General features: G+C 70.3%; 46 protein-coding genes (2 of these 46 cut by a window edge). 33 read left to right on the forward strand and 13 right to left on the reverse strand.

Annotated elements, in window-relative coordinates:
- Both GTY96_RS06245 and GTY96_RS06250 read left to right on the forward strand, forming a co-directional pair.
- A protein-coding gene (locus tag GTY96_RS06245; protein ID WP_143899185.1) for an AAA family ATPase crosses the window boundary here: on the forward strand, positions 1-331 show its end. Its footprint begins 902 nt before the window's first position; only the last 331 of its 1,233 coding nucleotides appear in the window; the start codon falls outside the window, past its left edge; it ends in the stop codon at positions 329-331.
- Positions 332-469: 138 nt separating this feature from the next.
- Positions 470-2,248 (forward strand): bifunctional diguanylate cyclase/phosphodiesterase, encoded by a 1,779-nt coding sequence (locus GTY96_RS06250; RefSeq protein WP_161664185.1) that lies wholly within the window; start codon positions 470-472, stop codon positions 2,246-2,248.
- Positions 2,249-2,269: 21 nt separating this feature from the next.
- On the opposite strand, the gene GTY96_RS06255 is transcribed toward GTY96_RS06250, so the two are convergent.
- From GTY96_RS06255 to GTY96_RS06270, 4 genes are all read right to left on the reverse strand, one after another.
- Positions 2,270-3,931 (reverse strand): hypothetical protein, encoded by a 1,662-nt coding sequence (locus GTY96_RS06255; protein WP_143899186.1) that lies wholly within the window; start codon positions 3,929-3,931, stop codon positions 2,270-2,272.
- Between the two features lie 37 nt (positions 3,932-3,968).
- Positions 3,969-6,332, reverse strand: a complete 2,364-nt coding sequence (locus GTY96_RS06260; protein WP_161664186.1) for a PhoX family protein — start codon at positions 6,330-6,332, stop codon at positions 3,969-3,971.
- 167 nt (positions 6,333-6,499) lie between these two features.
- Positions 6,500-7,048 carry a DUF192 domain-containing protein gene (locus GTY96_RS06265; RefSeq protein ID WP_143899188.1) on the reverse strand — a complete coding sequence of 183 codons (549 nt, stop codon included), beginning with the start codon at positions 7,046-7,048 and terminating at the stop codon, positions 6,500-6,502.
- On the reverse strand, positions 7,045-7,446 hold the full coding sequence (locus tag GTY96_RS06270; RefSeq protein ID WP_043321926.1) for a TIGR02266 family protein: 402 nt from the start codon (positions 7,444-7,446) through the stop codon (positions 7,045-7,047). The genes GTY96_RS06265 and GTY96_RS06270 overlap by 4 nt, the downstream gene beginning before the upstream one ends.
- Before the next feature lie 25 nt (positions 7,447-7,471).
- Here GTY96_RS06270 and GTY96_RS06275 point away from each other — a divergent pair, with 25 nt between their 5' ends.
- From GTY96_RS06275 to GTY96_RS06285, 3 genes are all read left to right on the forward strand, one after another.
- Positions 7,472-9,835: a hypothetical protein gene (locus GTY96_RS06275; protein ID WP_201755894.1), complete on the forward strand. Its 2,364-nt coding sequence runs from the start codon at positions 7,472-7,474 to the stop codon at positions 9,833-9,835.
- A 49-nt stretch (positions 9,836-9,884) separates the two neighbouring features.
- Positions 9,885-10,412 (forward strand): SRPBCC family protein, encoded by a 528-nt coding sequence (locus tag GTY96_RS06280; RefSeq protein WP_143899190.1) that lies wholly within the window; start codon positions 9,885-9,887, stop codon positions 10,410-10,412.
- A 72-nt stretch (positions 10,413-10,484) separates the two neighbouring features.
- Positions 10,485-10,955 (forward strand): nuclear transport factor 2 family protein, encoded by a 471-nt coding sequence (locus GTY96_RS06285; RefSeq protein ID WP_143899191.1) that lies wholly within the window; start codon positions 10,485-10,487, stop codon positions 10,953-10,955.
- A 10-nt stretch (positions 10,956-10,965) separates the two neighbouring features.
- Here GTY96_RS06285 and GTY96_RS06290 read toward each other — a convergent pair whose 3' ends face one another.
- Positions 10,966-11,934 (reverse strand): homoserine kinase, encoded by a 969-nt coding sequence (locus GTY96_RS06290; protein ID WP_143899192.1) that lies wholly within the window; start codon positions 11,932-11,934, stop codon positions 10,966-10,968.
- Positions 11,935-12,076: 142 nt separating this feature from the next.
- Between GTY96_RS06290 and GTY96_RS06295 the strand changes: the two genes are divergently transcribed.
- A complete protein-coding gene (locus GTY96_RS06295; protein ID WP_143899193.1) occupies positions 12,077-13,663 on the forward strand; it encodes a tetratricopeptide repeat protein in 1,587 nt (528 codons plus the stop codon).
- 14 nt (positions 13,664-13,677) lie between these two features.
- On the opposite strand, the gene GTY96_RS06300 is transcribed toward GTY96_RS06295, so the two are convergent.
- From GTY96_RS06300 to GTY96_RS06315, 4 genes are all read right to left on the reverse strand, one after another.
- A complete protein-coding gene (locus GTY96_RS06300; protein WP_161664188.1) occupies positions 13,678-15,897 on the reverse strand; it encodes a YfbK domain-containing protein in 2,220 nt (739 codons plus the stop codon).
- Between the two features lie 141 nt (positions 15,898-16,038).
- Positions 16,039-16,530: a hypothetical protein gene (locus GTY96_RS06305; RefSeq protein WP_143899195.1), complete on the reverse strand. Its 492-nt coding sequence runs from the start codon at positions 16,528-16,530 to the stop codon at positions 16,039-16,041.
- 1 nt (position 16,531) lies between these two features.
- Positions 16,532-17,869: a cyclic nucleotide-binding domain-containing protein gene (locus GTY96_RS06310; protein WP_143899196.1), complete on the reverse strand. Its 1,338-nt coding sequence runs from the start codon at positions 17,867-17,869 to the stop codon at positions 16,532-16,534.
- A gap of 88 nt (positions 17,870-17,957) precedes the next feature.
- Complete coding sequence (locus tag GTY96_RS06315; protein ID WP_255441951.1) at positions 17,958-19,907, reverse strand: FHA domain-containing protein; 1,950 nt, start codon at positions 19,905-19,907, stop codon at positions 17,958-17,960.
- Between the two features lie 288 nt (positions 19,908-20,195).
- Here GTY96_RS06315 and GTY96_RS06320 point away from each other — a divergent pair, with 288 nt between their 5' ends.
- From GTY96_RS06320 to GTY96_RS06405, 19 genes are all read left to right on the forward strand, one after another.
- Positions 20,196-21,677: a TldD/PmbA family protein gene (locus GTY96_RS06320; RefSeq protein WP_161664190.1), complete on the forward strand. Its 1,482-nt coding sequence runs from the start codon at positions 20,196-20,198 to the stop codon at positions 21,675-21,677.
- Between the two features lie 7 nt (positions 21,678-21,684).
- Positions 21,685-23,031 carry a TldD/PmbA family protein gene (locus GTY96_RS06325; protein ID WP_161664191.1) on the forward strand — a complete coding sequence of 449 codons (1,347 nt, stop codon included), beginning with the start codon at positions 21,685-21,687 and terminating at the stop codon, positions 23,029-23,031.
- A 63-nt stretch (positions 23,032-23,094) separates the two neighbouring features.
- Positions 23,095-24,105, forward strand: coding sequence for a ParB/RepB/Spo0J family partition protein (locus GTY96_RS06330; RefSeq protein WP_143899200.1), 1,011 nt, complete (start codon positions 23,095-23,097; stop codon positions 24,103-24,105).
- A 46-nt stretch (positions 24,106-24,151) separates the two neighbouring features.
- Positions 24,152-25,558 carry a sigma-54-dependent transcriptional regulator gene (locus GTY96_RS06335; protein WP_161664192.1) on the forward strand — a complete coding sequence of 469 codons (1,407 nt, stop codon included), beginning with the start codon at positions 24,152-24,154 and terminating at the stop codon, positions 25,556-25,558.
- A gap of 200 nt (positions 25,559-25,758) precedes the next feature.
- Complete coding sequence (gspC, locus tag GTY96_RS06340) at positions 25,759-26,673, forward strand: type II secretion system protein GspC (RefSeq protein WP_186001803.1); 915 nt, start codon at positions 25,759-25,761, stop codon at positions 26,671-26,673.
- Positions 26,674-26,700: 27 nt separating this feature from the next.
- Complete coding sequence (gspD, locus tag GTY96_RS06345) at positions 26,701-29,319, forward strand: type II secretion system secretin GspD (RefSeq protein WP_143899203.1); 2,619 nt, start codon at positions 26,701-26,703, stop codon at positions 29,317-29,319.
- 4 nt (positions 29,320-29,323) lie between these two features.
- Positions 29,324-31,150 carry a type II secretion system ATPase GspE gene (gene gspE / locus GTY96_RS06350; protein ID WP_143899204.1) on the forward strand — a complete coding sequence of 609 codons (1,827 nt, stop codon included), beginning with the start codon at positions 29,324-29,326 and terminating at the stop codon, positions 31,148-31,150.
- Positions 31,151-31,156: 6 nt separating this feature from the next.
- Positions 31,157-32,413, forward strand: a complete 1,257-nt coding sequence (gene gspF / locus GTY96_RS06355) for a type II secretion system inner membrane protein GspF (protein ID WP_143899205.1) — start codon at positions 31,157-31,159, stop codon at positions 32,411-32,413.
- A gap of 17 nt (positions 32,414-32,430) precedes the next feature.
- A complete protein-coding gene (locus GTY96_RS37140; RefSeq protein WP_186001804.1) occupies positions 32,431-32,574 on the forward strand; it encodes a hypothetical protein in 144 nt (47 codons plus the stop codon).
- Between the two features lie 71 nt (positions 32,575-32,645).
- A complete protein-coding gene (gene gspG / locus GTY96_RS06360) occupies positions 32,646-33,068 on the forward strand; it encodes a type II secretion system major pseudopilin GspG (protein WP_161664193.1) in 423 nt (140 codons plus the stop codon).
- 62 nt (positions 33,069-33,130) lie between these two features.
- The gene (locus GTY96_RS06365) at positions 33,131-33,598 is read left to right on the forward strand and encodes a type II secretion system protein GspG (protein WP_143899207.1); all 468 of its coding nucleotides are present in this window, start codon (positions 33,131-33,133) and stop codon (positions 33,596-33,598) included.
- Entirely contained in the window at positions 33,595-34,329 is a 735-nt protein-coding gene (locus tag GTY96_RS06370) for a pilus assembly FimT family protein (RefSeq protein WP_143899208.1), read from the forward strand. The genes GTY96_RS06365 and GTY96_RS06370 overlap by 4 nt, the downstream gene beginning before the upstream one ends.
- The gene (locus GTY96_RS06375; RefSeq protein WP_143899209.1) at positions 34,326-35,252 is read left to right on the forward strand and encodes a type IV pilus modification PilV family protein; all 927 of its coding nucleotides are present in this window, start codon (positions 34,326-34,328) and stop codon (positions 35,250-35,252) included. The genes GTY96_RS06370 and GTY96_RS06375 overlap by 4 nt, the downstream gene beginning before the upstream one ends.
- Positions 35,249-35,923 carry a type II secretion system protein GspJ gene (locus GTY96_RS06380; protein ID WP_143899210.1) on the forward strand — a complete coding sequence of 225 codons (675 nt, stop codon included), beginning with the start codon at positions 35,249-35,251 and terminating at the stop codon, positions 35,921-35,923. Before GTY96_RS06375 ends, GTY96_RS06380 begins: the two co-directional genes overlap by 4 nt.
- Positions 35,923-37,350, forward strand: coding sequence for a type II secretion system minor pseudopilin (locus GTY96_RS06385; protein ID WP_161664194.1), 1,428 nt, complete (start codon positions 35,923-35,925; stop codon positions 37,348-37,350). Before GTY96_RS06380 ends, GTY96_RS06385 begins: the two co-directional genes overlap by 1 nt.
- Position 37,351: 1 nt before the next feature.
- Positions 37,352-38,959, forward strand: coding sequence for a pilus assembly protein PilM (gene pilM / locus GTY96_RS06390; protein ID WP_161664195.1), 1,608 nt, complete (start codon positions 37,352-37,354; stop codon positions 38,957-38,959).
- Position 38,960: 1 nt separating this feature from the next.
- A complete protein-coding gene (gene gspM, locus GTY96_RS06395) occupies positions 38,961-39,518 on the forward strand; it encodes a type II secretion system protein GspM (protein WP_143899213.1) in 558 nt (185 codons plus the stop codon).
- A gap of 4 nt (positions 39,519-39,522) precedes the next feature.
- The gene (gspN, locus tag GTY96_RS06400; RefSeq protein ID WP_143899214.1) at positions 39,523-40,503 is read left to right on the forward strand and encodes a type II secretion system protein GspN; all 981 of its coding nucleotides are present in this window, start codon (positions 39,523-39,525) and stop codon (positions 40,501-40,503) included.
- Positions 40,504-40,626: 123 nt separating this feature from the next.
- Positions 40,627-42,258: a sigma 54-interacting transcriptional regulator gene (locus GTY96_RS06405; protein ID WP_161664196.1), complete on the forward strand. Its 1,632-nt coding sequence runs from the start codon at positions 40,627-40,629 to the stop codon at positions 42,256-42,258.
- A gap of 24 nt (positions 42,259-42,282) precedes the next feature.
- On the opposite strand, the gene GTY96_RS06410 is transcribed toward GTY96_RS06405, so the two are convergent.
- The gene (locus GTY96_RS06410) at positions 42,283-44,226 is read right to left on the reverse strand and encodes an APC family permease (RefSeq protein ID WP_161664197.1); all 1,944 of its coding nucleotides are present in this window, start codon (positions 44,224-44,226) and stop codon (positions 42,283-42,285) included.
- 236 nt (positions 44,227-44,462) lie between these two features.
- Between GTY96_RS06410 and GTY96_RS06415 the strand changes: the two genes are divergently transcribed.
- Positions 44,463-44,978, forward strand: a complete 516-nt coding sequence (locus GTY96_RS06415) for an RNA polymerase sigma factor (protein ID WP_143899217.1) — start codon at positions 44,463-44,465, stop codon at positions 44,976-44,978.
- Between the two features lie 6 nt (positions 44,979-44,984).
- Here the strand turns inward: GTY96_RS06415 and GTY96_RS06420 are convergent, their stop codons facing one another.
- Positions 44,985-45,638 (reverse strand): hypothetical protein, encoded by a 654-nt coding sequence (locus GTY96_RS06420; RefSeq protein ID WP_161664198.1) that lies wholly within the window; start codon positions 45,636-45,638, stop codon positions 44,985-44,987.
- 1 nt (position 45,639) lies between these two features.
- Positions 45,640-47,817 carry a S46 family peptidase gene (locus GTY96_RS06425; RefSeq protein ID WP_161664199.1) on the reverse strand — a complete coding sequence of 726 codons (2,178 nt, stop codon included), beginning with the start codon at positions 47,815-47,817 and terminating at the stop codon, positions 45,640-45,642.
- Between the two features lie 122 nt (positions 47,818-47,939).
- Here GTY96_RS06425 and GTY96_RS06430 point away from each other — a divergent pair, with 122 nt between their 5' ends.
- Positions 47,940-48,677 carry a M50 family metallopeptidase gene (locus GTY96_RS06430; RefSeq protein WP_143899220.1) on the forward strand — a complete coding sequence of 246 codons (738 nt, stop codon included), beginning with the start codon at positions 47,940-47,942 and terminating at the stop codon, positions 48,675-48,677.
- A 26-nt stretch (positions 48,678-48,703) separates the two neighbouring features.
- Here the strand turns inward: GTY96_RS06430 and GTY96_RS06435 are convergent, their stop codons facing one another.
- Positions 48,704-49,363, reverse strand: coding sequence for an MBL fold metallo-hydrolase (locus tag GTY96_RS06435; RefSeq protein ID WP_161664200.1), 660 nt, complete (start codon positions 49,361-49,363; stop codon positions 48,704-48,706).
- 105 nt (positions 49,364-49,468) lie between these two features.
- Here GTY96_RS06435 and GTY96_RS06440 point away from each other — a divergent pair, with 105 nt between their 5' ends.
- The 6 genes from GTY96_RS06440 to sppA form a co-directional block, all read left to right on the forward strand.
- Entirely contained in the window at positions 49,469-50,185 is a 717-nt protein-coding gene (locus GTY96_RS06440; protein ID WP_143899222.1) for a hypothetical protein, read from the forward strand.
- A gap of 290 nt (positions 50,186-50,475) precedes the next feature.
- Positions 50,476-52,854 (forward strand): DNA gyrase/topoisomerase IV subunit A, encoded by a 2,379-nt coding sequence (locus GTY96_RS06445; RefSeq protein ID WP_201755896.1) that lies wholly within the window; start codon positions 50,476-50,478, stop codon positions 52,852-52,854.
- A 10-nt stretch (positions 52,855-52,864) separates the two neighbouring features.
- A complete protein-coding gene (locus GTY96_RS06450; RefSeq protein WP_143899224.1) occupies positions 52,865-54,796 on the forward strand; it encodes a DNA gyrase/topoisomerase IV subunit B in 1,932 nt (643 codons plus the stop codon).
- A 96-nt stretch (positions 54,797-54,892) separates the two neighbouring features.
- Positions 54,893-56,356, forward strand: coding sequence for a PEGA domain-containing protein (locus GTY96_RS38535; RefSeq protein ID WP_161664202.1), 1,464 nt, complete (start codon positions 54,893-54,895; stop codon positions 56,354-56,356).
- Between the two features lie 28 nt (positions 56,357-56,384).
- On the forward strand, positions 56,385-57,593 hold the full coding sequence (locus GTY96_RS06460) for a PEGA domain-containing protein (protein WP_143899226.1): 1,209 nt from the start codon (positions 56,385-56,387) through the stop codon (positions 57,591-57,593).
- A 47-nt stretch (positions 57,594-57,640) separates the two neighbouring features.
- Positions 57,641-57,671, forward strand: partial view of a signal peptide peptidase SppA gene (gene sppA, locus GTY96_RS06465; RefSeq protein ID WP_161664203.1) — the beginning only. It continues 2,453 nt past the right edge of the window; the window shows 31 of its 2,484 coding nt (coding positions 1-31); its start codon is at positions 57,641-57,643; its stop codon lies beyond the right edge, outside the window.

The raw sequence follows: 57,671 nt of genomic DNA on the forward strand, positions 1-57,671 counted from the left end.
GCTGGGGGGCATGCGCCAGCGCCGGGAGCGCATCCTCGCGAGGCTGCGCGCGGAGGTGGCCCTGCTGGAGCGCGCGCGCGTGTCGCTGCTGTCCTTGCGCAGCGGCCAGGCCCAGCTGAAGGCGGCGGAGCTGGCGTCGCTGGCCCGACGTTTCCGCGCCCTCTCGACCGCCCAGGGGGAGGAAGGTCAGGCGATGGACGCGGTCGCGGCGCAGGTCACGCTGACCCAGGTCGCGCCGGTGGAGGCCCCCCCGCTGGCGCCCGTGGACCCCGCGCCCCTCGCCTCGGAGGGCGCCAACATGCCGGAAACTCAACAGATTCAGGAGAAATAGGCCCCTGGGGGCTCCCCTGGACGGCCCTCTCGGGGGCCAGATGTCACCTGGTGACAAGCGTCCGTTTTGGGTCTTGGACCTGCCGTCAGGTCGGGGGGGCCTGAAGCTTGCCCCGGAGCGCGGTACATTTCGGAGGTCATGAGCCTGCCCTCCCCCAGCAAGCCTGCTCCGCCACCTCCCTGGCTATGGAACGGTGACGAGCCGAGGGTCGCCACCGTCTTCCAACCCATCGTCGATCTGCTCAGCGGCGAGGTGCTCGGCCACGAGGTGTTGTCTCGCGGCCTGGGGCCGGTGGAGTCCCCCAACGAGTTGTTCAACCGCGCGCGAGTGGAAGGCTTCACCTACGAGCTGGAGCGAGCGTGCTGGACGGCGGCGGTGCGCCGCATCGCCACGCTGCCGGAAGCGCAGCGGCGCGGGCCCTTCTTCTTCAACGTCAGCCCCGACGTGCTGAGCGACGAGCGCTTCGGCGGTGCGTCCACGCTGGAGCTCTTGCGCCAGCACGGCTTGAGCCCGCAGCAGTTGGTGCTGGAGATCACCGAGCGCAGCACGTTCGAGGACACGGACCAGCTGCGCATGCTCGCGCGGCGCTACGCGGAGCAGGGCTTTGGCATCGCGCTGGATGACTTCGGCGCGGGGCACTCGGGGTTGGTGACGCTGGTGCACAGCGCGCCGGACTTCATCAAGCTGGACCAGGCGCTGGTGCGCGACATCCACCTGCACACCTACCGGCAGCACCTGGTGAAGTCGCTGGTCGCCTTCGCGCAGCGCGTGGACGCGGTGCTCATCGCCGAGGGCGTGGAGACGTGGAACGAGCTGGCGGTGCTGCTGCGCCTGGGCATCCGGCACGCGCAGGGCTACCTGCTGGCGCGCCCGGTGAGCTCGCCGCAGCGGCCGGGCGCGGACTTCGCGGAGCGCTGCCGCGAGGCCATCCGCGCGCTGCACCACCGGGAGCACGAGGACGACGAGACGGTGGGCAGCATGATCATCCGCCCCCCGTGCGCGCCGGTGTCCTCGTCCGCGGTGGAGCTGGATCGGCTCTTCCGCCGCACCCCAGGCGAGGACCACGTGGTGCTGCTGGAAGGCGAGCAGCCGCACGCGGTGGTGACGCGGCGGAGCTTCTACGCGCGCTTCGGTGGCGTCGCGCCCACCGCGGCGCCGTCGCTGCCGGACGGCCCGCGCGAGGCTCCGATGGTGGTGGAGGACGCCACGGCCATCACCGCCCTGGCGCGCATGGCGATGCGCCGTCCGCCCGAGTCCGTCTACGACCCGGTGGTGGTGACGGACGCGAAGGGGCACTTCCTGGGCACGGTGACGATGAAGCAGCTCATCGCGCGCGCCTCGGACCTGGAGCAGCACGCCGCCACCGGCGCGCATCCGCTCACGGACCTGCCCGGCAGCCGGATGATCGAGCGGTGGATCCGCGCCGCGCTCCAGGGGCAGGCGTTCACGGTCATCTACGCGGACCTGGACCACTTCGAGACGTACAACGACCGCTACGGCTTCCTCCAGGGCGACCGGGTGATCCGCTACACGGCGAGCCTGTTGTCGGAGTGCCTGCACCTGCTCCCGCCGGGCTCGCACCTGGGGCACGTGGGCGGCGACGACTTCGTGCTCGTGTGTCCCGACGTGGTGGCGCCGGAGGTGCTGCGCACGCTCTGCCAGCGCTTCGACGCGGAGAAGGTGCCCCTCTACGGTCCGGAGGACCTGCGCCGGAGCGGCTTCACCGCGAGCGACGCGGCGGGCAACCCGGAGCGGGTGACGCTGAGCCTCGCGGCGGTGGACAACGGCGGGCTGTCCGCCACGCCCCACGCCGCGGAGCTGTCGTCGGTCGCCGCGTCCCTGCGCAAGCGGGTGAAGGCGGTCTCCGCGCAGACGCACACCAGCACGTTCTTGTTCCAGCCCGGCGCGGCGAAGTAGGCCGCGCCGGCCCCCCGCGCCTCACTCCCAGGTGAGGTGCAGCCGCCCGTCGGTGAAGAGCCGGCCCGTGGCCTCCAGCTCCGTGGAGCCGTTCTCCACCGCGCGGTGCACGTTCGCGGGCGGCGCCAGGAGCGTGTCCCGTCCCAGCGTGAACGCCTGCTCCCGCACCAGCGCCCAGTAGGCCTTGTTCAGTTGGAGCGCGCGCGCCCTCGAGGGCGTCACCAGCCACGCGAGGTCGCGGTCCCCTCCCGGCGCCGCGCGCCGCACCGAAGGCAGGTCCAGGACCCCCTTCGGGAAGAAGCGCGCGAGCAGCTCATCGTTCGCGCGGAACTCATCCCCGCCCCGCACGCGCTCGAAGTACGTCGCGGTCTCCGGCGCGGCATGTCCCGCCTGCGGCACGTCCGGGATGCCGCGCAGGTCCTGGGTCCGCCACCCGTCACGCCCAGGCACCTTGCGCGGGAACGCGAAGGTCTGATCCACCGTGACGCCCAGGTTCGTGTGGCACCCCATGCAGTACACGTGCTCCTCCAGCGTCTGGAGGCGCAGCCGTCCCCGGGCATCCTCGATGAACCCCTGCAGGCGCCAGCCGAACTCGTTGATCAACCCCAGCTCCGGCGTGCCGGGGAACGCGGGGAGCCGGCCGCGCGCCTTCTTCTCCTGCTCCTCCGCGTAGAAGTTCCGCACCCGGTCGTCCTCGGGCGCCTCGTCCTTGCGGGCATAGCGCAGCTCCTTCAACCGCGCGGACAGCAGCGCGGGGGCATCCGGGTCCACGTAGCGCACGGTGTGCAGGAACTCCGTGCCGCGCGGATACGTGTAGCGCCGCACCGGCACCTCCGCCGCGCCGCCCGCGTAGTGGGCCGGGAGCCCGAGCACGACCTCCACGCCAGGGGACAGCCGCCCGTCGCCGTCCAGGTCCATGCCCCCCACGCGCTCATCCACCGGCTCGACACGGCGGCGCGCGGCCTTCGCGTCCAGGAGGCCGGGGTCCACCGTCATCGCCGCTTCCAGCACGGCGAGGTTGAAGCGGTACACCTCGCGCGAGGGCTGTCCCCGCGCGTCCTTCCGAAAGTCCTCCGGGAGCCGGACGTAGACGTCGTCGGTGCTCCCATTCGTGGGCCAGAACGTGCCCAGGAAGGGCTTGTAGCGCACCGCGCGCCACCCGCTCCCGTCGCGGGCGAAGCCCTCCGCGTCGAAGCCGCGCGCCAGGTCCAGGTCCGGCACCCACCCCTTGTAGCCCTCCACGCGCCCCAGGAGCGCGGCCCGGAGCGGCGTGAAGTTGTCCTCGCGGATGTACTCGAGCACCTCGCCGTCGGTGCTCTCGGCGATGGCCTTCGAGCGCTCCGTGAAGAGGTTGGTCCAGTGGTTCGTCAGGGCCACGTCGCTGAAGGCGTACTCCGCCTGGAGCGACTCATCCGCCATCACGTTGTTGCCCACGCCGCCGGTGTGACACGTCCAGCACGGGTTCGAGACCCCGGCCGTCTTCGTGTAACACATGGACGGCACCGGGGCCTCGCGGTTGGCCACGCGGCTGCCCGCCGCCAGGGCCTGCGCGAGCGGATCAAACGGGGCCTCGGCCACGGCGGGCGGGCGCAGACGCCACACGCCCGCCATGGCGGCGAAGGCCCCCAGCGTCAGGACGATGACGGCGGGAATCCGGACCCCGTCGAAATGCGAAGAACGCATGCGTTGAACTCCGTCCTCGTCCTGATGCATGGGTGCGCTACGGCCAGACGCTGAAGTTGTCCTCGCCCGGGTGCTGGACGCTGACGAACAGGCTGGTCATGTCGGAGTTGAACGCCGGCCCCGTGGCCTCCGCGTCGCTGGGCATGGACAGCACGCGGAACGCCTTGCGGAAGTACGGGCTGGCGCGGTGCGCGGGCGCCTGGTCCAGGTAGAACACGCCGTCCGCCACCTTGTTGACGCCGAAGTTGCCGTCGGTGCCGAACCACACGCCGCCTTCACGGTCGATGAGCAGGTTGTCCGGCTTGGCCGCCGCGAACTCCGGCATCGGGCTGGTGGCCGCGGTCTCGCCCTTCCACACGCGGAAGAAGTCGAACGTGCGCGAGCCCGCGGGCGCCGCGGCATCCGCTTCGCGAATGGCGAAGAGGGAGCCCACCTTGTCCACCGCGCGGTTGTCCTGCGCGCCGCGCGCCTTCTTCACCCAGGTGCCGTTCTCCAGCGCGGCGGTGGCCACCCGGCCCTGCTGATCCAGCGCCGTGGGGTCGCCGTGCTCGGTGAAGGCCACGTAGAGCAGCGGCGTACCGCTGGGGTCCTTCGGGTTCCACTCCGTGTCCTCCGGGCGGTTGAGCTCCATCACGCCCACCTTGTTCGCCGCCGTCCACAGCAGCTTGCGCACCTGGTCGTCGTTGGTGAAGCCGCCCACCGCGTTGTGGTTCGCGTCACGCAGCGCCGCGCCCACCTGCAGCGTCGGCTGGCCGAACGCCTCGCCATTGGGCGCCAGGTCCGTGCTGTCCAGGCTCAGCTTCACCCAGCGGCCATGGCCCGGGGCCGCGTCCGTGGGCACCGCGCCGCCCACCAGCGTGTCGCCCGTCGCGTTGTCCAGCCCCGCGAAGTGCGCCGCGTAGAGCGTGCCCGCGTCCAGGAGCGCGCGCACCTGCGCCTGCGTCATCCCAGGCGTGTACCGGCCCTGCGACACGAACTTGAAGATGCGTCCGCCGCGCCGGTCGTCGCCGGCGTAGATGACGATGGGCTGGTTCGCGAGCAGCTTCCAGTCCGGGCCGACCACGAAGGAGGCGTTCTCCCAGTGCGCGCGGCCCATCACGCCCAGCTTGCGGTGGCCCGCGCCCGGCTTCTGCGCATCCTTGCCGTACCAGAGCTCCGGCGGCTGGCCCGGATCCACCTCCGTCAGGTAGCCGTACCCATCCTTCAGGTGCGACGAGTTGCGGTCGGAGCTGATGAGGTCGCCGTCCGCCGGGGCCGAGAAGTCAGGCGCGAGCGGCGCACCCGGCGCGAAGCCCAGGGCCGCCGGGATCCAGTCGTTCTTGCCCGTCCACAGCGCGGCCTCGGGGTCTCCGTAGACGCCCTGGACGTTCTCCTCGCCGACGATGAGGGTGCCCCACGGCGTCTGGCCGCCGGAGCAGTTGGAGTGCGTGCCGGGCACCACTCCCGCCTCCAGCGCCACGCCGGAGTCGTCATGATCCCCGGCGGAGAGCGTCACGCCCACCACCTTCGCCAGGGTGGCGCTGCTGGCGTCGTAGCGCACGTTGGCCGCGTTGCGGTCCACCGCCCAGCCCCCCGTCGCGGGGTCCTGCACCACGCGCATCCAGGTGCCGCCCACCTGCTTCTTCCATTCGCGGTTGTAGGTGACGAGCGCGTCCGACTGCCACGACGTGCCATCCGACACCGTGTTGGAGAGCGTGCCCGTGTTGCGCAGGAAGCGCGCGAAGTCCAGGTGCTGGCCGATGGGCGCCGTGCCCACGCGCGGCTTCGTGCCGGAGATGTACTCGTGGTTGATCCACAGCCAACCCGCGGAGCCCTGGCCGTTGTACTGCGGCGCGCGGCCGTCCTGGGACCAGCCGTCCCCGAAGTAGGCGATGTAGTCCACGTTCGCGCCGAAGCGGGCGGCGCCCTTCGTGTACGCGAGCGGGTCCATCCACTTGATGACCGTGGTGGGGAACAGCCCCGGCACCGAGCGCACCGAGTCCGTGGACGCCGACGACAGCGGGAACATCAGCGGCGAGGGCAGCTTCCCCGTGACGACCTGCTCCACGCGCGCCTTCACGTACTCCGCGACGTTGGTGGCACCCGTGCCCAGGTCCCCGCGGAAGGTGACCGCGATGACGGACGACAGCGGCGTGCCGGGCTCCACGCCCGGCGCCCGCGCCACGGCGCCAGGTCCAGGCTGTCCCAGGGTGCCCGGCCCCTCGGCGCCTGGCTCTCCCTTCGGTCCCTGGACTCCGTCCTGGCCGTTCTGGCCATTCTGGCCGTTCTGCCCATCCTGACCGTCCCGACCCGCGGCGCCATCATCACCCGCGGGGCCCTGCGAACCCTCGCAGCCCACCCATGTCGCGGTGCCAAGCAGGAGCATCGCGCCAGTGGCGCGGCTCATCAGACGAGAAGCCATGCAGTGCATCCTCCAGAAGGTGGCATGCGCGCACCGCCCGACTTCGGGGCGGCGGCACGCGGACGCATCCTGCGGAGGACAGGTGACGCTGCCTTGAGGAGCGCGTCACTTCTTCATCACGGGCAGGCGGGCCTTGCGACAGCCGCGCGGAGCCCGGGCCCTGCGTGTCACGGAACGATGGGGACGGTGCTCACGCCCTCGAACTCCGCGGTGCCGCCCCGGACGATGCCGTTCGCCTGACACCAGCCGCCCGGCACCTCCAGCACGAACTGGCTGGGGATTCCCACCGAGCGGTTCGTCAGCGTGCGCGGCTCCGCGTTCTCGATGATGCCGACGATGCGGTGGTCGGACGTGATGAAGAGCATGTCCAGCGGGATGAGCGTGTTGCGCATCCAGAAGCCGCGCACCTCCTCCTCCGGGAAGAGGAAGAGCATGCCCTGTCCGGCAGGCAGCGCCTTGCGCCACATGAGGCCGCGCGTGCGCGCCTCCCCCGTGGCGGCCACCTCCACCTCCACGCGGTGCACGCCCCCGTAGGCATCCTTCAGCCGCACGTGCGCGCGCGGCAGGGTTGGCATCACGAAATCCTCCGCCGCCACGTCCTTGGAACGCTCCCGCGCCGGAACGGGCGCGGGCTTGGGGGGCGCGGCGGGCGCTTCCTGGCACGCGCCGCCCGCGAAGGCCAGCGCCGCCAGCACGAACGAGAGGCGCGCCTTCATGGGTGCTGGGGGTGCAGGGGCTTGTTGAGCAGCTTCTCGGTCAGCTCGGAGCCCAGGCTGTCGGACATGAGCCGCTCCACCAGCGTCTCGAAGTCCACACGCTGCGACTCGCTGCTGTAGATGAAGCGGATGCCCATGCCGGGCTCCTCCGCGTCGGCCTTGGACCACACCACTTCGCCCAGCAGCTCGAAGGGCGCCTCGCGGTGGGGCACCGTCAGCTTGAAGAGGAAGCGCGTGCCAATGGGCAGGGGCTTCTTCGTCTTGATGAACGTGCCGCCCTTGCTGATGTTCTTCGTGTAGTCAGCGAAGAACGAATTGAGCTTCTTGTAGTCGACCTTCAGCTCGATGGGCGCACGACCATGGGTGCGCAGTTCGGATCCGCTCTTCTGTTCGGACATGCGGCCGGGGAGTATAGGGGACGCCATGCGGCAAGTCCTCTCCCGTGCCCGCGCCTTGTTGGGCCGTCCGGCCGTCCTGGCCACCGTGCTGCTGCTTGGCGGCGGTGGGGCGGGCCTCGTCCTGCTTCCGCTTTTCGGGGTTCCCGGCTTCGAGCTGGGGCTCGCCCTGGCCATCGCCGTCGGCCTGCTCGGGGGAGGGACGGGCATCGCCGCCGCCGCCCAGGAGCGGCGCATCCTCACCGGCGCCCTGCCCCGGCCCGCCGGGGTGGAAGCCTCCGCCCTGCCCGGAACCGCCGTGGGGCGCGCCCTGGGCGCCAGCGCCGTCCTGAACCTGGGGGTGCTGGTCCCCCCCTTCGTCTGCGCCCTGCTCTTCGCCCGGCTGCGCACCGCGTGCGACCCGTTCGAGCTGGCGGGATTCTACCCCCTGCTCACCGTGCCCAGCGCCCTGCTGGCCTCCGCGGCCGGCGTGTTCCTGGGCTTCGCGACGGCCCGCCCCCGGAGCGCGGCCGGCCTGTACGCGCTGCTCGTCCTCGCGTCGCTGGGCGTCACGGTGTGGCCCATCGTCTTCGGCCCCCAGGTGTTCGCCTTCAACCTCTTCCTGGGTCACCTGCCCGGCCCGCTGTACGACGAGGCCCTCCAGATGACGGCCGCGCTGGGCTGGTTCCGGCTGGAGACACTTCTGTGGGTGGGCGTCTTCGGCGGGCTCTCCATGGCGTTCGTCGACGTGCGCACCGGTCGCCTGGCGCTGAAGGGCGCGCGGCTCGCGAGCCTGCTGGGCTGGGTCCTGCCCTGCGCCCTGGGCATCGCGTTCCTGGAGGCCCGGGCACCCCAGCTGGGGCTGCGCATGACGGACGCGTACCTGGCGGAGCAGCTGGGCGGCGTGCGGGAGACAGAGCACTTCGTCCTGCACTACCCCCGGGGCAAGGCCCGCGAGGACGTGGACCGGATGGCCCGCGACCTGGAGTTCCGCTACGCGCAGACGGAGCACTTCCTGGGCGTCGCGCCCACGGAGCGCGTGCGCGTGTGGCTCTACCGCTCCGAGGAAGAGAAGCAGCGGCTGGTGGGCGCGGGCCGCACCCAGTTCGCCAAGCCGTGGCGCACGGAGCTGCACATCCAGGACAAGCCCTTCCCCCACACGACGCTGCACCACGAGCTGGCGCACGTCATGGCGGGCCCCGCGGGTTCGGGCTTCTTCCGCGTCACCACCCGGCTGGGCGCCTGGCCCCTGATGGGCGTGATTGAAGGGCTCGCGGTGGCCGCGGACGACCCCGTGCAGGGGGAGCTCACGCTGCACCAGTGGGCCGCGGGCATGCGCCGCCAGGGGCTGGCCCCGGACATGCGCGACCTCATGGGCCCCAAGGGCTTCTACCAGTCCGCCCCGGCGCGGGCGTACACCGTGGCGGGCTCGTTCCTGCGCTATCTGGCGGACACCTACGGCGCGGACAAGCTGCGCGCCGTCTACGCGCACGCGGACTTCGACGCGGCCTACGGCCGGCCCCTGGACGAGCTCGTCACCGAATGGGAGCGCACCCTGGACGCGCTGCCCCTGGACGCCTCGACGCTCGCACGCGCGTTCGCCCGCTTCCGCACGGGCAGCCTCTTCTCCCGCGCCTGCGCCCGCGAGGTGGCGCGCCTGTCGGACTCCGCCCGCGACGCGCTCGCCAGCGATCCCCAGGACGCGCTCCAGCGCTACCAGCGCGCCGCGGCGCTCCAGCCGGAGGAGCCGTCCTTCCAGTTGGGGCAGGCCGTGGCGCTGGACGCCCTGGAGCGCACCGCCGACGCGGCCCGGGTGCTGGCCTCGCTCGCGAACCAGGTGAAGGACCGGCCCGCGCTCGCCGCGGAGGTGGCCGTGGCCCGCGCCGACGTGGCCCTCCACCTTCAGGACCTGGAGGGTTCGCGCGCGTTCCTCAACGCCGCGCTGGCGCTGGACCCGGGACCGGAGGTGACGCGCACCGCGCAGGTGAAGCTGGCCGCGCTGGAGACGCCCTCGCGCCGGGCCCCCATCGAGGCCTACTTCCGCGCCCCCCATGAAGAGCTGCGCCTGCTGCTGCTGGACCGGGCCCTGCTCGCCGCGCCGCAGGACCCCTGGCTGCACTACCTGCTGGGGCGGCGCCTGCACCAGGTGGGTGCGCCGGCACTCGCGACCGAGCAACTTCAACGCGCCCTGGCGGACACCGCGCTCCCGGAGGCCATCCGCCGCGAGGCGACACGGCTGAAGATTGAAGCCGCCTACCTCGCGGGCGACTGCGGCGCCGTGCGCCATGAAGTGGGGGCGCTGCCGGACTACGGTGCCGCCTTCCGCGCCTCCGCCACCGAGTGGCGGGACCGATGTGACTTCGAGCAGACGACGTTTCGCGGGCCCCTGGTGCCGCGACAGGCTTTCCGCTAGACGCGGGCCCCGCGGACGACTCACGCATTGACGAAAAGGTGGATGGCGCATGCATTTCGAGAAGCGGCAACGGATTGAGGGCACGGTGGATGAGGTGGAGCGCGCGCTCCTCGACGAGCGCTACTTCCCGTACCTCCTCCAGCACCACGGCGTGCTCCTGGAGCTGCAGCCCCTGGAGGTGCGCGTCGACGGCGACCGCGTGCACCGCCGCGTGCGCTACCGTCCGAAGCCCGTCATCTCCTCCGTCGGCCCCAAGAAGGTGTCTCCGGAGTGGTTCGCCTTCATCGAGACGTCCACCTACGACAAGCGCAAGAAGGAGTTGTCGTTCACCAACACGCCCACGTCCCAGACCATCGCCAAGATGCTGGTGAACACGGGCGTGCTGCGGCTGCGCGACCTGGGCAACGGACAGACGGAGCGCACCATGGACGGCGAGCTGTCCCTCAAGGTGCCCTTCCTGCTCAAGCCCGTGGCGATGATCGCCGAGCCGCTCATCAAGACGGAGGGCCTGAAGATCCTCGACAACGAGCTGCCCGTCCTCAATCGCTTCATCGCTGAAGTCATCCGCGCCAAATAGTCAAAGCGCACGGTGCGGGCGGGGCCTGGGAATGGGTTGACACAAATGCGGTTGAACCCATAAGGCCCCGCCATGAACAAACGCTTCCTCGCCCTCTGCGCCGTCTTCCTCCTGGCCGCGTGCGCTCCGAAGCGCATCCCCGGCACCGAGCTGGAGGACACCGACGACACCCGCGCCATCCTCGCCGTGATGGAGCGCTACCGCACCGCCCTGGAGGCCCGCGACGTCAAGGCCATCCAGGCCCTGGTGTCCCCGAAGTTCCGCGAGGACGGCGGCACCGAGGACACCTCGGACGACCTCACCGCGGAGAACCTGGGCCCCCACCTCCAGGCGCTCTTCCAGAAGCTGCAGAGCCCCAAGGTGGACTTCAACATCCGCAAGGTGGAGGTCCACGAGAAGGAGAACGTGGCCCGCGCCATCTACTACTGGAACGCGTCCTGGCGCATGCCCGGCCTCACGCCCCGGCCCCAGCAGGACTCGGAGCTGGAGCAGATGGTGTTCCAGAAGATCGACGGCGAGTGGAAGATCCTCTCCGGCATCTAGCCGCTCCGCCTCACACGCCGACGAGCGCCCTGAATCCGTCCGGCCCCATCTCGCCCAGGGCCCGCGCCCGGGCGAGGTAGGTGCGGAAGTCCTTGGGCGCGAGCTTGTCCGCGCCCAGCGGGGACAGGTGGTAGTCCCGGATGCGGCTCGTGGTGAAGCGCACCGCGCCGTAGAGCGCATGGCCATACAGGGCCTGCTTCTCCACGTCCGCCAGCGGCCGGGCGTCCTGATAGCCGCGCAGGAGCGCCTGGCACAGCGCCGGCTGGTACGTCCCCTCGAAGCACCACGCGTTGAGGGTGATGGCCACGTCCAGCGCGTACGCGTCCACGCACGCCATCTCGAAGTCGAAGAAGGCGCCCACCCGGTCGCCCAGCCACTTCACGTTGTCCAGGAAGAGGTCCGCGTGGATGACGCCCCGGGGCTCCAGCCCACGGTGCTCCGCCTCCGCGCGGGACAGGGCCCCCGCCAGTTCCTGCGCCACCGCCACCAGCTCCGGCTCCGGCCGCCGCGTCAGGCCATCGAGCCACCCCTTCACCACCTCCGGGCCGTAGGGGTTCGGCCGCGCGCCACCAAAGGCCAGCGTCACGCGGTGCAGCTTGCCCAGCTCCGCGCCCAGGCGCTCCAGCGCGTCCAGCGTGAGGCGGTCGCGGGTGAGCTCCTCGCCCGCCAGCCACTTGAAGACGCTGATCCTCCCGCCGTGCAGCGCCAGGAAGGGCTCGGGCCCCGGCGGGACGAGCAGCACCGGCGCGGGGAAGTGGGCGCGCGACAGGTGCTCCAGCAGGGACGCCTCGAAGCGCAGGTCATCCTCCGAGCGCACTGTCGTGTGGCGCACGAAGACGCGGCCCGCGTCCGTCTCCATCCGGTGGTTGGTGTTGATGGAGCCCTGCGGGATGGGCGTGACGGCGTGCACGGCCCCCAGGCCGTAGGCGTCCGCCACGCGGGTGAAGGCTTCGGGGGGAAGTGTCGTGTAGACCGCCATGGCGTGCCTCCGGGGCGTGCCGCCCCGCGTGCGTGGTGCCCCACCCGTTGACACCCCAGGGGGCCGGACCTATCTGTCCATGCCTGTCCTACTTCGCATCACGGGCTGACAATCTTCAATCTTTGCGCGTGAGGCCACCCCCATGGAAACGTCGGGCCACGGTGACTGGAAGCGTCGCGAGGGGTTGGGCAGCGCCCTGCTCCAGATTGGCGTCGTCGCCGTGTTGCTCGCGGCGGCGGTGGCGTGGTTCGTCCACCGGGGGCAGGTGCGGCAGGAAGTGGACGCGCACCTGCGCACGGCGCGCACCGCCGTCGTGAGAGGCAACCCCAGCGACCTCCTCATGGCACAGCAGCAGTTGGAGGCGCTCTTCGCGCTCGAGCCGGATCAACGCGACGCGCGGGCGTTGGCCGCGGACCTCCAGACGGAGCTGTGGCTCACGCACCATCAGCCGGGCGCGGACGCCAGGGCCCGCGAACAGTTGGAGCGCGCCGAGGCCCTGGGCTCCCGCTCCGGCGAACGCTACGGCGCGCGGGCCCTGCAGTTGCTGGGCGCGGGGAAGGACGCCGAGGCGGAGAAGCTCCTGGAGGAGCTCAAGGCCCAGGGCGCCAACAACCCCCGGCTGACGCTGGCCCACGCGTGGTTGTCGCAGCGGCAGGGGCGGCTCTCCGAGGCCCGCCAGGACTTCGCGCGCGCGGCGGAGGCGGCGTGGAGGGACCCGCGCTTCTCCACCGCCTACGGCGAGGCGCTGCTCGACGAGGGGATGTTCCCGCAGGCGGTGGAGGCCTTCGCCCGCGCCACCACCGCGAACCCGGACCACCTGCTGGCGCGGGTGACGTCCGCGCTGGCGCGGCTGTACGCGGGGCGCGCTCCGGACAACGCCCAGGCGACGCTGGACGAGGTGCGCGCCCGCCCCAAGGAGCTGACGCCCGCCATCCAGGCCCGCGTGGAGGTGGCACAGGCGGAGCTGGCGCTGGCGAAGGGAGCCCCCGACGAGGCGCTGTCGCGGGTGGACGCGGCCCTCAAGGCCTGGCCCGACGAGCACTACGCCCTCTTCACCCGGGGCCGCGCGCTGGCGGCGAAGCGCGCTCCGGAGGCCCGTCAGGCCTTCGAGGCCGCCGTGGCGAAGCGGCCCACGGCCCCCCTGTTGACGCTGGAGGGCGCGCGGCTGCTCCAGGCGCAGGGAGACGGCGCGGGCGCGCTGGCGATGCTGGACGCCTACGAGAAGACCTTCCGCGAGGTGAAGGCACGAACGGCGGACGGCAAGGAGATGCCCGCGCTGGACCGCGATGACCGGTACTGGCTCACGCGCGGCGGCGTGATGGAGCTGGCGGGGCGCCAGGACGACGCGCTCGCGGCCTATGACAAGGCGCTCGCGGCGCGCGGCGTGGGTCTGGCCCGGGCGCAGTACGCCAAGGGCGCACTGCTGCTCGCGCGCAAGGACTTCGACGGCGCCCGGGTGCTGCTCACCGCCGTGGCCCCCGACACCGGCGCGGGCAGCATGCCGGAGGCGTACACGGCCCTGGGTGAGCTGCTCTTCGCCCAGGGCGACTTCGCCGCCGGCTGCCAGCAACACTACTTCGCGCTCGTGCGGGCCCGCGCCCAGGGCGCGCCGGTGGAGCAGCTCGCCACGCGCGCCAACGACATCAAGAAGCGCCTGGAGACCTCCGGTCAGCCCGCCATGGCCAAGGCGTGGCTCAACGAAGCGGGGCCGCTCTTCCAGCGGCAGTGAGGCGCGGGAAAAGGTTACTGAAGCGAGGGTTCGCGGTCGGGGTCCATGGTGTGCAGCGGCGCGAAGGCTTCGAAGCGGTCCTTCCGCCCACCCGGATTCCGGGCCCCATCCTGCTTCTGGACAGTTCGGATGAGGTCGCCCAGCTCCACCACGTCCGGGCGGTCCTTCAGCGGGGCGCCAATGGCCTCCCACAGCGACACGAGCGCCTCGTAGCTCAGTGGACGCACCCAGTACGAGCCGCGCAGCTTCTCCGCGAAGGCCGCCGCGACATAGGACAGGCGCGTGGGCGAGGTGGCCTGGCCGTAGTCCGGGCGCAGCTGCGAGGAGGGCAAGGCCTTCTCGATGAGCTGTGACGGGCCGCCCTCGGGTGGCTGGTAGCGGATGCGCAGTGTTCCGAGGATGGGACGGGACGGGTCGCGCAGCTTCACCTCGTAGAGCGCGGTGACGGAGTGGCCATCAACCACTGCGTCCGGACGCACGCTGTCATCCGGCTCCCGTGGCTCGTTGAGCAGCCGGCGCTCGTAGCCCATCAAGCGGTAGCGGGACACCGTCTCGCGGTCGAACTCCACCTGGAGTTTCACGTCGTGGGCCACCTCCTGTGGCGGGCCACGGAGGTTCAGCACGAAGCCGCGGAGGGCCTCATCCAGCCTGTCCACGGAGAAGGAGTTGCCTCCGCCCTCCCGGGCCAGCCGCTTCATCGATTCGTCGTCGGAGTCGGCGCCCATGCCGCCGATGCTCACGGTGGACAGGGTGATTCCCGCCGCCGCGCGCTGCTTCACCCGCGCCCAGAATGCAGCATCCTGGGAGCTGTCGTGGGAGGACAGAGCCCCTCTGCCCGCACAGAGGATGACGCGGTTGTTGCCGTCCTCCACCAGGTGGTTCGCCGCGACCTCGTAGCCCAGGTCGATGCCTGCGAAGGTGTCGGAGTGGTAGCGCGCGCCAAGGCTGTCGATGGCGCTCAGCAGGTCCTGCTTCTGGCGAATGTTGCTGGTGCCGAGCACATGCGGCTCGTCGTGCGTGTAGGACACAATGGAAACGCGGTCTCTCTCATCCAGCTCGTCCACGAGCAGCCGGAGTGCTTGCTTCACCAGTTCCAGCCCGCGCTCATTCCTCGCGCTGGAGCTGTCCACGTCGACGACGAACACCAGGTGACTGGGCTTGCGCGGGGCCCGGTTCACCTTTCGCGCCTTCACGCCGACATGCACCACCTGGTAGCCCTTGCGGGCAGGCGACGGAAAGCCCTCCACCGTCACGTGGAAGGGCGTGTCTGGAGAGGTCTCGGAGTCGTAGTCAAAAGCGTTGACGAACTCCTCCACCCGTACCGCCTGCTCACTCGGTGGCGCTCCACCATTCCCCAGGGCATGTCGCGTCAGCACGTACGAGGCGGTGTCCACGTCCACGGAGAAGGTGGAGAAACGCTCTTCCTTCGTGTCCACCGTGGGGTTCACCCCGTAGCCCTTGAAGTACCCGCCGATGATGGACTCGCGCGCCACGTCCCTGGGGTGCGGCTTCCGAAAGATCGGCGTGGTGTAGAAATTGGCGTAGAAAAGCGAGTGGGGTCTGCCGTCGGGGATGGCGATATCCATGTCCCACGGACGCCTGCAAATCGGAAAGGCGACCCTGTAGCCGCGGGTGTCCGGCAACGGGTGCTTGATGGACTTGCCACCTTTGATGAGCACGTCGTACGTGTCGACCTCGCCCTTGATGGAGCGACCCGCCAGCAGGTCGAAGTCGGACTTCGTACTCTCGGGGGCTGTGTAGCAGGGGTCTTCGTGGTCACCGAGCGCCCAGAGGTCGATGTTCACACCCTGGGACGTGGACCCTATGTCGATGCTCGGCCGTGAACCGGTGACCTCGACTGTCTCAGCGAGGAGGAGGGGGGTCGCGATGAGCTGCGTATTCACCCGAAGGATGCGTCGGACGTTGAGTTGGACTCCCTCCCGCGCAGCCGTCTCATACGCCTGCCTCTTGAAGGTCAGGGTGTAGACGCCCGCGGGAAGCAAGGGGATGCGGTAGCGGCCCATCGTGCCCGTGACGGAGGTCAGGCGGAGGTCCGGCCTCGCGCGTGAGGTCACGGTGACGACCACGTCGGGCAAGGGCTCCTTCGTCACCGCGTCGATGACGGTGCCGAGGATGACGCTCGAGCCCCCGGCCTCCGCGCCGGACTGCGCCAGCACGGGCGAGGTGAACACCACCAGGAGCGCGACCAGGAGACCTGGAAGGTGGACCTTCATCGTGGGCTGCCTCCAAGCAGCAGGGAGCGCCATGATCCCCACGTGCCCTCCATCCAGCCGCATGGAACGCCCAGCGTCCCATCCATCATGGTTTCATCATGATGGGGACGGGGGCGCCCCAGGAGAGGCGCCGCCCTCCTGCTAGAGCAGGTCGGAAGGGTCCAGCTGGCGCTGCTTCGCCTTCACCACGCGCCACTCCCCGTCGGACTCCTTCTCGAAGAGGCCCTCGATGGAATAGGCGTTGAGGACGCTGTCGCGCGCCAGGTCCTCCAGCTTGTCGGCCTGCGAGCGGCCGAAGATGAAGCGCGCCTGGAACTCGCCCTGCGTGGGCGACAGCTCCTGCACGTCGATGTCGGTGGTGAAGATGCGGACCCACTGACCGCGCAGCACCTGCGCGGCCATGATGCGGTGCACGTCCTGCTTGCTCCAGCCCTCAGGGCTCTTGAAGCGGTCGGACACGCCCTCCATCACCTCGCCGACGTCCTTCTCCTCCGCCGCGCGCGTCATCGCGATGATGCGCCGGGTGACGGCCTCCTTCACGCCGGGCTCCTCCCGCGGCCAGAAGTAGAGCACCAGCGCCGCGGCGACCACCGCCGCCATGCCACTCACCACCCGCGCGCGTGTCAGCACCATCTCAGGCGGCCCCGGTCTCCGGCTCCAGCATCATGTCGTCCGCGTCGATGATCTCCAGCGGACGCAGCGCCTCGCCAATCTGCTTCAGCCGCCGGTCGGACAGCTGCTCCAGGTACGTCCGGATGTTGGGGAAGGCCCGCACCAGCTCCTGGAAGGCGCCTCGCTCCAGCCACGCCGCCGCCGTCTTGCGCGGCACCGACACCGTGGCCGTGGCCCGCAGGCCGGTGAGGAGCGAAATCTCCCCGGCCACGTCGCCCTCGCGCAGCACGCCCAGCGTCACCACGCCGCCCGCCGGGTCCTCCTTCTGAACCACCAGCTCGCCCGCCAGCACGAGGAAGAGGCCCTGCGAGTGCTCGCCCTCCACCAGCACCTTCTCCCCCGCCTGGAGCGCGCGGAAGGTGAAGCGCTGGAAGAACGCGCCCCGCTCCGACTCCGGCAGCTGCTGGAACAGGGGGGAGTTCGCCATCAGGTTGCGCATCATGCGCTGCTGCGCGAAGTCCGCCAGCAGCTGCGGCACCGCCGGGTGGCTCTTCGCCACCGCGTTGAGGTGCTCGCGGCGGATCTCGAAGACCTCGGAGTCCGACACCGCCGTCACCGTCGCGGTGGGCGGCGCGCCGGTCAGCAGCGCCAGCTCCCCGAAGATGGAGCCGCCGCCCAGGAAGCCCAGGGTGCGGTCCTCGCCGTCCGTCCTGCGCGTCACCTCCGCCTTGCCGGCGACGAGCACGTGCAGGTGGTCGTCCGGCTCGCCCTCGCGGCTGATGATCTGCTCCGGCTTGATGGTGCGCCACACCATGCGCCCCACCAGGTCCAGGAAGGCGTCCCGGTCCAGGTCCGCGAACAGCGGCAGCGGCGGACGGCTCTGCGGATCCGCGGTGCCGCCGGTGTCCGGCGCGGCCAGCACTTCGATGGCGCGGTTGGACAGCTCCTCGCCGACCAGGCCCATCAGGTCCGTGTCCACCTTGCCGTCATAGAGGTGCTCCGGCGGCAGCGGCGGCGGCACCGCGGCACGGCCCGGCGCGCTGCGGGCCGCGCGAGAGTGCACGCGGAAGAGCGTCTCCTTCAAGCGCCGCTCGTTCGGCGACAGCTCCAGGGCCAGCTTGCACGCGGCCATGGCGCTCAGGAGGTAGTCGCGGCGCAGCAGCCCCTCCGCGCACGCGTGGTACGCGGTGACGGCGCGCTCGCGCTCCCCCAGCTCCGCCAGACACCGGGACGCCAGCATGCGCGAGCGGTGATCCGCGGGCACGCGGCGGACGGCCTCCGCGAAGACGGCGAGGGCGCGCTCGAACTGGCGCTCCTCGAACAGGTCCATGCCCAGCTCCCGCAACGACGACTCGTTCATCCGGTGTCTCCAGACCGCGCACGACGACAGGTGTATCCAGCAATGGAGGCCCCCCTGCCCCGCCCGCGGCGGCGGCCTCCGGCACGCGCTACGAACCCCCGGCCTTCTGCAGATCGCTCAGCGCCATCTCCGCCTTGCGCTTCACGTCCGAGCCCTCCGCCGACGCCTCGATGACGATCTTGAACGTCTCCGTCGCCATGGCGGGGTCACGGTCACGCGCGATGTAGGCCGACAGGTACAGCTCCTCCACCTTCTTCTGGAGGTCGTCCAGGCCGTCCCGGGCGCGCGAGTCGCCGGGGTTGAGGCGCAGGGCCTCGCGGAAGCTGCGGCCCGCCAACGGGAACTCCTTGCGCTTGAAGGCCGCCTGCCCCGCCGCCACCGACGCGGACGCCAGCTCGTTGTCGAGCGTGTCCCCCAGCGAGCCCGCGAAGCCGATCTGCCGGTACACGTCCGCCGCGCGGCGCAGCGGCTTCACGGACGCCTCCAGCGAGTTGCTCTCGTACTTCTTCTGGCCTTCCTCGAAGGCGGAGCGGAACTGCGGGATGAGCTTCTTGAGGTTGCGCGCCCGGGCCTGGATGTCCGCCTCCGAGCGGAACTTGTCCATCACCCGGTCCACCTCCAGCGTCGCGCGCTGGAAGTCCCCGCCGTTGAAGCGCCGCTCCACGTCCTGGAAGGCCTCGGCCACGAACTCCGCGCGGCGCTGCTTGGCGTTCTCCGCCGCCGCCGCCTGCCGGATGCCCGCCTGCCGCTGCGCCTGCTGCGCCTCCTTCATGAGCAGGTTCTCCAGGTCCGTCAGCTTCTGCTCGTAGATGGGCCGGGTGCCCGGGGGCAGCTCCGCGATGAGCGTCCGGGCGTCGTCCGGACGGCGCTCCGCCAGCGCCGTCTCCACGAGCTTCAGCGAGTACGCCTGCTCCTGGGTGTCCAGATCCTCCTCGAGCTTCTTGCGCGCATCATCCGTGCGCGCGGTGCCCTGCGGCGTGGCGGTCAGCTTCGCGCGCGCGTCCGGGAAGCGGTTCTCCGCCATCAGTCCACGGACCGCCTGGAAGGAGTCCAGGATGTCCTGAAGCTGCTGCGCGGCCTTGGCCACGCCGTCCACGTCGATGCCCACGCGCAGCTTCTCCGCCTCCTGGGCGAAGCGCACCGCGTCCGGGTAGTCACCATCGCGCACCTTGTCGCGCGCGCGCTGCATCAGCTCCTGGGCCCGCTGCAGGTTCGGATCCACCGGCGGCTTGGGCGGCGGCCCGCCTCCGCGCGACATGGCCATGCCCGCGAGGATCAGCACCAGCACCAGGCCGCCCGCGGCCAGGCCCACCTTCGCCTTGAAGTCGAGCCGGAAGCCCTCGCGCGCCGACGAGCGCACCGGGCGCGGACGGGGCACGCCCGCCTTGCGCGCCTTCTCGTCGCGCATCAGGTCCGCGATCTTGTAGTTCGCGTTGGTCTTTTCATCCAGGCGCGGGTCCTTCTTCTCCTCCTTCTTTTCTTCCTTCTTCTCCTCCGACTCGCCGGACTCCGCCTTGGCGCGCATCTCCTTGATGAGCTCGCCCTCGTCCACGAAGCGCAGACGCGTCTTGCCCACGGAGATCTCATCCCCGTGCTTCAGGATGCACTCGTCGACCTTCTGGTCGTTCACCTGGGTGCCGGAGATGCCGCCCAGGTCGCGCATCACCACGCCCTGCGCGCCGTACACGAGCTCCAGGTGCCGCCGGGACACCGTCTGGTCGCCCAGCGCGAAGTCGCAGTCCTTGCTGCGCCCCAGCACCATGCGCACGCCCTTGAAGCGCTTCTTGCGCCCCTTGTCGGGCCCGTCCAGCACCAGCACCAGCACCGGGGGACCGGCGCGCGTCGTCTCGGAGTTGTCCTCCTCCTCCGCCGGCTCCTCCACCTCCGGGCGGATGTCCCCGACAGAGGCCACCCGCGTCTCGCCCGTGCGCGAGCGCACCGGCTCCGCCTCGCCGTACAGCTCCGGATCGCCCCCGTCCTGTCCCTCGTCCTCGCCGGACAACGGCGCGGACCAGTCTTCGTCCGGGACGGCGGACACACGGCGGGAGTTTCCCCCGGCGGCGGGTTTGGGTCGGCGGTCCGCCGTCGCGCCCCCGGCCGAACGGCCGGTGCCCGAACGCGATGACGGTGATTGACGGCGAGGAGGCATGGGTGGGTCCAGGTTGAAGCGGCCCACATCTTAGAGCGCCCACCTCACGGTGGGAATGCGCTCCGACCGTTCCTTTCAGGGAAGACCGGCCCTCCCTGGACCGTTGCCCCGCACACCATCCCGTCTCCGATGTAGGTTTCCTCCATTCCCATTTCCTCAAGCGCCACGAGCCACCCCATGCCCCGAGCCCCCGCCGCCCCCCGGCGCGCCCGCCCCGCCCAGCTCGCCCCCCTGGCCGCACGGCAGGCCCTCCCCGCCCCGCTCCTGCCCCCCGGTCTGCTCGAACGTCTGCTGGCGGAAGCCATGGGCCGAGGCGCGGACTTCGCGGAAATCTACGTGGAGCGCACGTCCACCACGGCCGTGGTCCTGGAGGAGTCGCGCATCAAGAGCGCCCAGGTGGGGCTGGTGCAGGGCGTGGGCGTGCGGGTCATCGCCGGGGCCAAGGTGGGCTACGCCTACTCCGACGACTGGGACGAGGCGGCGCTCGTCCGGGCCGCGCGCACCGCGGCGATGATCGCCCAGGGGGGCGGCTCCGAGCGCGCCTTCCCCGTCAAGCGCGTGCCAGTGCCCAGCCACTACCGGGTGGCCCAGCCGCTGGAGGACGTGGCCGTGGCGCGCAAGACGGCGCTGCTCACCCGCGCGGACGCCGCCGCCCGAGCCTTCGACGCGCGCATCCAGCAGGTGAACGCCTCCTACGTGGATCAGACCCGGCGCATCGCGGTGGCCAACACCACCGGCCGCTTCAGCGAGGACACCCAGGACCAGTCCCGCCTGAGCGTGCAGGTGGTGGCGCTGGGCCGCAAGGGCGAGCGGCGGACGGGCATGTACGGCAGCGGTGGCCGGGTGTCCTTCAGCTACTGGGACGGCGTGACGCCGGAGTCCGTGGCGGAGGAGGCCGCGCGACAGGCCATCGCCACGCTGGGCGCGGTGGACTGCGTGGCGGGGCCGCAGACGGTGGTGCTGGCGCCGGGCTGGAGCGGGATCCTCCTGCACGAGGCGGTGGGCCACGGCCTGGAGGCGGACTTCATCCGCAAGGGCACGTCGCTCTTCGCGGGAAAGCTGGGGGAGAAGGTGGCCTCCGACCTGGTGACGGTCATCGACGACGGCACGGTGTCCAGCGCCCGAGGCTCCATCAACATCGACGACGAGGGCGTGCCGGGCGAGCGCAAGGTCCTCATCGAGAACGGCGTCCTCAAGGGCTACCTTTATGATCAGCTCAACGCGAAGCTGATGAACCAGCGCTCCACGGGCAGCGGGAGGCGCGAGTCGTTCAAGAGCCTGCCCCTGCCGCGCATGACGAACACCTTCCTGGCGCCCGGGGACCACGCGCCGGAGGACATCCTCAGGGAGGTGAAGCGCGGGCTGTACTGCGCCACCTTCGGCGGGGGTCAGGTGGACATCAGCAACGGCAACTTCGTCTTCGAGGTCAGCGAGGCCTACCAGATTGAAGACGGGAAGCTGGGCCGCCCGGTGAAGAACGCCATCCTCATCGGCGTGGGGCCGGAGGCGCTGAAGAACATCAGCCGCGTGGGCTGCGACCCGCTGCCGGACCCCGGCATGGGCATCTGCGTGAAGGACGGGCAGATGCTGCCCGTGGGGGTGGGCCTGCCCACCGTGCGCATCGACAACGTCACCGTGGGCGGAACCCAGGTCGGCTGAGGACACCGTGAACTACGAACAGCTCGCGAAGAAGATCGTCCAGCGCGCCGTGAAGCGGGGCGCGAAGCAGGCGGAGGCGTACCTGGAGGTGGGCCGCCAGAGCAGCGTGCGCGTCCGCGAGGGCCAGATTGAAGACCTCACGGAGGCCACCAGCAAGGGCGTGGGCGTGCGGGTCATCGTGAAGGACCGGCTGGGCTTCGCGTACACCTCCGACTTCACGCCCGCGGGGCTGGAGCGCGTGGTGGACCTGGCCGTGCAACTGGCGGAGGCCGCCGCGCCCAGCAAGCTCAACGGCCTGCCCTCCGCGAAGGACCTGGGCAAGCGGGGCGACCCCGGCGCCCTCTTCGACCCGAAGGTGGCCCAGCTGCCCGGCGACTGGAAGATCCACGCCGCGCTGGAGGCGGAGCGCGCGGGCCGCGCACAGGACGCGCGCATCGTCACCTTCGACTCCGTGGCCGCGGGCGACTTCGTGTCGGAGGTGTACCTGGCCTCCAGCGAAGGGGCCTCGGGCGGCTACTCCGGCACCTACGTGTACCTGGTCGCCGTGCCGGTGGCGTCCCAGGAGGGGCAGCTCCAGACGGGCTACTGGCTGGACTACAAGCGCTTCTTCGACGACCTGGAGTCGCCCGAGTCCATTGGCCGGGAGGCGGCGAAGCGCGCCGCGCGCATGCTGGGCGCGAAGCCCGTGAAGACGCAGCAGGTGCCGGTGGTGTTCGATCCGCTGGTGGCCGCGTCCTTCGTGCAGAACCTGGCCCAGGCCGCGGACGGCAACGCCGTGTACCAGCAGTCCAGCGTGCTCGCGCCCCACGTGGGCCGGAAGCTCGCGGGCCCGCATGTCACGCTGGTGGATGACGGCCTGCTCCGCCGGGGGCTCGCCACCGCGCCCTTCGACGGCGAAGGCGTCCCCACCCGCAGGACGCCCATCCTGGAACAGGGCGTGCTGTCCGGCTTCCTCTATGACGCCTTCACCGCGCGCAAGGCAAAGGCGCGCACCACCGGCAACGCGGCCCGGAGCTACAGCGCGCTGCCCGGGATCGGCAACACCAACCTCTACCTGGAGCCAGGGACCAAGCCACCGGAGGAGCTGATCCGCGAGGTCCCCCGCGGCCTCTACGTCACCGCCCTCCTGGGCCACGGCGCGGATCCGGTGTCCGGCGACATGTCCTGTGGGGCCAACGGCCTCTGGATTGAGAACGGCGAGCTGACGCACCCGGTGCAGGAAGTCACCGTCGCGGGCCACCTCCTCCAGATGTTGAAGGACGTGGACGCGGTGGGCAGCGACCTCCAGTTCCGCGGCGGCAGCGTGGGCGCGCCCACTGTCCGCTTCCGACAGCTCACCGTGTCCGGCGCTTAAGCCCGCCCTCGCCGGTCGCCTACGCTCGCGGACCTCTCCTCCTTGGCACGAGGTCCGCTCCGCATGGCCGCGAAGTCCGCCCGCAAGTCCGCCCCCGCGAAGTCGAAGCCGGCCACGCCGCGCAAGCCGCGCCGCAAGAAGGCCGAACCGAAGTCGCGGGGCCTCACCGCCGGAGAGGTGGCGAGCGAGGCGGTGGCCTTCCCGGACGCGCTCCTCCAGGCGGTGCGCCAGGACGGCGGCGAGGTGCTGGCCGTCTACCGCGACCCGCTGGGCGGCCACCCCGTCGTCTTCGCCGTGCTCCCCATCGACCGGGTGGAGCCCACACCCTACCAGCGCGACCTGTCCGAGCCCCACGTCAAGCGGCTCGCCACCGCGATGGAGCGCCTGGACCGCTTCCTCGACCCTGTCATCGCCGTGCGAGTGCAGGGCCGCTACTGGACACCTAACGGAAACCACCGCCTCAACGCCAGCCGCATGCTGGGCGCGAAGTCCATCGTCGCGCTGCTCCTGCCCGAAGAGGACGTGGCCTATCAAATCCTGGCCCTCAACACGGAGAAGGCCCACAACCTGAAGGAGCGCTCGCTGGAGGTCATCCGCATGGCCCGGGGCCTGGTGGGCGCGGGCCGGCCGGGGAAGGAGTCCGCCTTCGCCCACCTCTTCGAGGAGCCGTCCTTCCTCACCCTCGGCGCCGCCTACGAGAAGCGCCCCCGCTTCTCCGCGGGCGCCTACCACCCCTTCGTCAAGGTCGTGGACGCCTTCCAGGACGTGCCGCTGCCAGAGGCCCTGGCCGTGCGCGACGCCCGCGCGGAGCGGCTCCTGGAGCTGGACGACGCGGTGGTGGCCGTCGTCTCCGCCCTCAAGGAGCGCGGCCTCCAGAGCCCCTACCTCAAGAACTTCGTCGTCGCCCGCGTCAACTTCCTGCGCTTCCGCAAGGACGGCGCGCCTCCCACCTTCGACGCCACGGTGGACCGCATGCTGGCCGGCGCGCGCCGCTTCAACGTGGACAAGGTGCGCCGCGAGGACATCGGCCGCATGGGCGGGGGGCCGCTGGAGCCGGATGAAGAGCAGGCTTGAGGGAATGCGGATTGCAGGGCAAGGGTAACAGAGGCCCTGCACACCCATGACTTCTCCCACGGTCCTGGTCGTCGACGACGACCGCGCCAACCTCGATTCGGTCGCCCGCATCTTCCAGCGGGAAGGCTTCTCCACGCTGTCCGCCGCGCAGGGCACGGAGGCGCTGGAGCTGCTCCGGCGCCCCGAGGTCAGCGTCATGGTCACCGACCTGATGATGCCCGGCATGGACGGCCAGGAGCTGCTCAAGGCCAGCCGCGCCATCCGCCCGGACGTGGAGGTGGTCCTGATGACCGCCTACGGTACGGTGGAGACGGCCGTGGCCGCCATGAAGGATGGCGCCTACGACTTCATCACCAAGCCCCTCAAGCGCCACGCGCTGGTGAAGGCCGTGCAGAAGGCGCTGGAGAAGCAGGCGCTCGTCCAGGAGAACACCTCCCTCAAGGCGAAGCTCGCGGAGATCAACCCCGCGGGCGGGCGCGCCATGGTGGGGCAGTCCCCCGCGTTCCGCGCCATGCTGGACACCATCCGCCAGGCGGCGCCCTCCACCGCCACCGTGCTCTTGCTGGGGGAGTCCGGCACCGGCAAGGAGCTGGCCGCCCGCGCGCTGCATGAGCACTCCGCCCGGGCGAAGCAGTCCTTCGTCGCCGTCAACTGTGGCGCCATCCCGGAGAGCATCCTGGAGGCGGAGCTCTTCGGCGTGGAGCGGGGCGCGTACACGGGCGCCGTCAGCCGGCGCGAGGGCCGCTTCGAGCGCGCCCACGGCGGCACCCTCTTCCTCGACGAGGTGGGCGAGATGCCCCTCTCCGCCCAGGTGAAGCTGCTGCGCGTGCTCCAGGAGGGCGAGCTGGAGCGGCTGGGCGGCACGCAGACGGTGAAGGTGGACGTGCGGCTCGTCGCCGCCACCAACAAGGACCTCCAGAAGGAGGTGGCCGAAGGGCGCTTCCGCGAGGACCTCTACTACCGCCTCCACGTGGTGGAGATCCGCGTGCCCGCGCTCGCCTCGCGCCGCGAGGACATCCCGCTGCTGGCGGACGCGTTCCTGCGCCGCTTCGCCGCGAAGAACGGCAAGGTGCTGCGCGGCTTCTCTCCGGACGCCTTGGGCGTCCTGGAGAACTACGCGTGGCCTGGCAACGTGCGCGAGCTGGAGCACGCCGTGGAGCGCGCGGTGGTGCTGGCCAAGACGGACGTGCTGGAGGCCAGCGACCTGCCGGAGTCCGTGCGCAAGGGGCCCCTGGGCTCGGCCGGCCAGCTCGTCATCCCCATCGGGACGCCCATGGAGGAGATCGAGCGGCGGGTCATCCACGAGACCCTGCGCCACACCAAGGGCGACAAGACGCTCGCCGCCCGCCTGCTGGGCATCGCCGCGCGCACCATCTACCGCAAGCTGGAGCGCGAGCAGCTGGGCCCGGACGCCCCCCCGGTGCCCCCCTCCCCCCCCACCAGCGCGGACTGACAGGCCGTCACACCGGCCCCCGCCCGCTTTTGACAAATTGTCCGGACGCGTTGTCCCGGCCGCGCCCCGGGCCAGACCCGCGTCCTATTCCGAAATAATTCCGCGGACTTGGCCGTAAGTCCTGGGTTTCCCGCCCGCCCAGCGATGGCACCTGCCTTGCTCAAGGTCCGATGTGGGGCTGGCTTTCTCCCGGAAGCGTGATGGAACTCTTCTTTCGCAAGTACTTCTGGAGCGTGAACCTGTTGTTCATCCTGCTCGTCGCCTTGCTGGCGGCGCGCACGGTGAACCTGTTCGTCGAATCCTCCATCTCCCCTGCCCCCGCGTCGGAGGCCCCGGCGCGCGTCGCGCAGCGCACCCACGCCGCGGACAGCGGCCTGGCCTCCCTCGACGTGGAGCGGCTGTCGCGCCTCACGGGCGTGAAGCTGCCGGAGCCGGAGGTCGCGGTGAAGGAGCCGACGCCGCCGGAGTTCGACGCCAACGCCCCGCCGGCCAAGAGTGGCCTGCGGGTGAAGCTGCTGGGAACGCTCGTCGCCGCCAACCCGGACTGGTCGTTCGCGTCCATCCAGGACATGACCACGCAGCGCTCGCAGACGTACATGGTCGGCAACAACCTGATGGGCGCCACCATCATGGAGATTGAACGCGAGCGCGTGATCATCAACAACAACGGCCGGCGCGAGTTCATCGACGGGCAGCCCGGCGACGGCGCCGTCGCCGCCTACACCCCTCCGCCCGTCACCGCGCCCACCAACACCGCGCCCAACGGCCTGGGCAACGGCATCAAGTCCACCGGGGAGAACGAGTACGAAGTCCCCAAGGCCGAAATCGACAAGACGTTGAGCAACCTCAACGACGTGGCCATGCAGGCGCGCATCGTGCCCGCCTTCAAGGACGGCCAGGCCGTGGGCTTCAAGCTGTTCTCCATCCGCCCGGACTCCATCTATTCGAAGATTGGCGTCCAGAACGGTGACGTGATCCGCCGCATCAACGGCTTCGACCTGAACAGCCCCGAGAAGGCGTTGGAGGTGTACTCGAAGCTGAAGGACTCCTCCCGCATCGAGATCGAGATCGAGCGCAACGGCGCGCCGATCCGCAAATCCTACAACGTCCGTTAAACACCCCCGCTCCGCGCCCGCTCCTCCATGAAGACGACGCTCCCGTCCTGGATGCTCTGTCTGTGCCTCGCGCTCTCGGTCCCCGCGTGGGCCCAGCGCCGTCCCGCCCTGCCCAGTGCTCCGGCCGCCCAGGGCGACCGGACCATCACCCCGCAGGGCACCGCCGCCGCCCCGCCCCCCAGCACCAGCGCGCCTGAGAACCAGGGCCCGCGCCAGGTGCCTTCCTGCGAGGAGGCCCGGCGCCACGCGCGCTACGGCATCTACTTCGACAAGGTGGACATCGAGAAGCTCGTCCAGACCGTGTCGGACGCCACCTGCCGCACGTTCATCCTCCCGGAGAACGTGCGCGGGAAGATCTCCATCATCGGCCCGGAGAACGGCCGCGTGGAGGTGGACGCGGACTCGTTCTACTCCGCGTTCCTCGCCGCGCTCGACGCCAACGGCCTCGCCGTCTACCCGTACGGCCGCTTCCTGAAGATCGTCGACAAGCGCTCGGCGAAGCAGAACCCCATCCCGACCATCGTGGACGACGAGACGCCGTACACGACGAACGAGCAGATGGTCACCAAGCTGTTCAAGATCAAGTACGTGGAGGTGGAGCCGCTGCGCGGCGTCCTCCAGCAGCTCGTGTCCAAGGACGGCGACACCATCCCGTACCCGCCGGACACCATCATCGTCAACGACGTGGGCTCCAACATCCACCGCCTGGAGCGCCTCATCAACCAGCTGGACAGCCGCTCCTCCAGCGACGAGATGCGCATCATCCAGGTGCAGTACGCCACCGCCCAGGACGTGGCCAACACCATCCAGAAGCTCTTCGAGGCCAAGTCCGGCGCGGGCGGCCGCGCGGGCCAGCGCCCCGGCAACTTCACCCAGGGCATCCCCGGACAGCCCCCTGGCGAGGGCGTGGCCTCCGGCGGCACGGACACCGGCGGCGCCGCGACGCTGTCGCAGATCATCCCGGACGAGCGCACCAACAAGCTCATCGTCGTGGCCAGCCCCGCCGCCTTCGGCCGCATCCAGGACCTGGTGCGTGAAATCGACATCCCGTCCGGCAGCGGCAACAAGATCAACGTCTACCCGCTGGAGAACGCCAACTCGGAGGAGCTGGCCAGCACGCTCCAGTCGCTCGCGCAGGGCACCGCCAACCGCCCCCAGCGCGTCCCCATCCCGAACCAGCCGCAGGGCGTGCCGCGCGGGCCCACCCAGGCCGCGGAGCTGTTCAGCGGCGAGGTGAAGATCTCCGCGGACAAGGGCACCAACTCGCTGGTCATCGTCGCCAGCCAGGCGGACTACAAGAACATCGTCCAGATCATCCAGCAGCTGGATCAGCCGCGCCGCCAGGTGTTCGTGGAGGCGGTCATCATGGAAGTGAACCTGGACCGCAACAGCGAGTTCGGCGTCAACTTCCACCAGGGCTTCAGCCTCAAGACGGACAACGGCCCCATCCCCGGCATCTTCGGCACCAACTACTCCGGCAGCGGCGCGCCCCCGTCCTTCTCGCTGGCGGGCCTGGCCGGCATGGGCGGCTTCCTCGCCGGAATCCAGGGCCCCGTCCTCCCGGGGCTCAAGAGCCTGGGCATCGACATCCCGGCCTTCGGCGTGGTGCTCAACGCGATGCAGGCGTCGTCGGACGTGAACGTGCTCTCCACGCCGCATTTGCTCACCAGCGACAACGAGGAGGCGGAGATCACGGTGGGCCAGAACGTGCCCTTCCAGTCCGGCTTCTCCCCGTCCAGCCTGGGCAGTTCGCTGGGCGGCACCGGCACCGCCGCCGGCGGCCTCACCCCGTCGCTGCTGGGCTCGCTGGGAGGCCTGGGGTCGCTGTACGCGCCCATCACCCGCCAGAACGTGGAGCTGAAGCTCACCGTCAAGCCGCAGATCAACGAGAGCGACTTCATCCGCCTGGTCATCACGGAGCAGACGGAGGAGATCGCCTCGACGGACCCCGTGCTGGGCCCCACCACGTCGAAGCGCAGCGCGAAGACGACCGTCATCGCCAAGGACATGGAGACGGTCGTCATCGGCGGCATCATGCAGGACCGCACCCTGGAGTCCGTCTCCAAGGTGCCGGTGCTGGGTGACATCCCGCTCCTGGGCCACCTGTTCCGCGACACCACGCGCCGCAAGACCAAGACGAACCTGCTGCTGTTCCTGACGCCCTACATCATCCGGAGCCAGGACGACTTCCGGCGCATCTTCGAGCGCAAGATGAAGGAGCGTCAGCAGTTCGTGGAGCAGTTCTACGGCCAGGTGCCCGGCTACGACGTGGCGGTGGACTTCAGCCGCAAGCCCGGCCCGCTGTCGCGCATGAACCAGGCCGTCCTCAAGGAAGAGCAGCGCGTGGAGAACGGCGGCAGCGGCACGTCCAACGACCGCGTCATCCGTCCGGTGGGCAGCCCGTCGCCGGCCGGTGGTCCGCCCGCCTCCTCGTCCCATGCCCAGCCTGGCGGGCAGGCGCCCGCCACGCCGAACGGGGCCGCCCACTCCCCCGAGGGCGGGCAGGCTCCGCGAAATACCGAGGCGCCAGCGGGGGGTTCAGACAGATCAGTGCCCGCGACGCCCGCGACGCAACCCGAGGTGACGGCGCCCACTCCGGACGCCAACCCGGAGAGGCTGCGAATCCAGCCGGGAAACGGGGAGTAAACCCATGGACCTGACCGCCGACCCCACGACCCTCCAAGCCTCCGCCGCGACACCCGACGTGGCCGGCGGCCGCAACGACGCCACCCAGGTCGTCGCCCACGGGCAGGCGTACCTGTGTGGCCGGCCGCTCGGGGAGATCCTCCGCGCGCTCGTGCCGGCCCTCACGCCGGAGAAGATCCAGGAGGCGCTCGCCGCGCAGCAGGAGAAGGGCGGCCGGCTGGGTGAGATCCTGGTGGGCATGAAGGCGGTCAGCGACGAGGACGTGGCGCGCGCCCTGGGCCACCAGCTGGACCTGCCCTACCTCCAGCGCATCTTCACGGAGGAAGTGGACGCGGAGCTGGTCAAGCGCATCCCCATCAACTTCGCGCGCCAGACGCAGCTGCTGCCGCTGTCCGTGGAGGGCGACGAGGTCGTCCTCGCGGTGGCGGATCCGCTGGACACCACCTCCCTGGACCACGCGCGGCTGCTGCTGGGCCAGGGCATCCAGCCCCGCATCGCGATGGCGTCCACGATCGTGGACGCCATCAACAGCGTGTACGACCGCTCCGTCAACGAGGCCGAAGCGCTCGTGGACGAGATGGAGACCACGGAGGACCTGGACTCGCTGGCGCACGAGCTGGAGGAGCCCAAGGACCTGCTCGACGCGGATGACGAAGCCCCGGTCATCCGGCTGGTCAACTCCGTGCTCTTCCGCGCGGCCAAGGAGCGGGCGAGCGACATCCACATCGAACCCATGGAGCGCGAGCTCCTGGTGCGCTTCCGCATCGACGGCGTGCTCCAGGAGGTCATCAAGCCGCCCAAGCGCTACCAGAACTCCATCATCGCGCGCGTCAAGGTGATGGGGCAGCTCAACATCGCGGAGAAGCGCCTGCCGCAGGACGGTCGCATCCGCATCAAGCTCGCGGGCCGCGACATCGACATCCGTCTGTCCACCACGCCCACGTCGTTCGGCGAGCGCATCGTCATGCGTCTGCTCGACAAGACGGCGACGCTGCTGGACCTGGCGGAGATCGGCATGAGCCAGCAGGTGCTGGGCAACATGGAGTCCGTCATCAAGCGCTCGCACGGCATCGTCCTGGTGACGGGCCCCACGGGCTCCGGCAAGACGACCACGCTCTACGGCGCGCTCTCCAAGATCAACACGCCCGACCTCAACATCCTCACCGTCGAGGACCCGGTCGAATACCAGCTCAAGGGCATTGGCCAGATGGCCATCGCCCCGAAGATCGGCCTGACGTTCGCGCAAGGCCTGCGCTCCTTCCTGCGCCAGGATCCGGACGTCATCATGGTCGGTGAGATCCGCGACAAGGAGACGGCGGAGATCGCCATCCAGGCGTCCCTCACGGGCCACCTGGTGCTCTCCACGGTGCACACCAACGACGCGGCCGGCGCCGTCACCCGTCTGGTGGACATGGGCGTGCAGCCCTTCCTGGTGGCGTCGTCACTCACTGGCATCCTCGCCCAGCGCCTCGTGCGCCGGGTGTGCCCGGACTGCCGGCAGGCCTACACGCCCACGGACGCGGACCTGAAGGAGCTCGGCTTCACGGTCAAGAGCTTCAAGGAGCGCTTCAACACCGACCGCATCTACAAGGCGGTGGGCTGCCCGTCTTGCAACCGCAACGGCTACCGAGGCCGCTCCGGCATCTACGAGTTCCTCTTCGTGGACGACGACGTGCGCCAGCTGGTGTTGAAGAACGTGGACGCATCCACCATCAAGAAGTCCGCGCTCGCCAAGGGCATGATCACGCTCCTGGACGACGGCGTGCGGAAGATCGCCCTGGGCGAGACGACCATCGCCGAGGTCCTGAGCATCACGCAGGAGGACATCTAGTCCGCCATGCCCGTCTTCGAATACAGAGGCCTTGATTCCCACGGCAAGCAGAAGAAGGGCTTGCTGGAGGCGGACTCACCCAAGACGCTGCGCTCCAAGCTGCGCGCGGACGGCATCTTCCTGACCGACGTGCTCGGGCAGGCGGAGGGCAGCCGCGCGGGCGTGTCCAAGGGCGCCAACGCGGCGCTCGTGGCGCGCGACGTGGACCTGCGCAAGCTGGCGGGCGGCCGGGTGAGCACCGAGGACGTCGCCATCCTCACCCGCCAGCTCGCGACCCTGCTGGGCGCGGGCGTCACCATCGTGGACTCGCTCAACGCGCTGGTGGACCAGGCGGAGAAGGAGCGGCTCAAGCGCGCCCTCTCCGACATCAAGCAGCGCGTGAACGAAGGCTCGTCCCTGGCGGACGCGTTCAGCCAGCACCCGAAGATCTTCCCCAGCATCTACATCAACATGGTGCGCGCGGGTGAGGCCTCCGGCGCGCTGGACACCGTGCTGCTGCGCCTGGCGGACTTCACGGAGAACCAGGCCAAGCTGCAGCAGAAGATCATCGGCACCATGCTCTACCCCGCCATCATGCTGCTGGTCGGCGGCGGAATCCTGGTGCTGCTGATGGTGTTTGTCGTCCCGAAGGTCACGAAGATCTTCGAAACGATGAAGGCCACCCTGCCGTTGAACACGCGCATCCTCATTGGCGCGTCCAACTTCATGCAGGCCTGGTGGTTCCTGGTGATTCCGTCCATCGTGGCGGGCTTCGTCTTCTTCATGCGCTGGACGAAGAGCCCCAAGGGCAAGCCGAAGTGGGACCGCTTCACCCTCAAGGCGCCCATCTTCGGCAGCCTCGTGCGCCTGTTGGCCATCTCCCGCTTCGCGCGCACGCTGTCCACGCTGCTCAAGAGCGGCGTGCCCATGCTGGCCGCGCTGGACATCGTCAAGGCGGTGATGACGAACTCGGTGCTGGCGGACGCGGTGGAGAACGCCCGCGAGTCCATCCGCGAGGGCGAGAGCATCGCCACCCCCCTCAAGCGGTCCGGCCAGTTCCCGCCGCTCGTGTACCACATGGTCGCCATCGGTGAGAAATCCGGCCAGCTGGAGGACATGCTCCTGTCGGTGGCGGACTCCTATGAAACGCAGGTGAACGTGCGCATCGGCGCGCTCACCAGCCTCCTGGAGCCCATGCTCATCGTGGTGATGGGCGTGATGATTGCATTCGTCGCGCTCTCCATCCTGATGCCGATTCTCCAGGTGAACACGGCCATCCATTAGGTGGAGGGAGTCCGACGATGAACGACACGCTCGACCGGTGGATCCAGCGCGTCACGCTGATGGGGCTCCTGGCCCTGGCCGCCACGCTGGCGACGGTGGGGGCCACCCTCTACACCCACCGGGAGCCGCCTCCCGCCTCCGGGCGTGGCGCTCCTCCCTGAAACCTTCTGACATCCCGACACACCCATGACGCGGTGGCCTGCCAGAAAGTCACCCGAAAGTGAGTGAAGACATGACGACGAACACGAACACGAAGAAGCAGCAGCGCCGCCGCAACCGCGGCATGACCCTGATCGAGATCATGGTGGTCATCACCATCCTCGGGCTCATCGCCGCCGCGGTGGGCGTGGCCGTCATCCCGAAGCTGGAAGAGGCCAAGCAGGACACCGCGCGCCTGGACATCCGCAACATCCAGAGCGCGATGAAGCTCTACTACACGAAGAAGGGCTCCTACCCGGACACCGCCACGGGCCTCAAGGCGCTGGTGGACACCCAGAACCTGGAGCGCATGCCCATGGACCCCTGGGGCCGCGAGTACGTGTACATGAACGAGGGCGGCAAGCCGGTCATCACCAGCTACGGCGCCGACGGCAACCCGGGCGGCGAGGGCTCCGACGCCGACATCTCCTCCAAGGACCAGAACGCGAAGAAGTAGGTCGCGTCCCGTTTCCTGGAGCAAGGCCGCGCCTCCCGCGTGTTGTCGTAGGAATGCCCGAGATGACTCCCGAGCACACTTCCTCTCCGACGTCCGCGCGCGAGGCGCGCTCCGTCTCCGGTGGGCCTCCTCGCGCCCGCTCCACGCGCCTGGGCCGGCTGCTGCTCCTGGGCGTGTTCGGCGGCGCCAGCGTGCTCGCCTTCGCGCTGGTGTGGGCCACCGAGGACAACACCCTCACCCCGACCCAGCGCCAGGCGCGCGAGCAGATCCGCCGCCTGGAGGGCTACTTCAAGGCCTACCACCGGCTGATGGGCTTCTTCCCCAGCCAGGCGCAGGGCTTCACCCCGCTCATCGCTTCCAAGGTGCTGGACGCGCCGCCCATCGACCCGTGGGGCCATCCGTATGTCTACCGGATGGAGGGCAAGACGGGGGCCGTGCTGTCCCTCGGCTCCGACGGCAAGCCCGGCGGCACCGGTGACGCCGCGGACATCTTCAGCGGCGGCATCGTGGCACAGGAGGTGCAGCCATGACGTCCGCCATGCGCCCCCTGCCCGCCCGCCGCCGCCGCGCCCCCCGCGGCCTCACGCTGATTGAGATCTCCATCGCGCTGGCCATCGCGGCGGTGATGTTCGCCGCGGTGACGGTGGGCATCGGCGCGCTCACCGGCGCCAAGGCGAAGGGCTCCGCCACAGAGCTCGCGGGCGTCATCCGGTCGCTGTACGACTCGGCGGCGCTCAGCGGCAAGACGTGCAGGCTGGTGTTTGAAATCCCCGACCCGAAGCGCGAGGAGGCCACGCGCTACCACGCGGAATGCGCCGCGGGCGGCATCACCACCTCGCGCGACCGGGACGCGGTGCTCCGCGACGACAAGCGCAACCGCGAGAAGGCCGCGCGCGCCGGCAACAACGGCGGCGACACGCGCAAGAACTACACGCGCTCCGACAACTCCCAGCCGTCCGCGCAGGAGCTGATGGACGAGGAGAAGGCCCGCATCGAGTCCCTGTCCACCTTCTCCACCTACACCGCGGAGGAGATCACCCCGCGCGAGCTGCCGGCGGGTGTGGCGGTGTCGGTGTGGACGCGGCAACAGCGGGAGCCCGTGGAGAGCGGCGTGGCCTATCTCTACTTCTTCCCGCAGGGGTACACGGAGAAGGCCATGGTGTTCCTGCGCCAGGGCGACAACGCGTGGACCCTGGACGTGTCACCCCTGACAGGCAAGGTGAACATCGCATCCGAGGCCCTGGAGGTGCCCCGCTCATGAGACATCCCAAGCAGCGGCCCCTGGGCTTCACCCTGCTGGAGACGATGGTGGCCCTGGCCATCCTCAGCGTCGCGCTGATGGCCATCTTCGACCTCAACTCCGGCGCGGTGGCCAACCACGTCTACACCAAGCGGCTCACCGTGGCGTCGCTCCTGGCCCGCTCGAAGATGACGGACCTGGAGCAGAAGCTCTACGACGACGGCTTCGACGCCGACGACGACGAACAGTCCGGGGACTTCTCCGACGACGGCTGGCCCCAGTTCAAGTGGCGCGCGCGCATCATCGCGCCCAAGACGGACGGCGTGACGCCGGATCAGCTCATCGGCGCCATCTTCAACCTGCCCATGGGCGGCGGCGACTCCAGCGACCCCATGGGGGGCCTGGCGGGCCTCTTCGGCGGCGGCGGCAGCTCCGGCAAGGGCAGCACGCCCCCCGGCGGCACCACCACCTCCAGCCCCATGGGCGCCTCCGCCATGAGCATGGCGCAGCCCATGTTCACGCAGATGGTGGACCAGCTCACCAAGTCCGTCCGCGAGGTGCACCTCACCGTGTACTGGAAGGAAGGCACCCAGGTGGAGAGCCTGGACGTGGTGACGCACGTGGTCTCCCTGGGGCCCGGCGGCGACCGCAACGGCGGCTTCACGCCCAACGCGGGCTCCACGGCGGGCGCGGAGAACCAGTGGGTGGATGAGAACGGCCGCGTGGTGGACAACCCCATCCCCGGCCCCAACGGGCAGATGCTGGACCCGAACACGCGCCGGCCGCTGCGCAACCGCGCGCAGGTGCTCAACGAGCTCAACGGCGCGGCCGGCCAGCAGCAGCCAGGCAACGGCGGCTTCAACCCGCGCCCGCCGGGCGGCATCTTTGGCGGCGGGGGCCGGGGCACCTTCCCGGGCCTGCCGGGACGTGGAGGCATCCAATGAAGCGACGCGTCCGTGGCTTCACGCTGATGGAGGTGATGGTGGCGGTCTCCATCACCGCGCTGATGGGCACCGTCGTCGCCCTGGCGTTCCAGACGGGCATCAACGCCAAGGAAGTGGTGGAGGGCGAAGCGGAGCGCTACCGCATGGTGCGCGTGTCGCTCAACCGCATGGCGCGCGAGGTGGGCTCCGCCTTCGTGAGCGACCGGTATGACCTGCGCCGCTTCCGCGACCAGAATGACCGGCCCACCAACTTCATCGGTGAGCGCGACAAGCTGACCTTCACCACGTTCTCGCACCAGCGCCTGTACACGGACGTGAAGGAGTCCGACCAGGCGGTGGTGGAGTACTTCGTGGAGAACTCCACCGAGCGGGGCGCCCGGCAGCGCTTGGATTTGAAGCGCCGGGAGGACCCCAACGTGGGCGACCGGATGGACCGGGGCGGCACCACGGACGTGCTCTTCGAAGGCGTCAAGGGCGTGGAGTTCGCCTACTGGGATTCGGAGAAGAAGGAGTGGGACGACGAATGGGACACGCGGCGCACGGAGAAGAAGTCCATCCTCCCCACGCGCGTGCGCATCACCGTCATCGCCCTGGATGAGTCGGGCAAGGAGGCGCGCTACACCACGCAGACGCGCATCCTGCTCAACACGGAACTGCCGAGGTTCAACTGATGCCCCTCCCCTACTTCCAGCAGGCGTCCCGCCGGCGTGGCGGGGCGCGGACCTCCCTTCCCCAGGCGCCGGGCGCGGCCAGCCCCGGCCGTCGCCGGGACAAGCGCTCGCGCGGCGTGGCGCTCATCATCGCGCTCGTCTCCATCGCGCTGCTCACGGTGGTGGCCACCGAGTTCGCGTACAACAGCCGGGTGGACCTGCAGCTCGCCTCCAACCAGCGCGACGAAGTGCGCGCCTACTACATGGCCCGCTCCGGCATCGCGCTGGGGCGGCTGCTCTTGCGCTTCCAGAAGCAGGTGGACCAGACGCCCATCCCCAACCCCGCGAGCATCCTCTCCGCGCTGGGGGCCATGGGCGGCGGGGCCAAGGGACAGGCGGGGGCGCAGAACTTCCAGCCGCAGTCGCTCAACATCCAGCTCTGGAAGCTGGCGCGGGTGGACTGCCACATGCTCAAGGGGCTGGTGAAGAGCGACGGCGCCCAGGGCGTGGACGGCCGCCCCGTGGAGACGGACCCGGTGCAGGTGGACCCGAAGTTCAAGATGGACGACGGGGACGAGAGCCCGGGCGCGGCCACCCAGGTGGCGGCGCAGATGCAGCGCCGCTCCTTCGGCGGCTTCGACGGGTGCTTCCTCGCCACCATCAGCGACGAGGAGGAGAAGCTCAACGTCATGCGCCTGAACACGGGCGGCGCGGAGGCGCAGGCCACCGCGGCGCGCATGCTGGACATGTTCGCCGACAAGCGCTTCGAGTTCCTCTGGCAGCAGGACGACGCGAATCACGTTCGCTCCACGCCGCAGGACACCGTCATCGCGCTGAAGGACTGGGCGGACGAGGACACCACCCAGTCCAGCTTCAACCCCAAGGACCCGACGAACCCGTTCGTCTCCGGCTTCGCGGACGAGGGTTCCCCGTACAGCCGCTACCAGCCGCGCTATGAAGTGAAGAACGCCCGCTTCGACAGCCTGGACGAGCTGTACCGGGTGCACGGCGTCAACGACCGCTTCATGGCGGCCTTCCGCGACCGGCTCACGGTGTACCCGGACATCAACTCCAAGCCGAACATCAACACGGACGACCCCATCATGCTGGGGCTGGCCATCATGTCCGCCGCGGACCCCAACCGGCCGGATCCCCGGCTGACGGATCCGGTGTTCCTCAACGAGCTCATCAGCCGCATCCGCGCCGCGCGCATGTTCAACTTCTTCGGCATGTCGGTGTCGGACTTCGTGGGCGTGGTGGAGCAGGCCGGCATCGCGGTCAATCCGCTCATCAAGGGCAACGTCCAGCAGAACCGCTACCTGGGCGACAAGAGCAAGACATTCACCATCAAGTCCGTGGGAGAAGCGGGCAGCGTCCAGAAGACGCTCACCGCCGTCATCCGCCTGGACGACGGGCTGGGCAAGCTCGTGTATTACAGAGAGGAATAGCATGGCCCGCATTCTTGGCCTGGACCTGGGCAGCCACTCCGTGAAGGGGGTGGTGCTCACCTCCGGAGCGAAAAGCCACACCACGCAGGCGTACGCCGAAGTGCGCCGCGCGCAGGAAGGCGAGCGTCCGGAGACGCTGCGCGCCGCGGTGGAGGAGCTGCTCGGGAAGATGCCCGAAGGGCACGTGGACCAGGTCGTCATCGCCCTGCCCGGACCGTCCCTCACCACGCACGCGGTGAGCCTGCCCTTCTCCGACAGCAAGCGCGTGGAGGCGACGCTGCCCTTCGAGGTCGGCAGCCAGCTGCCCTTCGACATCTCGGAGGTCGTCTACGACTACCAGGTGGTCGGCCAGCGGGACACCCCCGGCAAGGACAAGGCCGCGGACCTGCTGGTGGGCGTGGTGAAGAAGCAGGAGCTCCAGGAGCTGCTGGCGCTGCTGGGCGGCCTCCAGTTGGATCCGCGCGTCATCACCCACCCCGCGCTCGCGTACCAGAACCTCTTCACCCAGCTGCCCGGCCTCTTCGAGAGCGCGGGCGAGGGCGGCTCGGTGGCGGTGGTGGACATTGGCCATGAGCGCACGGCGGTGGCCATCGGACAGCCGGGCAAGGGCGTGGAGTTCGCGCGCACCTTCGCGGGGGGCGGACGCGACCTGACGCGCGCACTCGCGACCGAGTTCCAGACGACGCTGCCGGAGGCGCACGCGTGGAAGGAGGCGCACGGGGCGCTGGCCAGCGCGGCCCACGGCCCGGACGCCGAGCGCGCCGCGAACGCGTTCGTGCGCGGCCTGCAGCCGGTGCTCCGCGAGCTGCGCCCGTCCTTCAAGTCCTTCACCGCGCGCACCCGCCGGCAGGTCTCCGCGGTGGTGCTGTGCGGCGGCACCGCGCGGATGCCGGGCCTGGCGGAGCAGCTGTCCAAGGACCTGAACCTGCCCGTGCGCGTGCTGGCGCTGCCGGCGGACACCTCCACGTTGATTGGCGCGGCGGAGGCGCCCACGGCCGCGCAGGCGTTCGCGCTGGCGATGCGCGGCAACGCGGCCGGGGTCCGGGCGCCGCGCTTCAACCTGCGCCGGGGCGAGTTCTCGTTCAAGGGCGGCTACGACTACGTGAAGGACCGGCTGGGGCTGCTGGCCTCCTTCGCCGTGACGCTGCTGCTGCTGCTCATCGCCTTCGGGGTGGTGCGCAACACGGTGCTCTCCCGCCGCGAGGCGGAGGTGGACGCGGTGCTCTGCAAGACGACCCAGCGCATCCTGGGCACGTGCGAGCAGAACTACGACCGCGCCCTCAACATGCTCAAGGGCGTGGAGAGCCCCGCCGCGGCGCTGCCCACGATGTCCGCCGTGAACCTGCTGGCGGAGGTCACCCAGCGCATTCCGCCGGAGGTGCCGGTGAAGTTCGACCGCATCCAGGTGGACCTGGACCGCATCATGCTCCAGGGGGAGACGGACAGCTCCAAGCAGATCGACACGCTCTCCGCCGCCTTGAAGGGCCACCGCTGCTTCAAGGACGTGAAGGAGGGCAAGGTGGAGAAGACGCGCGACGGGCAGAAGGTGACCTTCCGCCTGGACGTGCAGGTGCAGTGCCCCGGCGAGCCAAAGGGGGGGGAGACCTGACATGGGAAAGCTTCGGGAAATCTTCGCGCCGCTCCAGACATGGTTCGAGCGGCTGAGCGACCGCGAGCGCAAGCTCGTGGCGATCGCCGGCTCCGCGGTCCTGGTGTTCGTCCTCTTCGTCACGCTCTTCAGCTTCGCCAACAGCGCGCAGGGCTACCGCCGGCGCACGCAGGACAAGCTGGCGAAGCTGCAGGAGGTCCAGGCCCTGGCCATCAGCTACGGCCAGGCCCAGGCGGAGCGCCAGAGCGTGGAGCAGCAGCTGACGCAGAGCAACGTGCGGCTCATCACGTACATTGAAGACAAGGCCACCGCCGCCGGCCTCACCGTCCCCAACATGACGCCCAAGGGCGACGTGGGCGTGGGGGATGGGAAGATCATCGAGAGCTCCGTGGAGCTGACGTTCACGGACGTGGACCTGCGCAAGCTGACGGACTTCCTGCGCACGGTGGAGACGGGCCCGGGCATCGTGAAGGTGAAGTACCTGCGCGTGGAGCCCCGGCCCGCCACGGACACCCTGACGGCCTGGACCACCGTCGCCACCTACCGGATGAAGCAATAGCCCTATGGCCTCCGAAACGAAGACCGCCCGCTGGAAGCTCATCCTCGGCTACACCGCGTTCGCCCTGGTGGCGTTCGTCCTCTGCCTGATGTTCACCTTCCCGTACGACGCGGTCCGCTCGCGGCTGGTGACGGAAGCCGCGGCCCAGGGGCTCGCGGTGCGCATTGGCGGTCTGAGGCCCGGCCTGTCCGGCGTCACCGCCACCAACGTGCGCGTGAGCAAGCCCCCCTCGCCGCTGGGTGCGGACGCCGTGGCGGCGCTCGCCCGGGGCGAGTCCGGCGGCATGGGCCCCGACGAGCTGGGTGAAGCGCTCACCTTCGACAGCGTGGCGCTGCGCCCGTCCCTCTTTCCGCCCGGCGTGGTGCTGAAGCTCAAGGGCATGGGCGGCACGGTGAACGTCCACGTGGGCGGCCTGAGCGGCACGGCGCTGGACGTGGACGTGGACGGAGTGCAGGCGGGCGGCGGCAACCTGCCCGCGTACACCGGCGTGGACATGGAGGGCACCGTGAACGCGAAGGTGTCGCTCCAGGCGCCCGGCACGATGGTGCGCGGCCAACCGGTGGACTGGTCCCAGGCGACGGGCACCGTGGTGATGGACACCCAGGGGCTCACCATCAAGGGCGGCAAGGCGGCCATCCCCATGGGGGGCGGCCCGGCGATGCCCATGGACCTGCCGCGCGTGCTGCTGGGCGAGCTGAAGGGCGACATCCAGTTCGACAAGGGCCTGGGCACGGTGCGGGACCTGAACCTCAAGAGCGAGGACCTGGAGGGTTCGGGCACCGGCACGGTGAAGCTGGGCCGGAGGCTGGAGTACAGCGAGCTGGCGCTCGACGTGCGGCTGAAGTTCGAGCAGGCCTTCCAGCAGCGCCTGGGGCCCCTGGCGCTCGCGGTGAACATGCTGCCGGCGGACCGGGACAACCCGGGTTGGCGCGGCGGCCGGCTCACCGGCATGGTGGGCAGCCCGCGCTTCGCGCCCAAACACTAGGCAGGTCCACGGGGGTCGGTTTCGGCCCTCCCCTTGTATCGCCCCCCTGGGTTGAAGCCCGCGCATGCGCCGTGTAAAGCGCTGCGCGCGGCCCCCTTCCGGGGGTCCTGGGAGAGGTTGGGAATGCCGGAGCTGGTCTTCTTCCGTCGAGGCGAGGAAGTGCTGCGGGTGGCGGTGGACCGGGCGCGGTTGGTGCTCGGTCGGGGTGACTCGAGCGACGTGGCCATTCCGGATCCGGAGGTGAGCCGCCTGCAGGCGGCCCTCCTGTGGGATGGCCAGACGTGCCGGGTGGAGGACCTGTCCGGCAAGGGCACCAAGGTCGCGGGCGCGTCGGTGGAGCGCGCGGAGCTGCCCGACGGCGCGGACATCGAGCTGGGCCAGTGGCGCGCGGTGTTCCGCCAGCACGGCGCCAGCGAGGACGCGGACGCGGCCACCGAGGCGGGCCACTCCACCGCCGTGCAGGGTCGGGACGCGCAGCGCTGGCAGGCGGCGCAGGTGCGGGTGAAGCAGGGCACCTCGGAGGCCGTGCACCGGCTCACCGGCGACAGCTTCACGGTGGGCAAGGACGCGGGAAACGACCTGGTGCTCCAGGACCGGTTCATCTCCGGCCGGCACCTCAAGGTGACGCGCAAGGACGGCGTCTTCCACGTCGTGGACCTGCGCTCCACCAACGGCACGTGGCTGGGCCCGGTGCGCCTCTTCGAGGCGGAGGTCACGCTGCCCACCTCGCTGCGCGTGGGCGAGGCGGAGCTCATCCTGGAGGCGGTGCCCTCCACGAAGAAGGAGGCCACGACCTTCCACGGCATCCTTGGGAGCGATCCGGCGGTGCGGCAGCTGGCGGACCTCATCCAGCGCGTGGCTCCGTCCACCGCCGCCGTCACCATCCTGGGCGAGTCCGGAACGGGCAAGGAGCTGGTGGCGAACGCGCTGCACGCGTGCTCGCCGCGCGCGAACCGGCCGCTCATCCCGGTCAACTGCGCGGCCATCTCCAAGGAGCTGATTGAGAGCGAGCTGTTCGGCCACGAGAAGGGCGCCTTCACCGGCTCCGTGGGCGCGCGCAAGGGCGCCTTCGAGGAGGCGGACGGCGGCACCCTCTTCCTGGATGAAATTGGAGAGCTGCCGTTGGACCTCCAGGCCAAGCTGCTGCGCGCGCTGGAGAGCGGCGAAATCAAGCGCGTGGGCGCGAGCCGCCCCCTGCACGTGGACGTGCGCGTCGTGGCGGCCACCAACCGGGACCTGCTGGCGGCGGCGCGCGAGGGCCGCTTCCGCGAGGACCTCTACTACCGCCTGTGCGTCGTCCCGTTGCACCTGCCGCCCCTGCGCAGCCGCCGGGGGGACGTGGTGGCGCTGGCGGAGCACTTCGTGCGCGCGTTCGCCCCTCGCGGGCAGGTCGTGCGCTTCACCCCGTCCGCGCTGGACAGGCTCCAGCAACACGCCTGGCCGGGCAACATCCGCGAGCTGCGCAACGTGGTGCACCGCGCGCTGCTCCTGCGCAAGGGGCCGTCCATCGACGCGAGCGACCTGTCCTTCGACCAGGAGGTCAACCGCGAGACGGGCATCACCGTGCCGGAGCTGCCGCCGGGCATGACGCTGGAGCAGATGCTGGAGAAGCTGGAGCGGCAGATCATCGAAACCGCGCTGCGCCGCTTCAACAACAACCGCGAGCGCGTGGCCCGTGAGCTGGGCCTCGCGCGCTCCACCCTCTTCAAGCGCCTGAAGGACTGGGGCCTGACGAAGCAGGACGAACAGGAGTAGCGCCGGCCCGCGTCCGCCCCGGCGTCAGCCGTCGTCGGGGTGCGCGGAGTCGGCCCACGCTGAATGCGGCGCGGGGTGCTCCGGCGTGCGCAGGTACCAGGGCACGCTGACCACCACCAGGCGCCGCTCGCCGGACAGGAGCAGCGCGCTGCGCAGCAGCTCCGAGCGGCGGCCGTACAGCATGGCGCGGTACCAGCGCTTCTCCAGCAGCTCCGGCAGCACGATGGCGACGGTGCGTCCGGGGGTCTCCGCGAGCAGCGAGTCCAGGTAGTCCAGCAGCGGCCACACCACCGCGCGGTAGGGCGACGACACGTGCACGAGCGGCGGAGGCCGGCGGCCGGCCTCCAGCAGCGGCCCCTGGACGAAGTGCTGCCACTGCGAGTCCAGCGCGTCCTCGTCGGTGTCGCCGCTGCAGATGTGCACCGCGCGCACGTCGTCGCTCAGCTCCAGCGCGAAGCGCAGCGCCGTCTCCGACGCGTGCGACCAGCGGTCCACCGGCACCACCGCGACGAACGGCGGCCCCGGTGTCAGGTGCAGGGGCCGCTTCAGCTCCGACGCCCGCCGCGTGCGCAGGTAGGCCGCGTGGATGCGCGACAGCAGCACGATGCCCACCGGGATGATGACGAACGCGGCCCAGCCGCCGTGCGTGAACTTGGACACGCCCACGATGACCAGGGTGATGGCCGTCATCACCGCGCCCGCGCCGTTGAGCGCGCGGCGCCACTGCCAGCCCTCGCCCCGGTGGCGGTTCCAGTGCATCACCATGCCCGCCTGCGACAGCGTGAACGCCATCAGCGCGCCAATGGCGAACAGGGGAATCAGCCGGTCGGTGATGCCCTTGCAGGCGATGAGCAGGAGGGCCGCCAGCCCTGACAAGGTGAGGATGCCGCGCGACAGGGCCAGCCTGCGGCCCCGGTGCGCGAAGCCCGGCGGCAGGTAGCGCTCGTGCGCCAGCACCTGGCAGACGAGCGGGAAGCCCGCGTAGCTGGTGTTCGCGGACAGCGCGAGCACGCAGAGGATGGCGCCCATGGCCACGTAGTAGAAGGCGCCGCGCCCCATCACCGCCGCGATGAGCTGCGACAGCACGGTCTGGTAGTGGGCGCCCGTGGGGTCCGTCGCGCCCACGCCATAGACCCGGCACAGCAACGCGATGCCCAGCAGCATCGTGACCAGGATGCCGACGATGAGGCCCAGCGTGACGCGCGCGCGGCGGATGGCCGGGTCGCGGAAGATGGGGACCGCGTTGCTGATGGCCTCCACGCCCGTCATCGCCGTGCAGCCGCTGGCGAAGGCGCGGAGGATGAGCCACGCCCCCACGGGCGCGGCGGGCACCACCAGGGGCGGCGGGGCCTGCACGGGCGTCGCGTGGCCCAGGAGCAGCTTGATGAGGCCCACGCCCAGCACCAGGCCCAGCGACCCGATGAAGAACCACGTGGGCACGACGAACACGGCCCCCGCCTCGCTCACGCCGCGCAGGTTGACCAGCGTGAGCAGCGCCAGCACGCCCAGGGTGATGGGCAGGATGTGGGGCTCGAGCACGGGGAACGCGGACACCAGGGCGCCCGTGCCGGCGGAGATGCCCACGGCCACGTTGAGCATGTAGTCCAGCATCAACGCCGTGGCGGCCAGCAGCCCCGCCCCGCGCCCCAGGTTCTGCCGCGCGACGGTGTACGCCCCGCCGCCGCTCGGGTACGCCGCGATGGTCTGCGCGTACGAGCCCGCGACGATCATCAGGAGCCCGACGATGGCGGCCGTGATGGGCAGGAGCAGCCACAGGCCCGCGGCCCCCAGCGGGCGCAGCACGGTGAGGGCGGCCTCCGGGCCGTACGCGGCGGAGGACAGCGCGTCCAGCCCGAGCAGCGCCACGCCGGTGAGGACCCCCGTCTTCTCCTGTCTCGCCTGGGCGCTGGTGAGCGGGCGCCCCAGGAGCAGGTCCATGGCGCCACTGCCCTCCCGGCGCCGGGGCATGAACGGCCTCCTGCTTCCCACGTTGGCCAGCTGAGCCATGGCGCCTCCCTGGTCCGGAAGGTGCGCACCGGCTGTGCATGCGGGAACACAGGGCCCGGCTCCGTGGATGGGTCCCGGTGGGGCCGTCAGGGGACGGGACGGCCCGGGGCCCCTCCCTCCGGTGCGACGCACTCCAGGGCCATAGACCGTTTCACGCGCCCATTCGTTCCAGGGGAAGACACAGGAGACCGTCCGCCATGGGCCCGCACGCCGCCGTCCTCGCCTTCCCCACCCTGAATGACCTGTACGCCCAGCACCGCTCCCGGGCGCTGGCCATCGCCCGGCGCATCGTGGGCGACACCGACGACGCGGAGGACGTGGTCCAGGACGTCTTCCTGCGCCTGTCGCGGCAGCCTCCGGGGCTGGACGGGCGGGCGACCTGGACCACGTGGCTGCACCGGGTGATGGTGAACAGCAGCATCAACTGGCTGCGCGCGCGCCGGCGCCGGGAGCGGCTGACGCACGCCCCCCAGGAGCTGGTGTCCCCGGAAGCGCACGCCGTGGGCACCCAGATGCAGCGCCACTTCCATGAAGCGCTGGAGGAGGTGAACCCCCAGCAGCGCCAGGTGCTCTACCTGCGCGAGGTGCGCGGCCTGGGCTCCGCGGAGATCGCCCGGCTCCTGCGCATCCCGGAGGGCACGGTGAAGAGCGCCCTGCACCGGGGCCGCCAGCGCGCCCTCACCGTGATGGAGGAGCGCGGCCAGCGTCCCTGAGACGGACTACTCGTCGCCCTTGCTGCCCACGAACTGATCCCCCTTCTCCTTGAAGAGGAGGTTGAAGCTGGTGAGCGAGCCGTAGACGCGGGTGATGTAGCCCTGCATCTCCGCCTTCTCCGCGTCCGTGAGCTTCGGGTGGGCATTGAGCTTCTGCTCCAGCACGCGGATGCGGTCGCGCACCATCGTGACCTTGTGGAACAGGTTGTCGATGGGCAGGTCCTTCGCCTGAAGCTCCGGGTTGCCCGGCACGAGCCGCACCGTGCCGCCCTCCCACTTTCCCGCGAGCGGCGGGTCGCTGAGGCCCGCGGCCTCCCGGAAGATGTCCATCAGCTCTTCGCGCGTCATGTTCAGCCCTTCCAGGTCCACCACGGCATGGGGATCCGCGCGGTGGCGCACCACCACGGGGGCCACGCTCCGCGCCGTGCGGGTTCGCGTGCTCGAGGCCACGGGCGCCGGGGCGGCGGAGCCCCGGGGCGCGTACTTGTCACAGATGGGGGCGGAGGGCGGGAACATGCCGCGCGAGTTCTGCAGGCGGCACGGCCCCACCCATCCCCGGTGATCCACGGAGTGCGGACTCCAGAGCTTGCAGTTGCCGCACACCCGTTCGTCGGGACGGAAGGTGGGAAGTGGTGGAGACCCCTCACCCGCGTCCGACATGTCAGCGCATCTCCTTCGCCACCGGCGGGCCCTTGCGGATGTTGAGCTCGCGCAGCAGCGCGTCCGCGTCCTCGACCTGGTCGAGGTTCCACAGCAGGTAGCGCACGTCCACGTTGACGTTCCGGGCCACGTCCGGATTGTAGCCGAAATCGTTCGCGACGTTCTCCCACACGCGGTCGAAGTTCACGCCCACCAGCTCGCCCTTGCCGTTCACCGTGGGGCTGCCGGAGTTGCCGCCCGTGGTGTCCGCGTCCGACAGGAAGTCCACCGGCACGTCCTTCAGCCGGGGGTCCGCCCAGGCGCCGAACTTCTTCGCCTCCGCGGCCGCGCGCACCTTCTCTGGCGCGTTGAAGGGCTCCTCGCCGGTGTGCTTCTGGAGCATGCCCGACAGCGTCGTCTGAGGCAGGTACAGCGCGCCGTCGCGCGGCGTGTAGCCCTGCACCTTGGCGAACGTCACGCGCAGCGTGCTGTTGGCATCCGGCGCGATGGGCTTGCCCGCCTGGGCCATCACCGCCTTGCGCCAGGCCGGCCGCAGGCGCGACGCGGCACCCTGGCGACGGTCGCGCGTGTCATCCAGCGCGGCCTGCTCCTTCGCCAGCGCCATGCCGAACGCCAGCATCGGGTCCTGGCGCGCGGCGAGCTGCGCGACGGACTCGTCCGCCATCTTCATCCGCTCCGCCTGGGTGAGGACCTTCGTGCCCGCGTAGAGCGCGTCGATCTTCGCGGCGACGTCCTTCTCCGAATAGGTCGTGCCGAAGACGGCGTCCACGGACGCGATGCGCTCGTCCGGCTTGAGCGCCTGCGCGCGCTTCACGAACGCGTGGAGGAGCACCTTGTCCGCGGCGAGGAAGAGGTTCTTCTGCTCGCGCTCCAGGCGGTCCTTGATGCGCGGCAGCTCGCGGTCCATGTACTCCGGGCGGCGCTCCAGGTCCGGCTTCGCGCGCTCCATGGCCAGCCGCGACACGGACGTGGCCAGCGCGGGCCCGCGCGCCAGGCGCCCGGACATGCCGAGCAGGAACTCGCGCTCGAAGGTCTTCCCGGCCGCCTGCTGTTCGGTGAGCAGCGCCTCCCGGGCCTTGAGGGCGTCGCCCCACTTCGCGGGGGCCTTCTGGGCCCAGGCGACGGTGGCGGCCTCGGTGTCGCGCTGCTTCGTCACGATGTGGCCGCGCTGGAGGCCCGCGAGCTGGCCGCCCGCGTTCTTGTAGACGTTGTGCAGGCCCTTGAGCTGCGAGGCCACGGCGATCTTCCCGGCCGGATCCTTCTCACCCTCGGCCTCCAGGATGCGGATGGCCTCGCCCAGCACGTCGCGGATGCGCGGGTAGTAGCGCGCCTGGCGCTCCGCCATCTCCTCCGCGAGCAGCGTGCGGTAGGTGCTCCCCGGGTAGCCCAGCACCATCACGAAGTCGCCCGGCTTCACGCCCTGGGTGGACAGCGGGAAGAAGAACTCCGCCTTGTAGGGCACGTTCTTCTCGCTGTACGCGGCGGAGGTCCCGTCCGGCGCGGTGTACGCGCGGATGATGGAGAAGTCACCGGTGTGGCGGGGCCACATCCAGTTGTCCTCCTCGCCGCCGTACTCACCCACCGCGCGCGGCGGCGCGTAGACGAGCCGCACGTCCTGCAGCTCCACGGCGTCCACCAGCGTGTAGTTCACGCCGCCATCGAAGGTGGCGACCTGGCAGCGGGTGGCGGGGCGCTTCTCGCACTCGGCGACCAGCTCCTTCTGCTTGCGGTCGATGGCCTTGTAGCGCGCGAGGTCGTCCGCGCCCTGCGGCACGGCGGCGTTGATCTCCGCCGTCACGTCCTTGAAGCCGCGCGGCACCTGCACCCGGGCTCCCTTGCCCGGAAGCTCCTCGGCCGGGCTCTTGGCGAGGAAGCCGTCGGTGATGAGGTCCTTCTGGGGGGAGCTGTGCTCCTGGATGATGGAGAAGGCGCAGTGGTGGTTGGTGATGATCAGGCCGGAGGCGGAGATGAACGACCCGGAGCAGCCGCCGGTGTTCACCGTGCCCGCCAGCAGGCCCGTGCCGCGCTTGGGGTCCCACAGCTTGTTGGGCGGCAGCTGGAGGCCCTGGGCCTTGAGCCAGGCGGGACTCAGCTCCAGCACCTGCTGGGGGGTCCACTTCCCTTCCCCGGCGAGCGCCGGGGCAGCCACGAGACAGAGGAGAAGGAGCGTCTTCTTCATGGTGTCCCCTCCCTACTCCGTCCGGTGCCCGGGCGCGACCGTTCCGGTGTCCGCGGCGGGCGTTTTCACGGAAGATGGAACGCGCTTGGATGTTCCGGTGTCCAGGCAGGAGGGGACCAGTGATGCGGACCGCGAGCGGAGCGACCCTGGATTTCGGACGGCTGGCGCTGCTCCTCCTGTTGATGGGGGCATCCTGGTACTTCTGGTATTCGCCGGTGCTGTGGCCGGTGAAGGTGCTGGTGGTGATGATGCACGAAAGCGGGCATGCCATCGCCACGCTGCTGGTGGGGGGCTCGGTGGACCGGGTGCACCTCCAGGTGAACGAGGGTGGCAGCTGCCTGTCCCGCCTGCCGCCCGGGGTGTTCAACCGCGTCATCGTGTCATCGGCGGGCTACCTGGGCAGCGCGGTGGCGGGGGCGGCGCTGATGCTGGCCACGTTCCGCTTCCGGCTGGGCCGCGCGGTGATGGGCGCGGCGTCGGTGTGGCTGGCGGTGATGGGCTTCTTCTACGCGGGGGACCTGTTCACGCTGGCGTTCTGCCTGGGCATGGCGCTGGCCATGGGACTGGGCGCGCGCTTCCTGCCCACCGGGCTGGTGGACGCGCTCAACCTGTTCCTCGCGGCCTTCACGGCGCTCTACGTCGTGTTCGATCTGCGGGACGACCTGTGGAACAGCGCGGTGCGCGCCCAGAGCGACGCGGGCATCCTCGCGAGCGAGACGTGGGTGCCGTCCATCGTCTGGGCGGCGCTGTGGACGCTGCTGTCGCTGGTGCTGCTGGGCGTGTCCGCGTACTGGGCCATGCACGCGAAGCCGGCCAGCGGCGTGAAGATGCCGCCCGTGGCCCGCGCCCGGCGGGTGTGAGCCGGCCCCTCCAGCCCCGCGTCACGTCACTTGCGCGGCCGCATGCGGAAGGCCACGAAGGACGCCATGTCCGGGAAGCCGAAGTACGGGTTCTTCTGACGCACGGCCTCCATGCCCGCCACCGGCACGTCCGCGTAGTCGTGCCCGGGGAACAGCCGCGCCGAGTCCGGCACCTTCAGCAGCACCTGTGACAGCGAACGGTACATGTCCTCCGGGTTGCTGCCCGGCAGGTCGCACCGGCCACAGCCGTTGATGAAGACCGTGTCCCCGGACACCAGCGCGTCCTCCGCCAGCAAGCAGTGCGATCCCGGCGTGTGCCCGGGCGTGTGCAGCGCCTGGAACGTGCGCGCGCCCACGGGCACCGCGTCTCCCGCCCTCAGCGGGCGCAGCGCGTCGCCGCCCCACGTGCGCAGCTCGCGTGAGAAGGCCACCTCCTCCGCCTGCGCGTACACCGGCACGTCATGGCGCGACAGCAGCTCCGCCAGGCCGTTGATGTGGTCGCCATGGCAGTGGGACACGAACGCGCCCACCACGCGCTTGCCGTCCTGGGCCACCGCCGCCTCGATGGCCGGCACATCCCAGGCGGGATCCACCACCACCACCTCCGGCCCGTCCGCGGGCCCCACGAGGTAGACGAAGTTGTCCATGGGTCCCAGCTTCAGCTGGCGTACGTACGGCGTAGGCATGGTTGTCCTCCGGTCGACCACTCTACGCCCCAGGCTTGCCGGCCCGGGGCCTGTTCCCGTTGAATGGTCCTCTTTGATGTCCCAACCACCAGGAGGTCTCCTTCCGTGAAGCACCTGCCCACCCTGCTCGCCTGCTCGCTCCTGGTCAGCGCGACCGCCTCCGCCGCGAGCCGGGGCACCTCCACCTTCCGCTACAAGCCGACCGGGGACGATGAGCGCCCGGTCATCGTGGACGCCACCATCGGGCCCCAGGGCAGCGACTTCGCCATGCGGCTGAAGTTCGACAAGCCGCCCTTCGGCGACGAGTGCAAGCAGCGCTGCGCCAACGTCACGCTGTTCCTGGACACCGACTCCAGCACCCAGTCCGGCCTCCACCTGTCCGCCAACAAGGCCCCGGAGAACGGCGCCGACCTGGCCGTCGTCATCCAGGGCGTGCGCGAGTACAAGCGCCAGGACGCCCCTCCGGAGCTGGCCCTGCGCGTGAAGGTCCGTCAGCTGGGCTCCGACTCCACCAGCGCGGACTCGGGCGAGCTGCTCGCCGACCTCAACAACCGCCAGGACCCGGAGCGCATCCAGACGGATGGCACCACCGTCTACCTGCTCGTGGACGCCACCAGCGCCCTGCTCCCCTCCGCCCGCAAGGTGCGTGTCATCTACCACCCGCCCGGCGGCAAGGCCCTCACCGCCACCGTCACCGGCATGGCCGGGTCCAGCTCCGGCAAGGGCGTGCAGATCTTCAAGCACGGCAGCGGCAACTGGGGCCGCGCCCCCGACGCCGAGGGCAAGAAGCCCCGCGCCAACGCGGCCGGCGACAACGGCTAGCCGCCCCCTCCGGAATCAGCCCACCCGCCCACCGCGGCCGCGCTCCCCTCGGAATTCCGGGGGGTTGGCGGTGGGTTTCCAACGGGCACAGGACTGTACGGGCGTACAGAATTCCTGCCCCGGAGGCGACGCAACCTCCCGAATTCGTTCTCAATGTCAGAGGCCCATGGTAGTCCCGCCGACCTGACGTTGTCGGTCCGACCCGACTGGTAGTCGCAGCGCGCACGCAGCCCGCGCGTCGCGTCATGCGGTGGGGGCGGCCCCGTGAAACCCATCTGGATTCCATGACCATGCTCGCAGAAGCCGATACGAAGACGCGCAAGAAGCAGGGAGGCCCGGCAGGGGGCGGAGGAAAGGGAGGCGGCGGCGCGTCCGGCGCCGGTGGTGGAGATGGCGTGCCCGCGGGCCTGGCCGAGGAAGCCCGCCGCCGCTACCTGAACTACGCCCTGTCGGTCATCACCTCGCGCGCCCTGCCGGACGTGCGCGACGGCCTCAAGCCCGTGCAGCGCCGCATCCTCTACGGCATGTGGAACGACCTGAACCTGTCGTTCGACACCAAGTACCAGAAGTGCGCCCAGGTCGTCGGCGCCATCATGGGTCGCTACCACCCGCACGGCGACACGGCCATCTACGACGCGCTCGTGCGCATGGCGCAGGACTTCTCCCTGCGCTACCCGCTGGTGGACGGCCACGGCAACTTCGGCTCGCTGGACGGCGACTCGGCCGCCGCCTACCGCTACACCGAGTGCCGCCTGGAGAAGCTGGCCACGGAGCTGTTGGGCGAGCTGGACAGCAAGACCGTCCGCTTCCGGCCCAACTACGACGGCACCCGGGACGAGCCCGTCGTCATCCCGGCGCGCGTGCCGCAGCTGCTGATGAACGGCACCACCGGCATCGCGGTGGGCATGGCCACCAACATCCCGCCCCACCACCTGGGCGAGCTGGTGGACGCGCTCCTGGCCCTCATCGCGGATCCGGAGCTGCAGACCAAGGACCTGCTCAAGTGGATCAAGGGGCCGGACTTCCCCACCGGCGGGCAGATCCTCAACGACAAGAAGGAGCTGCGGGAGATCTACGAGACGGGCCAGGGCAGCGTCCGCATCCGCGGCGAGTACAAGCTGGAGGAGCTCAAGCGCGGCGGTCAGATGATCGTCGTCACCTCCATCCCCTACACGGTGAACAAGTCCACGCTCGTCGCGAAGATCGGCGAGCTGGTGCGCGAGCGGAAGCTGCCGCTCATCACCGACGTGCGCGACGAATCCACCACGGACGTGCGCATCGTCCTGGAGCTCAAGAAGGACGCCAACCCCGAGCTGGTGATGGCGTACCTCTACAAGCACACGCCGCTGCAGACGAACTTCGGCGTGAACCTCACCTGCCTCGTTCCGTCGGAGAACCCGGACGTCGGCACGCCCAAGCGGTTGGACCTGAAGAGCATCCTCCGCTACTTCCTCGACTTCCGCCTGGAGATCGTCACCAAGCGCTTCGAGCACGAGCTGGCGGAGCTCAAGCGGCGCGTCCACATCCTGGAGGGCTTCGAGAAGGCCTACGACGCGCTGGATGAGATCATCCGGATCATCCGCCAGTCGGAGGGCAAGCAGGACGCCGCCCAGAAGCTGATGGCGCGCTTCAAGATGGATGAGATCCAGGTGGACGCCATCCTGGAGATGCGCCTGTACAAGCTGGCGCGCCTGGAGATCCTCATCGTCCAGAAGGAGCTCAAGGAGAAGCGCGCGGAGATCAAGCGCATCGAGGGCATCCTCAAGGACGTGAAGAAGCGCTGGGCCGTCATCCACGACGAGCTCACCGGGCTCAAGGCCGCGTACACCGACAAGCGCCGCACGCGCATCGGCGGCGCGGGCGCGGAGGAGATGGAGTTCTCCGCGGAGGCGTTCATCGCGGACGAGGATGCCCACGTCGTCATCACCCGGGACGGGTGGATCAAGCGCGTGCGCGAGGTGAAGGACCCGTCCACCACCCGCCTGCGCGAAGGCGACGCGGTGATGGCGGTGCTCGCCGGCAGCCTGAAGGCGAACCTGGTGCTCTTCAGCAACTTCGGCACCGCGTACGTCACCCGCTTCAACGACGTGCCGGCCTCCACCGGCTACGGCGACCCGGTGCAGAAGCTCTTCAAGTTCGACGACGGCGAGCGCGTGGTGGGCGCCCTGTCCCTGGATGCCCGCCTGCCCCAGCCGGAGAAGCTGGTGGCGGTGACGCGTCAGGGCCTGGGCCTCCGGTTCCTGCTCGCGCCGCACACGGAGGTCTCCACCCGCGCCGGCCGCCGCTACGCGAAGACGGGCGAAGGCGACGAGATCATCGGCACGCAGCCGGTGGGCGACCGCGACCTGCTCGCGGTGCTCACGGAGAAGACGAGCGCGCTCGTGTGCAAGGTGGCGGAGGTGAACGAGCTGGCCGGCCCGGGCAAGGGCGTCCAGGTCATCAAGGTGGAGCCGGGCGACAAGGTGGTGGACTTCCTCGCCGCGCCCGCCAGCCAGAAGGACGCCACGCTGGAGTTCGAGACGCAGAAGGGCCGCAAGCTGCACCTGTCACCGTCGAAGTTCACGGTGACGGCGCGCGGCGGCAAGGGCCACGAGATGTCCAAGCGCGACACGGTGAAGGAGGTGGCGCGGCCCGTCACCTTCGTGCCGCTGCCGGAGAAGAAGGAGTAGCGGGAAGGCCATGGCGACCAAGAAGGAAAGCTATACAGGCGCGGACATCCAGGTCCTGGAAGGCCTGGAGCCGGTGCGCAAGCGCCCGGCCATGTACATCGGTGGCACCGACAGCACGGGCTACCACCACCTGCTGTGGGAGATCATCGACAACTCGGTGGACGAGGTCATCAACGGCTACGCCACCACCGTCGAGGTGACGCTGCACAAGGGCGCGAAGTCCATCACCGTCGTGGACAACGGGCGCGGCATCCCGGTGGACATCATGCCCCGGCACAAGAAGCCCGCCGTGGAGGTCATCCTCACGACGCTGCACTCGGGCGGCAAGTTCGAGCAGGGCAACTACATCCACTCGGGCGGTCTGCACGGCGTGGGCAGCTCCGTGGTGAACGCGCTCTCCAGCAAGCTGGTCATGGAGATCAAGCGCGACGGCAAGCGCTACGTGCAGTCCTACGCGCGCGGCAAGGCGACCAGCTCGCTCAAGGTGGAGGGCCCTGCCCGCGGCACCGGCACCTCCACCAGCTTCGAACCGGACGCGGAGATCTTCGGGGAGAAGCAGAAGTTCGACGCGGAGGCGGTGCGCGAGCGCCTGGAGGCGAAGAGCTACCTGCACAAGGGCATGACGGTCGTCTGGAAGGACGAAACCACCACGCCCCACACGGCGGTGACGTTCAAGCACGACGGCGGCATCGCGGAGTACCTCACCAAGGTCGTCTCCGAGCGCCAGAAGCCCATCGTCCCCACCGGCAGCACCCCGTACTACTACTCGCGCGACAACGAGGTCCGGCTGGAGGTCGCCCTGGCGTGGACGGAGGCCACGGACGAGCACATCCGCTCGTACGTCAACGGCATCCCCACGAACCTGGGCGGCACGCACGAGGCGGGCCTCAAGGCCGCCATCGTCAAGGCGATGCGCAACTACATCGAGACGCACGGCCTGTCGCCCAAGGGCGTGACGCTCACCGCGGAGGACATCCGCGAAGGCATCACCGCCATCCTCTCCGTGTACGTGGTGGAGCCCCAGTTCCAGGGGCAGACGAAGGGCCGCCTCAACAACCCGGAGACCACCGCGCAGGTGGACGGCGCCATCCGCCCGGCCCTGGAGAAGTGGCTCAACGACAACAAGTCCATCGCAGAAGCGCTGCTGGCGCGCATCATCCTGGCCGCCCGCGCGCGCGAGGCGTCTCGCGCGGCCTCCGCCGCCATCAACCGCAAGACGGCGGTGAGCCACCGGCTCAACCTCCCCGGGAAGCTGGCGGACTGCTCCTCCACGGATCCTCAGTCGAGCGAGCTGTTCATCGTGGAAGGCGACTCCGCAGGCGGCTCCGCCAAGCAGGGCCGCGACCGTCGCACCCAGGCCATCCTCCCCCTGCGCGGCAAGGTGCTCAACGCGGAGCAGGCCTCCACCGACAAGGTGGCCACCAACAAGGAGCTCCAGGACATCGTCAGCGCGCTGGGGTGCGGCATCGGCTCCGACTTCGACATCACGAAGCTGCGCTACGGGCGCGTCTTCCTGCTGATGGACGCGGACAGCGACGGCCACCACATCGCCACGCTGCTGCTCACGTTCTTCTACCGCCACCTGCGGCCCCTCATCGAGGCGGGCGCGGTGCACATCGCGCAGCCGCCCCTGTACCGGGTGGACATTGGCAAGGAGACGTACTGGGCCCTGGACGAGCCGGACCGCGACCGCATCATCCGCGAGAAGGCCAGGGGCAACGCCAAGCCCAACATCATGCGCTTCAAGGGTCTGGGCGAGATGACCGCCGAAGAGCTGAAGACGACCACGCTCGACGCGAAGAACCGCATCAGCCTGCGCGTCACCATCGACAACGCCCTGGAGACCGACCGCATCATCAACGACCTGATGGGGAAGGATGTCTCGGCGCGTTATAAGTTCATCACCGAGCAGGCGGGCGAGGTGCAGGAACTCGACGTCTGAATAAGTGGGAGTCCCCGCACACCCGGGACGGGCCGTTCCCGTCCCGGGCGAGGCATTGGTCTTCCGCCCCGCCGGTCGGCTAGCATCGCCGGCACTGTGAACACCACCCGTCTTGCCCTGACCTTCGCGCTCGCCTGCCTGCTGAGCGCCCCCGCTGCCGACGCCGCCTCCCGGCGCAAGAGCCCCGCCAAGAAGAAGCGCCCCGCCGCGACGAAGACGGCCCCCGTCTCCGAGCCCGACGAGGACACCTTCACCCCGCCGGACGACGCGCCCCCGGCTTCGGACGCTCCTACGGCCGCCACCAGGCCGGCCATCACCCCGGCCGCCACCAAGCCCTCCGCCACGAAGCCCGCTGACGTCGCGACGCAGATCGTGCGCGCGGCTCCCTCGAGCGCGGTGGCGGTGTTCGGCGTGGCCCGCCAGCCGGTCGCGGCGGATTCGGCGGCGAAGCTGGAGGACACGCTGACGCGCAAGCTGGGCACCGCGGGCGACGTGCAGTTCGTGGACCTGGCCACCGCCTTCCCGACGTCGGCGCCGCAGGGCAACCCCAAGGGCGACGCGCTCTTCGATGAAGGCCGCGCCGCGTACGACAACCTGGACCCGGACACCGCGGCGGTGAAGTTCAAGGCGGCTGCGGACGCGTACGTGCAGCGCCCAGGCGACCTGCGCCCGGAGAAGCTGGGCGAGGCGTACCTCTTCCAGGGCGCGTCGCAGCTGCTCAATGGCGACGTGGCGGGCGCGAAGGCCTCGTTCACGAACGCGCTGGTGGCGGAGCCGTCGCTGCGCCCGGACGCGGGCCTGTTCGGCCAGGACGTGCAGCGGGTGTTCGCGGAGGCCCAGAAGGACCTGTCCGCGCAGCCGCAGGGCTCGCTGGTGGTGACGTCCCAGCCCGAGGGCGCGCGCGTGCTGGTGCGCGGCCGCGACGTGGGCGCGACGCCGCTGTCCGGCGTGAAGCTGGCCCCGGGCCACTACCCCGTGCAGGTGGTGCTGCCCGGCTACGCCACGTCCGTGTCGTACTCGGAGGTGAAGCCGGCCACGCCCACGGAGGTGAAGGCGAAGCTGGCCCCCTCGCCCGGCCTGGCCGCGCTGCGCGACGCGGCCGCCAAGGGCGGCTCGGCCCAGGCCTTCGACGCGGACGGCGTGCCCCCGGAAGTGGGCGCCATCGGCGAGCGGCTCAACGCGCGCTACGTGGTGCTGGCCGCCGCGTTCCAGGACAAGAAGGGCCGGCTGCACGGCGAGGTCCAGGCGTGGGACCTGCGCACGAAGAACCGGCTCAAGGGCCTGGAGGTGGACTTCACCAAGCGCGACGGCAAGGGCAGCGCGGACGCCGCCGCGGACCAGGTGCACACCTTCCTCACCGGCGCGGCCCTGCCCCAGGGCCGTCAGGACACCAAGGAGCCGGTGGCGTCCTCCAGCGACTCCATCCTGCGCAAGCCCTGGTTCTGGGCCGCGGCCGCGGGCGTGGCGGCGGTGACCGCGGGCGTGGTGTACGTGGCCACGACGGATCGCGGCCCCGGCTTCAACCCCGTGAACGGTCTGCCCGGTGGAATTTCCTTCTAGCTCCAGCGTCAAGCGTCCCGGAGTCTCCATGAAAGCCCTCCTGCTCGCGCTCGTGCTGCTGCCCGCCCTGGCGCTGTCGTCCGCGCCCCCGCCGGGCCGCATCTCCGCGCTGATCATCCCGATGGACCCGTCGTCCGAGTCCTCCGGGGTGCAGATGGAGACCTACATGAATGACGCGCTCGGCAACTTCTCCAACTTCTCCGTGCGCAAGCCGCGCGACCTGTTCGGACTGCCGGACGACCCCGCCGCCCAGGCGTCGTTCCAGCGCGCGAAGAAGGGCTACGAGGAGAGCGTCAAGGCCTTCGAGGCCCGCGAGTACGAGGACGCGGAGCGCAAGGTGCGCGCCACGCTCAAGGAGCTGGAGGGCTCCGTCGCGGCGATGAACGCCTGCTTCCCGCTGTGCGACGCCCTGGCGCTGCACGGCGCCATCCTCCAGCTGCGCGGGGACGTGGAGGAGGCGAAGCTGCTCCTCATCGACCTGATGGCGCTCAACCCCACGTTCGAACTCAACCCCAAGCGCTTCAGCCGGGAGTTCATGAGCCTGCGCGTGCAGGTGGCGACGAGCCGTCCGTCCCAGCTGCGGGGCAGCGCCACCTTCAAGTCGCGGCCCGCGGGCGCGCGCGTCTACGTGGACGGCGAGGCGGTGGGCTACACCCCCGTGACGCTGCCCACGCTGCCGGTGGGCAAGCACCTGGTGCGCCTGGAGCGCCCTGGCTTCCGCCAGTTCGGGCAGATCGCGGAGGTGACGCCGGATGACTCGGAGGTCGTCGCGAACCTCGTCCCGACGGCCACCTACAAGTCCTATGACGAACAGTTGGACAAGGTGGTGCCGGATGTCTCCCGGGCCAGCGACAAGCCGGCCAACGCCATCGTCGCCCTGGGCAAGTCGCTGGGACTGGACCGGACGGTGGTGGGCACCGTGCGCGTCATCCCGGAGCGAGGCACGGAGCTGGCGGTGGGCCTGTTCGACGTGAAGAACGGCAAGCGCCTGGGTTCGCGGCGGCTGGTGCTCCAGGGCGACGAATACGGGCAGCTCAAGTCGGAGATGGAGCGGGTGGTCAACCAGCTCATCAACAGCGAGGGCGAGCAGGTCGTCCGCAAGCGCGACCCGCTGGAGAGCCGCAGCGGCTCGGAGGACTGGGGTTCGGAGGACCGGGGCGGACAGTCCCGACAGTCCGTCAAGAAGCATTCCGGGGATGATCCGTTGGATAACGTGTCGGGAACCGAGGATTGGTGACACGCGGCGCTTGTCCCGGGACTCCCCGCCCCTAGAGTCCCGGGCGTATGCGCCACCTGCCGCTGCTCGCCCTCCTCC

The organism is Corallococcus silvisoli, from assembly GCF_009909145.1.
Classification (GTDB): Bacteria; Myxococcota; Myxococcia; order Myxococcales; family Myxococcaceae; genus Corallococcus; species Corallococcus silvisoli.

What these genes read in the sequence shown, in the direction of transcription:
- GTY96_RS06445 (WP_201755896.1), top strand. Translation starts at nt 50,476, where the DNA reads ATGCTCGCAGAAGCCGATACGAAGACGCGCAAGAAGCAGGGAGGCCCG.
- GTY96_RS06410 (WP_161664197.1), bottom strand. Translation starts at nt 44,226, where the DNA reads ATGCCCCGGCGCCGGGAGGGCAGTGGCGCCATGGACCTGCTCCTGGGG.
- gspN (WP_143899214.1), top strand. Translation starts at nt 39,523, where the DNA reads ATGGCCTCCGAAACGAAGACCGCCCGCTGGAAGCTCATCCTCGGCTAC.
- gspD (WP_143899203.1), top strand. Translation starts at nt 26,701, where the DNA reads ATGAAGACGACGCTCCCGTCCTGGATGCTCTGTCTGTGCCTCGCGCTC.
- GTY96_RS06460 (WP_143899226.1), top strand. Translation starts at nt 56,385, where the DNA reads ATGAAAGCCCTCCTGCTCGCGCTCGTGCTGCTGCCCGCCCTGGCGCTG.
- GTY96_RS06435 (WP_161664200.1), bottom strand. Translation starts at nt 49,363, where the DNA reads ATGCCTACGCCGTACGTACGCCAGCTGAAGCTGGGACCCATGGACAAC.
- GTY96_RS06375 (WP_143899209.1), top strand. Translation starts at nt 34,326, where the DNA reads ATGAGACATCCCAAGCAGCGGCCCCTGGGCTTCACCCTGCTGGAGACG.
- GTY96_RS06385 (WP_161664194.1), top strand. Translation starts at nt 35,923, where the DNA reads ATGCCCCTCCCCTACTTCCAGCAGGCGTCCCGCCGGCGTGGCGGGGCG.
- GTY96_RS06365 (WP_143899207.1), top strand. Translation starts at nt 33,131, where the DNA reads ATGACTCCCGAGCACACTTCCTCTCCGACGTCCGCGCGCGAGGCGCGC.
- GTY96_RS06420 (WP_161664198.1), bottom strand. Translation starts at nt 45,638, where the DNA reads ATGTCGGACGCGGGTGAGGGGTCTCCACCACTTCCCACCTTCCGTCCC.
- GTY96_RS06285 (WP_143899191.1), top strand. Translation starts at nt 10,485, where the DNA reads ATGAACAAACGCTTCCTCGCCCTCTGCGCCGTCTTCCTCCTGGCCGCG.
- GTY96_RS06275 (WP_201755894.1), top strand. Translation starts at nt 7,472, where the DNA reads ATGCGGCAAGTCCTCTCCCGTGCCCGCGCCTTGTTGGGCCGTCCGGCC.
- GTY96_RS06430 (WP_143899220.1), top strand. Translation starts at nt 47,940, where the DNA reads ATGCGGACCGCGAGCGGAGCGACCCTGGATTTCGGACGGCTGGCGCTG.
- GTY96_RS06310 (WP_143899196.1), bottom strand. Translation starts at nt 17,869, where the DNA reads ATGAACGAGTCGTCGTTGCGGGAGCTGGGCATGGACCTGTTCGAGGAG.
- gspF (WP_143899205.1), top strand. Translation starts at nt 31,157, where the DNA reads ATGCCCGTCTTCGAATACAGAGGCCTTGATTCCCACGGCAAGCAGAAG.
- GTY96_RS06270 (WP_043321926.1), bottom strand. Translation starts at nt 7,446, where the DNA reads ATGTCCGAACAGAAGAGCGGATCCGAACTGCGCACCCATGGTCGTGCG.
- GTY96_RS06405 (WP_161664196.1), top strand. Translation starts at nt 40,627, where the DNA reads ATGCCGGAGCTGGTCTTCTTCCGTCGAGGCGAGGAAGTGCTGCGGGTG.
- GTY96_RS06450 (WP_143899224.1), top strand. Translation starts at nt 52,865, where the DNA reads ATGGCGACCAAGAAGGAAAGCTATACAGGCGCGGACATCCAGGTCCTG.
- GTY96_RS06290 (WP_143899192.1), bottom strand. Translation starts at nt 11,934, where the DNA reads ATGGCGGTCTACACGACACTTCCCCCCGAAGCCTTCACCCGCGTGGCG.
- GTY96_RS06415 (WP_143899217.1), top strand. Translation starts at nt 44,463, where the DNA reads ATGGGCCCGCACGCCGCCGTCCTCGCCTTCCCCACCCTGAATGACCTG.
- gspE (WP_143899204.1), top strand. Translation starts at nt 29,324, where the DNA reads ATGGACCTGACCGCCGACCCCACGACCCTCCAAGCCTCCGCCGCGACA.
- gspM (WP_143899213.1), top strand. Translation starts at nt 38,961, where the DNA reads ATGGGAAAGCTTCGGGAAATCTTCGCGCCGCTCCAGACATGGTTCGAG.
- GTY96_RS06370 (WP_143899208.1), top strand. Translation starts at nt 33,595, where the DNA reads ATGACGTCCGCCATGCGCCCCCTGCCCGCCCGCCGCCGCCGCGCCCCC.
- GTY96_RS06295 (WP_143899193.1), top strand. Translation starts at nt 12,077, where the DNA reads ATGGAAACGTCGGGCCACGGTGACTGGAAGCGTCGCGAGGGGTTGGGC.
- GTY96_RS37140 (WP_186001804.1), top strand. Translation starts at nt 32,431, where the DNA reads ATGAACGACACGCTCGACCGGTGGATCCAGCGCGTCACGCTGATGGGG.
- GTY96_RS06330 (WP_143899200.1), top strand. Translation starts at nt 23,095, where the DNA reads ATGGCCGCGAAGTCCGCCCGCAAGTCCGCCCCCGCGAAGTCGAAGCCG.
- GTY96_RS06265 (WP_143899188.1), bottom strand. Translation starts at nt 7,048, where the DNA reads ATGAAGGCGCGCCTCTCGTTCGTGCTGGCGGCGCTGGCCTTCGCGGGC.
- GTY96_RS06280 (WP_143899190.1), top strand. Translation starts at nt 9,885, where the DNA reads ATGCATTTCGAGAAGCGGCAACGGATTGAGGGCACGGTGGATGAGGTG.
- GTY96_RS06335 (WP_161664192.1), top strand. Translation starts at nt 24,152, where the DNA reads ATGACTTCTCCCACGGTCCTGGTCGTCGACGACGACCGCGCCAACCTC.
- GTY96_RS06300 (WP_161664188.1), bottom strand. Translation starts at nt 15,897, where the DNA reads ATGAAGGTCCACCTTCCAGGTCTCCTGGTCGCGCTCCTGGTGGTGTTC.
- gspG (WP_161664193.1), top strand. Translation starts at nt 32,646, where the DNA reads ATGACGACGAACACGAACACGAAGAAGCAGCAGCGCCGCCGCAACCGC.
- gspC (WP_186001803.1), top strand. Translation starts at nt 25,759, where the DNA reads ATGGAACTCTTCTTTCGCAAGTACTTCTGGAGCGTGAACCTGTTGTTC.
- GTY96_RS06425 (WP_161664199.1), bottom strand. Translation starts at nt 47,817, where the DNA reads ATGAAGAAGACGCTCCTTCTCCTCTGTCTCGTGGCTGCCCCGGCGCTC.
- GTY96_RS06305 (WP_143899195.1), bottom strand. Translation starts at nt 16,530, where the DNA reads ATGGTGCTGACACGCGCGCGGGTGGTGAGTGGCATGGCGGCGGTGGTC.
- GTY96_RS06250 (WP_161664185.1), top strand. Translation starts at nt 470, where the DNA reads ATGAGCCTGCCCTCCCCCAGCAAGCCTGCTCCGCCACCTCCCTGGCTA.
- pilM (WP_161664195.1), top strand. Translation starts at nt 37,352, where the DNA reads ATGGCCCGCATTCTTGGCCTGGACCTGGGCAGCCACTCCGTGAAGGGG.
- GTY96_RS06380 (WP_143899210.1), top strand. Translation starts at nt 35,249, where the DNA reads ATGAAGCGACGCGTCCGTGGCTTCACGCTGATGGAGGTGATGGTGGCG.
- GTY96_RS06260 (WP_161664186.1), bottom strand. Translation starts at nt 6,332, where the DNA reads ATGGCTTCTCGTCTGATGAGCCGCGCCACTGGCGCGATGCTCCTGCTT.
- GTY96_RS06255 (WP_143899186.1), bottom strand. Translation starts at nt 3,931, where the DNA reads ATGCGTTCTTCGCATTTCGACGGGGTCCGGATTCCCGCCGTCATCGTC.
- GTY96_RS06320 (WP_161664190.1), top strand. Translation starts at nt 20,196, where the DNA reads ATGCCCCGAGCCCCCGCCGCCCCCCGGCGCGCCCGCCCCGCCCAGCTC.